54 protein-coding genes (1 of these 54 cut by a window edge) are annotated in these 56,256 nt (G+C 62.6%); 34 read left to right on the top strand and 20 right to left on the bottom strand.

Translation table 11 applies throughout. The features are described 5' to 3' along the window. Positions 1-70: 70 nt before the first annotated feature. The 8 genes from AC6CIG_RS04640 (at position 71) to AC6CIG_RS04675 (ending at position 8,930) form a co-directional block, all read left to right on the top strand. The gene (locus tag AC6CIG_RS04640) at positions 71-1,381 is read left to right on the top strand and encodes an ABC transporter substrate-binding protein (RefSeq protein WP_127710187.1); all 1,311 of its coding nucleotides are present in this window, start codon (positions 71-73) and stop codon (positions 1,379-1,381) included. A gap of 189 nt (positions 1,382-1,570) precedes the next feature. Continuing rightward, positions 1,571-2,443: a carbohydrate ABC transporter permease gene (locus AC6CIG_RS04645; protein WP_018095729.1), complete on the top strand. Its 873-nt coding sequence runs from the start codon at positions 1,571-1,573 to the stop codon at positions 2,441-2,443. Positions 2,444-2,447: 4 nt separating this feature from the next. After that, positions 2,448-3,278 carry a carbohydrate ABC transporter permease gene (locus AC6CIG_RS04650; protein WP_018095728.1) on the top strand — a complete coding sequence of 277 codons (831 nt, stop codon included), beginning with the start codon at positions 2,448-2,450 and terminating at the stop codon, positions 3,276-3,278. Positions 3,279-3,308: 30 nt separating this feature from the next. After that, positions 3,309-4,310 carry an ABC transporter ATP-binding protein gene (locus AC6CIG_RS04655; protein WP_018095727.1) on the top strand — a complete coding sequence of 334 codons (1,002 nt, stop codon included), beginning with the start codon at positions 3,309-3,311 and terminating at the stop codon, positions 4,308-4,310. Beyond that, entirely contained in the window at positions 4,307-5,080 is a 774-nt protein-coding gene (locus AC6CIG_RS04660; RefSeq protein WP_437411684.1) for an L-iditol 2-dehydrogenase, read from the top strand. The genes AC6CIG_RS04655 and AC6CIG_RS04660 overlap by 4 nt, the downstream gene beginning before the upstream one ends. Positions 5,081-5,106: 26 nt before the next feature. Beyond that, the gene (locus tag AC6CIG_RS04665) at positions 5,107-6,591 is read left to right on the top strand and encodes a mannitol dehydrogenase family protein (RefSeq protein WP_018095725.1); all 1,485 of its coding nucleotides are present in this window, start codon (positions 5,107-5,109) and stop codon (positions 6,589-6,591) included. Next, entirely contained in the window at positions 6,588-7,262 is a 675-nt protein-coding gene (locus AC6CIG_RS04670) for an HAD family hydrolase (protein WP_437411685.1), read from the top strand. Before AC6CIG_RS04665 ends, AC6CIG_RS04670 begins: the two co-directional genes overlap by 4 nt. Positions 7,263-7,346: 84 nt before the next feature. Next, on the top strand, positions 7,347-8,930 hold the full coding sequence (locus AC6CIG_RS04675; protein WP_127710183.1) for an FGGY-family carbohydrate kinase: 1,584 nt from the start codon (positions 7,347-7,349) through the stop codon (positions 8,928-8,930). Between the two features lie 453 nt (positions 8,931-9,383). Here the strand turns inward: AC6CIG_RS04675 and rsiB1 are convergent, their stop codons facing one another. Next, the gene (gene rsiB1 / locus AC6CIG_RS04680; RefSeq protein WP_003525566.1) at positions 9,384-10,178 is read right to left on the bottom strand and encodes a PhyR-type response regulator RsiB1; all 795 of its coding nucleotides are present in this window, start codon (positions 10,176-10,178) and stop codon (positions 9,384-9,386) included. A gap of 161 nt (positions 10,179-10,339) precedes the next feature. Here rsiB1 and rsiA1 point away from each other — a divergent pair, with 161 nt between their 5' ends. From rsiA1 to AC6CIG_RS04695, 3 genes are all read left to right on the top strand, one after another. Further along, entirely contained in the window at positions 10,340-10,507 is a 168-nt protein-coding gene (gene rsiA1, locus AC6CIG_RS04685) for an anti-sigma factor RsiA1 (protein ID WP_018095722.1), read from the top strand. 7 nt (positions 10,508-10,514) lie between these two features. Next, positions 10,515-11,069 (top strand): RNA polymerase sigma factor, encoded by a 555-nt coding sequence (locus tag AC6CIG_RS04690; RefSeq protein WP_003525557.1) that lies wholly within the window; start codon positions 10,515-10,517, stop codon positions 11,067-11,069. 297 nt (positions 11,070-11,366) lie between these two features. Continuing rightward, entirely contained in the window at positions 11,367-12,872 is a 1,506-nt protein-coding gene (locus AC6CIG_RS04695; protein WP_018095721.1) for a sensor histidine kinase, read from the top strand. 66 nt (positions 12,873-12,938) lie between these two features. On the opposite strand, the gene AC6CIG_RS04700 is transcribed toward AC6CIG_RS04695, so the two are convergent. The 7 genes from AC6CIG_RS04700 to hemP form a co-directional block, all read right to left on the bottom strand. Continuing rightward, entirely contained in the window at positions 12,939-13,370 is a 432-nt protein-coding gene (locus AC6CIG_RS04700) for a hypothetical protein (RefSeq protein ID WP_127710181.1), read from the bottom strand. 46 nt (positions 13,371-13,416) lie between these two features. Further along, on the bottom strand, positions 13,417-13,779 hold the full coding sequence (locus AC6CIG_RS04705) for an ElaB/YgaM/YqjD family protein (protein ID WP_018095719.1): 363 nt from the start codon (positions 13,777-13,779) through the stop codon (positions 13,417-13,419). Positions 13,780-13,993: 214 nt separating this feature from the next. Then, a complete protein-coding gene (locus AC6CIG_RS04710; RefSeq protein WP_127710179.1) occupies positions 13,994-14,785 on the bottom strand; it encodes a heme ABC transporter ATP-binding protein in 792 nt (263 codons plus the stop codon). Between the two features lie 8 nt (positions 14,786-14,793). Continuing rightward, positions 14,794-15,912: a FecCD family ABC transporter permease gene (locus AC6CIG_RS04715; protein WP_018095717.1), complete on the bottom strand. Its 1,119-nt coding sequence runs from the start codon at positions 15,910-15,912 to the stop codon at positions 14,794-14,796. Continuing rightward, positions 15,899-16,849: a heme/hemin ABC transporter substrate-binding protein gene (locus AC6CIG_RS04720; RefSeq protein ID WP_127710176.1), complete on the bottom strand. Its 951-nt coding sequence runs from the start codon at positions 16,847-16,849 to the stop codon at positions 15,899-15,901. The genes AC6CIG_RS04715 and AC6CIG_RS04720 overlap by 14 nt, the downstream gene beginning before the upstream one ends. Positions 16,850-16,904: 55 nt before the next feature. Continuing rightward, the gene (locus AC6CIG_RS04725; RefSeq protein WP_164866934.1) at positions 16,905-17,966 is read right to left on the bottom strand and encodes a hemin-degrading factor; all 1,062 of its coding nucleotides are present in this window, start codon (positions 17,964-17,966) and stop codon (positions 16,905-16,907) included. 10 nt (positions 17,967-17,976) lie between these two features. Beyond that, entirely contained in the window at positions 17,977-18,159 is a 183-nt protein-coding gene (gene hemP / locus AC6CIG_RS04730; protein WP_127710173.1) for a hemin uptake protein HemP, read from the bottom strand. Between the two features lie 187 nt (positions 18,160-18,346). On the opposite strand from hemP, the gene AC6CIG_RS04735 reads away from it, so the two are divergent. The 5 genes from AC6CIG_RS04735 (at position 18,347) to hmuQ (ending at position 21,165) form a co-directional block, all read left to right on the top strand. Continuing rightward, positions 18,347-18,775, top strand: a complete 429-nt coding sequence (locus tag AC6CIG_RS04735) for a hypothetical protein (protein ID WP_127710171.1) — start codon at positions 18,347-18,349, stop codon at positions 18,773-18,775. A gap of 40 nt (positions 18,776-18,815) precedes the next feature. After that, positions 18,816-19,742: an energy transducer TonB family protein gene (locus AC6CIG_RS04740; protein ID WP_127710169.1), complete on the top strand. Its 927-nt coding sequence runs from the start codon at positions 18,816-18,818 to the stop codon at positions 19,740-19,742. A 207-nt stretch (positions 19,743-19,949) separates the two neighbouring features. Next, on the top strand, positions 19,950-20,363 hold the full coding sequence (locus AC6CIG_RS04745; protein WP_018095711.1) for a DUF2325 domain-containing protein: 414 nt from the start codon (positions 19,950-19,952) through the stop codon (positions 20,361-20,363). 51 nt (positions 20,364-20,414) lie between these two features. Continuing rightward, a complete protein-coding gene (locus AC6CIG_RS04750; protein ID WP_127710167.1) occupies positions 20,415-20,681 on the top strand; it encodes a hypothetical protein in 267 nt (88 codons plus the stop codon). A 169-nt stretch (positions 20,682-20,850) separates the two neighbouring features. Further along, positions 20,851-21,165 (top strand): heme-degrading protein HmuQ, encoded by a 315-nt coding sequence (gene hmuQ / locus AC6CIG_RS04755; RefSeq protein WP_018095709.1) that lies wholly within the window; start codon positions 20,851-20,853, stop codon positions 21,163-21,165. 307 nt (positions 21,166-21,472) lie between these two features. On the opposite strand, the gene AC6CIG_RS04760 is transcribed toward hmuQ, so the two are convergent. Next, positions 21,473-21,835, bottom strand: coding sequence for a DUF423 domain-containing protein (locus AC6CIG_RS04760; protein ID WP_018095708.1), 363 nt, complete (start codon positions 21,833-21,835; stop codon positions 21,473-21,475). A 5-nt stretch (positions 21,836-21,840) separates the two neighbouring features. Next, positions 21,841-22,233: a globin domain-containing protein gene (locus tag AC6CIG_RS04765; RefSeq protein ID WP_018095707.1), complete on the bottom strand. Its 393-nt coding sequence runs from the start codon at positions 22,231-22,233 to the stop codon at positions 21,841-21,843. A 174-nt stretch (positions 22,234-22,407) separates the two neighbouring features. Between AC6CIG_RS04765 and AC6CIG_RS04770 the strand changes: the two genes are divergently transcribed. From AC6CIG_RS04770 to AC6CIG_RS04805, 8 genes are all read left to right on the top strand, one after another. Further along, positions 22,408-22,962, top strand: coding sequence for a TetR/AcrR family transcriptional regulator (locus AC6CIG_RS04770; protein WP_437411686.1), 555 nt, complete (start codon positions 22,408-22,410; stop codon positions 22,960-22,962). Positions 22,963-23,008: 46 nt separating this feature from the next. Further along, a complete protein-coding gene (locus AC6CIG_RS04775; RefSeq protein ID WP_018095705.1) occupies positions 23,009-23,350 on the top strand; it encodes a DMT family transporter in 342 nt (113 codons plus the stop codon). A 179-nt stretch (positions 23,351-23,529) separates the two neighbouring features. After that, positions 23,530-24,585, top strand: a complete 1,056-nt coding sequence (locus tag AC6CIG_RS04780; protein ID WP_026168668.1) for a dipeptidase — start codon at positions 23,530-23,532, stop codon at positions 24,583-24,585. A gap of 47 nt (positions 24,586-24,632) precedes the next feature. Beyond that, the gene (locus AC6CIG_RS04785; RefSeq protein ID WP_018095703.1) at positions 24,633-26,273 is read left to right on the top strand and encodes an ABC transporter substrate-binding protein; all 1,641 of its coding nucleotides are present in this window, start codon (positions 24,633-24,635) and stop codon (positions 26,271-26,273) included. Positions 26,274-26,296: 23 nt separating this feature from the next. Continuing rightward, positions 26,297-27,358 (top strand): ABC transporter permease, encoded by a 1,062-nt coding sequence (locus AC6CIG_RS04790; protein ID WP_033047285.1) that lies wholly within the window; start codon positions 26,297-26,299, stop codon positions 27,356-27,358. After that, positions 27,355-28,287 (top strand): ABC transporter permease, encoded by a 933-nt coding sequence (locus AC6CIG_RS04795; protein ID WP_018095701.1) that lies wholly within the window; start codon positions 27,355-27,357, stop codon positions 28,285-28,287. Before AC6CIG_RS04790 ends, AC6CIG_RS04795 begins: the two co-directional genes overlap by 4 nt. Then, on the top strand, positions 28,284-29,117 hold the full coding sequence (locus AC6CIG_RS04800; protein WP_127710163.1) for an ABC transporter ATP-binding protein: 834 nt from the start codon (positions 28,284-28,286) through the stop codon (positions 29,115-29,117). The genes AC6CIG_RS04795 and AC6CIG_RS04800 overlap by 4 nt, the downstream gene beginning before the upstream one ends. Then, complete coding sequence (locus AC6CIG_RS04805; RefSeq protein ID WP_127710161.1) at positions 29,114-29,881, top strand: ABC transporter ATP-binding protein; 768 nt, start codon at positions 29,114-29,116, stop codon at positions 29,879-29,881. Before AC6CIG_RS04800 ends, AC6CIG_RS04805 begins: the two co-directional genes overlap by 4 nt. 54 nt (positions 29,882-29,935) lie before the next feature. Here AC6CIG_RS04805 and AC6CIG_RS04810 read toward each other — a convergent pair whose 3' ends face one another. Then, complete coding sequence (locus AC6CIG_RS04810; RefSeq protein WP_127710159.1) at positions 29,936-30,853, bottom strand: sugar kinase; 918 nt, start codon at positions 30,851-30,853, stop codon at positions 29,936-29,938. A gap of 133 nt (positions 30,854-30,986) precedes the next feature. On the opposite strand from AC6CIG_RS04810, the gene bglA reads away from it, so the two are divergent. Continuing rightward, positions 30,987-32,630, top strand: coding sequence for a beta-galactosidase BglA (bglA, locus tag AC6CIG_RS04815; RefSeq protein WP_127710157.1), 1,644 nt, complete (start codon positions 30,987-30,989; stop codon positions 32,628-32,630). A gap of 45 nt (positions 32,631-32,675) precedes the next feature. On the opposite strand, the gene ade is transcribed toward bglA, so the two are convergent. The 8 genes from ade to AC6CIG_RS04855 form a co-directional block, all read right to left on the bottom strand. Next, positions 32,676-34,373 (bottom strand): adenine deaminase, encoded by a 1,698-nt coding sequence (ade, locus tag AC6CIG_RS04820; protein WP_127710155.1) that lies wholly within the window; start codon positions 34,371-34,373, stop codon positions 32,676-32,678. Between the two features lie 87 nt (positions 34,374-34,460). After that, on the bottom strand, positions 34,461-35,789 hold the full coding sequence (aptA, locus tag AC6CIG_RS04825) for an omega-aminotransferase AptA (protein WP_018095695.1): 1,329 nt from the start codon (positions 35,787-35,789) through the stop codon (positions 34,461-34,463). A gap of 89 nt (positions 35,790-35,878) precedes the next feature. Beyond that, on the bottom strand, positions 35,879-36,412 hold the full coding sequence (locus AC6CIG_RS04830) for an ATP-binding protein (protein ID WP_437408800.1): 534 nt from the start codon (positions 36,410-36,412) through the stop codon (positions 35,879-35,881). A gap of 142 nt (positions 36,413-36,554) precedes the next feature. Then, complete coding sequence (locus tag AC6CIG_RS04835) at positions 36,555-36,899, bottom strand: ArsR/SmtB family transcription factor (protein WP_020487479.1); 345 nt, start codon at positions 36,897-36,899, stop codon at positions 36,555-36,557. Between the two features lie 118 nt (positions 36,900-37,017). Continuing rightward, positions 37,018-37,761, bottom strand: coding sequence for a HugZ family pyridoxamine 5'-phosphate oxidase (locus AC6CIG_RS04840; RefSeq protein ID WP_018095692.1), 744 nt, complete (start codon positions 37,759-37,761; stop codon positions 37,018-37,020). Positions 37,762-37,794: 33 nt separating this feature from the next. Then, the gene (gene choV / locus AC6CIG_RS04845; protein ID WP_127710153.1) at positions 37,795-38,844 is read right to left on the bottom strand and encodes a choline ABC transporter ATP-binding protein; all 1,050 of its coding nucleotides are present in this window, start codon (positions 38,842-38,844) and stop codon (positions 37,795-37,797) included. Next, positions 38,841-39,686 (bottom strand): choline ABC transporter permease subunit, encoded by an 846-nt coding sequence (gene choW, locus AC6CIG_RS04850; protein WP_018095690.1) that lies wholly within the window; start codon positions 39,684-39,686, stop codon positions 38,841-38,843. The genes choV and choW overlap by 4 nt, the downstream gene beginning before the upstream one ends. A gap of 156 nt (positions 39,687-39,842) precedes the next feature. Further along, positions 39,843-40,799, bottom strand: a complete 957-nt coding sequence (locus tag AC6CIG_RS04855; protein ID WP_018095689.1) for a choline ABC transporter substrate-binding protein — start codon at positions 40,797-40,799, stop codon at positions 39,843-39,845. A gap of 285 nt (positions 40,800-41,084) precedes the next feature. Between AC6CIG_RS04855 and AC6CIG_RS04860 the strand changes: the two genes are divergently transcribed. The 7 genes from AC6CIG_RS04860 (at position 41,085) to AC6CIG_RS04890 (ending at position 50,502) form a co-directional block, all read left to right on the top strand. Then, the gene (locus AC6CIG_RS04860) at positions 41,085-41,672 is read left to right on the top strand and encodes a thymidine kinase (RefSeq protein WP_127710149.1); all 588 of its coding nucleotides are present in this window, start codon (positions 41,085-41,087) and stop codon (positions 41,670-41,672) included. A gap of 158 nt (positions 41,673-41,830) precedes the next feature. Next, entirely contained in the window at positions 41,831-42,919 is a 1,089-nt protein-coding gene (locus AC6CIG_RS04865) for a hypothetical protein (protein ID WP_018095687.1), read from the top strand. A gap of 61 nt (positions 42,920-42,980) precedes the next feature. Next, positions 42,981-44,129, top strand: coding sequence for a hypothetical protein (locus AC6CIG_RS04870; protein ID WP_127710147.1), 1,149 nt, complete (start codon positions 42,981-42,983; stop codon positions 44,127-44,129). A 3-nt stretch (positions 44,130-44,132) separates the two neighbouring features. Beyond that, a complete protein-coding gene (locus AC6CIG_RS04875; RefSeq protein WP_437408801.1) occupies positions 44,133-46,049 on the top strand; it encodes an AAA family ATPase in 1,917 nt (638 codons plus the stop codon). Positions 46,050-46,221: 172 nt separating this feature from the next. Further along, entirely contained in the window at positions 46,222-47,511 is a 1,290-nt protein-coding gene (locus AC6CIG_RS04880; RefSeq protein WP_127710141.1) for a DUF6638 family protein, read from the top strand. 3 nt (positions 47,512-47,514) lie between these two features. Then, the gene (locus tag AC6CIG_RS04885; RefSeq protein ID WP_127710139.1) at positions 47,515-48,735 is read left to right on the top strand and encodes a DUF2333 family protein; all 1,221 of its coding nucleotides are present in this window, start codon (positions 47,515-47,517) and stop codon (positions 48,733-48,735) included. Positions 48,736-48,795: 60 nt separating this feature from the next. Beyond that, positions 48,796-50,502 carry a formate--tetrahydrofolate ligase gene (locus AC6CIG_RS04890; RefSeq protein WP_201269674.1) on the top strand — a complete coding sequence of 569 codons (1,707 nt, stop codon included), beginning with the start codon at positions 48,796-48,798 and terminating at the stop codon, positions 50,500-50,502. A 91-nt stretch (positions 50,503-50,593) separates the two neighbouring features. Here AC6CIG_RS04890 and AC6CIG_RS04895 read toward each other — a convergent pair whose 3' ends face one another. Then, positions 50,594-51,427 (bottom strand): extensin-like domain-containing protein, encoded by an 834-nt coding sequence (locus AC6CIG_RS04895; RefSeq protein ID WP_127710237.1) that lies wholly within the window; start codon positions 51,425-51,427, stop codon positions 50,594-50,596. 281 nt (positions 51,428-51,708) lie between these two features. Between AC6CIG_RS04895 and AC6CIG_RS04900 the strand changes: the two genes are divergently transcribed. Then, positions 51,709-53,913, top strand: a complete 2,205-nt coding sequence (locus AC6CIG_RS04900) for a TonB-dependent hemoglobin/transferrin/lactoferrin family receptor (protein WP_127710137.1) — start codon at positions 51,709-51,711, stop codon at positions 53,911-53,913. A gap of 280 nt (positions 53,914-54,193) precedes the next feature. Continuing rightward, a protein-coding gene (locus AC6CIG_RS04905) for an anthranilate synthase (RefSeq protein ID WP_127710135.1) crosses the window boundary here: on the top strand, positions 54,194-56,256 show its 5' portion. Its footprint extends 127 nt past the window's final position; only the first 2,063 of its 2,190 coding nucleotides appear in the window; the start codon lies at positions 54,194-54,196; its stop codon lies beyond the right edge, outside the window.

Here is a 56,256-nt window from a genome sequence, read left to right on the forward strand (position 1 = left end):
ATTTCGTCTCAATCGGTGAGTAATTGCTCACGAGCAAGGCAAATGCTCAATTTCTTCTGGGAGGAAGTCGATGAATTTGAGAACTTTCCTGCTGGGCACGTGCTCGGCAGTCGCTCTGGCGGGTCTGGCCCAAGCGGAGACGCTGACCATTGCCACCGTGAACAATGGCGACATGATCCGGATGCAGAAGCTGACGGACGATTTCACGTCGAAAAATCCCGACATCCAGCTTGAGTGGGTCACTCTCGAGGAAAACGTGCTGCGCCAGCGGGTCACGACCGACATCGCGACCAAGGGCGGTCAGTACGACATCATGACGATCGGCACGTATGAAGTGCCGATCTGGGCGAAGCAGGGCTGGCTCCTGCCGCTCGACAATCTCGGTCCCGAATACGACGTCGACGACCTTCTGCCGGCGATCCGCAGCGGCCTGACGATCGACGGCAAGCTCTATGCGGCACCGTTCTACGGCGAGAGCTCGATGGTCATGTACCGCAAGGACCTGTTCGAGAAGGCCGGGCTTAGCATGCCCGATGCGCCGACCTGGGATTTCATCGCCGATGCGGCCCGCAAGATCACCGACAAGGATAACGAGATCTACGGTATCTGCCTGCGCGGCAAGGCCGGCTGGGGCGAGAACATGGCTTTCCTGACGGCCACGGCAAACGCCTTCGGCGCCCGCTGGTTCGACGAGAACTGGAAGCCGCAGTTCGACCAGCCGGAATGGAAGAACGCACTCGACTTCTACGTCAAGCTGATGAATGACGCAGGCCCGCCCGGCGCCTCGTCCAACGGCTTCAACGAGAACCTGTCGCTGTTCCAGACCGGCAAGTGCGGCATGTGGATCGACGCGACCGTCGCCGCCTCCTTCGTGACCAATCCGAAGGAGTCGACCGTTGCCGACAAGGTCGGTTTCGCGCTCGCTCCCGACACCGGCCTCGGCAAGCGCGGCAACTGGCTCTGGGCCTGGAACCTCGCCATTCCGGCAGGATCGCAGAAGGCCGAGTCGGCGCAGAAGTTCATCGCCTGGGCCACGGGCAAGGATTATCTGAAGCTCGTTGCCGAAAAGGAAGGCTGGGCGAACGTTCCTCCCGGTACCCGCACCTCCCTCTATGAGAACCCGGAGTACCAGAAGGCGGCCCCCTTCGCGAAGATGACCCTGGACTCGATCAATGCCGCCGACCCGAAGAACCCGGCGGTGAAGCCGGTGCCCTATGTCGGCGTCCAGTTCGTGGCGATCCCGGAATTCCAGGGTCTCGGCACGGCGGTCGGGCAGGTGTTCTCGGCGGCGCTGGCCGGTCAGATGAGCGTGGATCAGGCGCTTGCCAGCGCGCAGCAGCTGTCGACCCGCGAAATGACCAAAGCCGGCTACATCAAGTGAGCTCCCAAGGAGCCGGAGCGTCTGCTGGAAACAGCGAACGCCCCGGCTACCTCCAGAGCGGGACGGGGAAAGGGGCAACCCGCCTTCGATCCGCGTTCCGCTCTGACTTTTCCAGTTCATGGCGCGCGTTCGGATGGCGATACGCGTGCCGTTTTTGAAGAACCGCGTCGACTTCACACGGGGGACGCCATGGCGACCTTGCACACCCGCTCCGCCGCGCGATTGATGATCGCGCCCTCGGTGCTCCTGCTCCTGGCCTGGATGATCGTGCCGCTGGCCATGACGGTCTATTTCTCGCTGCTGCGCTACAACCTGCTGATGCCGGGGATGGAGGAGTTCGCCGGGCTTACGAACTACACCTATTTCCTCACCGACCCTGCCTTCTTCCAGGCGATATTCAACACGCTCGCCATCGTTCTCGGCGTGCTCTTCATCACCGTGGTCGGCGGCATCGGACTGGCGCTTCTTCTCGACCAGCCGATGTTCGGGCAGGGGATCGTGCGCATCCTGGTGATCGCGCCCTTCCTCATCATGCCGACGGTGGCGGCGCTGGTCTGGAAGAACATGTTCATGAATCCCGTGAACGGACTTTTCGCCTGGCTCGCCAAGCTGCTCGGATTGCAGCCGTTCGACTTTCTCGCCAACGCGCCGCTTCTCTCGATCATTCTGATCGTCGCCTGGCAGTGGCTGCCCTTCGCCACGCTCATCCTGCTGACTGCGCTGCAGTCGCTCGACGAGGAGCAGAAGGAAGCCGCACAGATGGACGGCGCAGGCGCGGTAAGCCGCTTCATCTATCTCGTCCTGCCGCATCTCTCGCGTGCGATCACGGTCGTCATCCTGATCCAGACGATCTTCCTGCTGTCGGTCTTCGCCGAGATCCTCGTCACCACCAATGGCGGTCCGGGTACGCAGAGCACGAACCTCACTTTCCTCGTCTACGCCCAAGCCCTTCTGCAGTTCGATGTGGGCGGCGCCTCGGCGGGCGGGATCATCGCGGTCATCCTCGCCAATATCGTCGCATTCTTCCTGATGCGCATGATCGGCAAGACGCTGGAGGCTTGAGACCATGGCACGCAATGTCTCTACCGGGCGCAAGCTCATCACGACCGTGGTGGCCTGGACGATCGGAATCCTGATCTTCTTTCCGATCCTCTGGACCTTCCTGACGAGCTTCAAGACGGAAGCCCAGGCGATCGCCTCTCCGCCGGTCTTCCTCTTCTTCGACTGGACGACCGAGAACTATTCCGAGGTGCAGAGCCGGTCGGATTACCTGAAGCACTTCATGAATTCGGTGGTCGTTTCCTTCGGCTCGACCCTGCTCGGCCTGTTGATCGCGATCCCGTCAGCCTGGGCGATGGCGTTCTCGCCGACGAAGCGCACCAAGGACGTGCTGATGTGGATGCTCTCCACCAAGATGATGCCGCCGGTCGGCGTGCTGGTGCCGATGTATCTGATATTCCGCAACTGGGGACTGCTCGACACGCGCACAGGGCTCGTGATCGTGCTGACGCTGATCAACCTGCCGATCATCATCTGGATGCTCTACACCTATTTCAAGGAGATCCCCGGCGAGATCCTCGAAGCGGCGCGCATGGACGGCGCCTCGCTTTCCAAGGAAATCATCTATGTGCTGACGCCGATGGCGATCCCCGGCATCGCCTCGACGCTGCTGCTCAACATCATCCTTGCCTGGAACGAAGCGTTCTGGACCTTGAACCTGAGCGCCGCAAAGGCCGCGCCGCTCACCGCGTTCATCGCCTCCTATTCGAGCCCGGAGGGCCTCTTCTACGCCAAGCTGTCGGCGGCCTCGACGATGGCGATCGCCCCTATCCTCATTCTCGGCTGGTTCTCGCAAAAACAGCTCGTGCGCGGCCTCACTTTCGGCGCAGTCAAATAAGGGCGACGCGGTTCAAACAAGGGTAAAACCATGGGAAGCATCACTCTCAAGAACGTATCGAAGGTCTTCGGCGCCCACGCCGTCATTCCCTCGATAGACCTCGATATCACCGACGGCGAGTTCGTCGTCTTCGTCGGCCCCTCGGGTTGCGGCAAGTCGACGCTTCTGAGGCTGATCGCCGGACTGGAGGACGTCAGCGACGGCGAGATCGTCATCGACGGCCGCAACGCCACCGAGCTGCCGCCGGCAAAGCGCGGCCTTTCGATGGTGTTCCAGTCCTACGCTCTCTATCCGCATATGAGCGTGCGCTCCAACATCGCCTTTCCGCTGAAGATGGCGGGCGAGGACAAGGCCACGATCGACAAGAAGGTCGAGGACGCGGCGCGCGTCCTCAACCTCACCGACTATCTCGACCGCAAGCCCCGCCAGCTTTCCGGCGGCCAGCGCCAGCGCGTGGCGATCGGCCGGGCCATCGTCCGCCAGCCGGAAGCCTTCCTTTTCGACGAGCCGCTGTCGAATCTCGACGCCGCGCTGCGGGTCAACATGCGACTGGAGATCAGCCAGCTTCACCAGCAACTGAAGACGACCATGGTCTACGTGACGCACGACCAGGTGGAGGCCATGACCATGGCCGACAAGATCGTCGTGCTCAACCGCGGCCGCATCGAGCAGGTGGGCTCGCCCCTCGACCTCTACCGCAGGCCGGACAATCTATTCGTCGCCGGTTTCATCGGGTCGCCGAAGATGAACTTCGTCACCGGTGCGCCTGCCGCGGCCCATCAGGCCCACACGATCGGCATCCGCCCGGAGCATATTGCCCTTTCGAAGGATCAGGGCACGTGGCGGGGCACGGTGGGAGTGGCCGAGCATCTAGGCTCGGACACCTTCCTGCACGTGCATGCGGACGGCATCGGCACTTTGACGGCGCGCGTCGGCGGCGACTTCGCGGTGACCCATGGCGATCAGGTCTATCTGACGCCGGATCCCGAGCGCCTTCACAGGTTCGATGAAAAGGGAATGGCAATTCGATGAAACGTCTTGAAGGAAAGAGCGCGTTGATCACCGGATCGGCGCGGGGTATCGGCCGCGCTTTCGCCGAAGCCTATGTGCGCGAGGGCGCCACGGTCGCCATCGCCGACATCGATATCGAGCGGGCGAGACGGACGGCGGCGGAGATCGGGTCCGCGGCCTATGCGGTCGAGATGGATGTGACCCGGCAGGACTCCATCGACGACGCGATCGCCGCGACCGTCGAACATGCCGGCGGGCTCGACATCCTCGTCAACAATGCCGCGCTCTTCGACCTCGCGCCGATCGTCGAGATCACCCGCGAGAGCTACGAAAAACTGTTTGCGATCAACGTCGCCGGCACGCTCTTCACCTTGCAGGCGGCCGCCAGGCAGATGATCGCGCAAGGCAGGGGCGGCAAGATCATCAACATGGCGAGCCAGGCGGGCAGGCGTGGGGAAGCTCTGGTGGCGATCTATTGCGCCACCAAGGCTGCGGTCATCAGCCTCACCCAGTCGGCCGGTCTCGATCTCATCAAACACCGCATCAACGTCAACGCCATCGCTCCCGGCGTCGTCGACGGTGAGCACTGGGAGGGCGTCGACGCGCTTTTCGCCAAATACGAGAACCGTCCGCGCGGCGAGAAAAAACGGTTGGTCGGGGAGGCCGTTCCGTTCGGGCGCATGGGCACCGCAGAGGACCTGACCGGCATGGCGATCTTCCTCGCCTCGGCGGAAAGCGACTACATCGTCTCGCAGACCTATAACGTCGATGGCGGCAACTGGATGAGCTGAGGCTCGTTCGCGAAAGGATTGAAAGGATGGCGACCAAACTCTCCCTTGCCACGCTCGACGCGGTCAAAGCCAGAGCCGGCGTCCCGAACTACGGCCGGCATGACCTTCGGGCCGGCATCGTGCATTTCGGCGTCGGCAATTTCCACCGTGCGCATCAGGCGGTCTATCTCGATGACCTTTTCAACCTGGGACGCGATCGCGATTGGGCGATTATCGGCGCGGGTGTCCTGCCATCGGACAAGGTCATGCGCGACAAGCTCGAAGCGCAGGATTTCCTGACGACGGTGGTCGAGCAGGACAACAACCGCACGGGCGCGCATGTCACGGGCGCCATGATCGCCTATCTCGAGCCTGGCGACACGCCCGCGATCGTGGCGCAGCTCGCAAGCCCGCTCATCCGCATCGTTTCCCTGACGATCACCGAAGGCGGCTATTTCATCGATCCGGCATCCGGCGTCTTCGACCCGGCGCATCCGGCGATCGTCGAGGATGCGCGCGATCCGACGGCTCCAAAAACCGTCTTCGGCCTCATCCTGGCGGGGCTCGCCGAACGCCGCGCCAAGGGCATTCCGCCGTTCACGATCATGTCCTGCGACAATATTCCTGGAAACGGAGAGGTCACCCACGCTGCCGTCTCCGGTCTGGCGCGCCTTTCCGATCCGGGCTTTGCGGACTGGATCGATGCCAATGTCGCCTTTCCAAACGGCATGGTCGACCGCATCACGCCGGCGACCGGTGCCCGCGAGATCGGCATCGTCGCCTCGCAATACGGAATCGACGATGCCTGGCCGGTCTTTTGCGAGGAATTCAAGCAATGGGTGCTGGAGGACCGTTTCCCGCAAGGCCGCCCGGCGCTCGAAGAGGTGGGCGTGCAGTTCGTGCCGGACGTCGCGCCGTACGAGCATATGAAGATCCGTATCCTCAACGGCGGCCATGCGGCGATCGCCTATCCGGCGGCACTGCTCGACATCCATTTCGTTCATGAGGCGATGGAGGAGCCGTTGATCCGCGCCTTCCTGTCAAAGCTGGAGCACGACGAGATCATCCCGGTGATACCGCCGGTTCCGGACACGGATCTGAAGGATTATTACAAGCTCATCGAGACGCGTTTCTCCAATCCGAAGATCGGCGACACGGTCGCGCGGCTGGCGCAGGACGGCTCCAACCGACAGCCGAAATTCATCCTGCCGTCGACGGCCGACCGCCTGCGCCGCGGCGAAGACGTCGTCGGGTTGTCGCTCGTTTCGGCGCTGTGGTGCCGCTATTTCGCCGGCAAGTCGGACAGCGGCAAGGAGATCGTTTTCAACGACGCCAACGCCGACCGGCTGCAGGCCGCCGCAGTTGCAGCGAAGGACGATCCAATGGCGTTCCTTGCGCTTTCCGACATCTTCGGCGATGTCGCGCAATCCGATCTCTTCCGCCGCCGTTTCGCTCACGCGTTGAAAGTGCTTTGGGAAAAGGGTACGCGTGCCACGCTCCAGCTTTATCTGGACGGAAACCTCGGGGAATGACGATGGTGGGGCACGCCTCCAGGCTGGTGATTTTCGATTGTGACGGCGTATTGGTGGACAGCGAACCGATTTCGCTCGGGGTCCTCGTCGACGCGCTCGCGGCTGCCGGCGTTTCGATGACGACCGAGGAGGCGAGCGAGCGCTTCCTCGGCCGCAGCTTGAAGACGATGTCGACGATCCTGCACGAAGAACACGGACTTGCGACCGACGAGGTTTTTCTCGAAGGCATGCGGACACGGCTCTATGCACGATTTCGCGAGGAACTGAGGCCAATCGCCGGCATACGCGAGGCGGTGGAAGGGCTGGGCACCGCCCATTGCGTGGCTTCGTCGAGCCAGCCGGAGCGCATCCGCCTCTCGCTGGCCGTGACGGGGCTCATCGATCTCTTCGAGCCGAACATCTTCAGCGCCAGCATGGTGGAGCGCGGCAAGCCGGCGCCCGACCTTTTCCTGCATGCAAGCGCTAAGATGGGCTATCACCCGTCCGATTGCATCGTCATCGAGGACAGCCCGGCCGGCATCGAGGCGGCAAAGTCCGCCGGCATGCGCGTCTTCGCCTTCGCGGGGGGCAGCCACGCACGCAACGACCGCCACCGGCGGACGCTCGCCAGCCTCGAACCCGACGTGCTGTTTGACGACATGGGCGAATTGATACAGTTTGTCCGTCAATAGGGAGAGCAGGACGGGGCGGTTTTGCTGCCGCGTCGTCCGGCTCGGCGAACATCCATCATTTTTTCGGGACGGGGGCATCCATTGATGCGCGAATATGTCGTGGCGGTCGATATTGGAACCGGCAGCGCCCGCGCCGGCGTCTTCGACCGGCAAGGTAGGCTCCTGGCGCGGGCCGATCGGACGATTGCGATGAACCGTCCGGAGGAAAACCACGCCGAACACGATTCCGAGGACATCTGGGCTGCGGTCTGCGGGGCGGTCAGATCGGCGCGCGAGAAGGCGGCTGTGCCGGCGGAAAGCATTGCGGCGATCGGCTTCGACGCCACCTGTTCGCTCGTCGTGCGCGATCGCGACGGCCTCCCGCTCTCGGTCAATCGTCAGGGGGAGGCACGCTGGGACACCATCGTCTGGCTGGACCACCGGGCGTTGGCGGAAGCCGATTTCTGTACGGCGACGAAACATCCCGTTCTCGATCATTCGGGGCGGGTGATGTCGCCCGAGATGGAAATGCCGAAGCTGATGTGGCTGAAGCGCAACCTCCCGCAGCAATGGGAACGGGCGGGGTATTTCTTCGACCTCGCGGATTACATGTCCTGGCGGGCGACCGGAAGTCCGGCCCGCTCGCGCTGTACGCTGACGGCAAAATGGAACTATCTCGCCCACGAGAAACGCGGGTGGCAGCAGGACTATCTGGAGCAGATCGGTCTTGAGGACCTCCTCGAACGTGGTGGCTTGCCCGAGGAGACGCTGCCGGTGGAGCGAGCCGTCGGGCGTCTGAGCGCGAGCGCGGCGGAGGAGCTCGGGCTCGACACCGCATGCCAGGTCGCGCCGGGGCTGATCGATGCCTATGCCGGGGCGCTCGGCGTGCTCGGCGGCTTCGCGGACGCGCCGGCGAAGCTGGAGCGCCAGCTGGCACTGATCGGCGGAACCTCCAGCTGCATTGTCGCCTTTTCCAAGGACATGAAGCCGGGTTTCGGCATGTGGGGGCCTTATTTCGAAGCGGTCTTGCCCGGGCTCTGGCTCATCGAGGGCGGTCAGTCGGCGACCGGAGCGCTGCTCGATCATATCGTGCGGCTGCACGGAGGCGGACTACCACCGACGACCGAAACCCATGCGAGGATCATCGAGCGGGTGCAGGAAATGCGCGCGCTTCATGGTGCGGACTTTGCCCAGCGCCTTCACGTGCTTCCGGATTTCCACGGCAACCGGTCGCCGCTTGCCGATCCGCATGCACTCGGCGTCATCAGCGGGCTGCCGCTCGACTCCTCCTTCGATGCGCTGTGCCGGCTCTATTGGCGGACCTGCGTCGCGATAGCGCTCGGGATTCGCCACATCCTGGAGATGATGAAGGAAGCGGGCTACGAACTCGACACGCTGCACGTGACCGGCGGGCATGTGCGCAACTCCCTGCTAATGGAGCTTTATTGCGACGTCACCGGCTGCCGGGTCGTCGCACCCCAGGCAGCCGATGCCGTTCTCCTCGGCACGGCAATGACGGCGGCCGTCGCCGGCGAGCTCTATCCGGACCTCGCCAGGGCCGGACCGGCGATGTCGTCGGCTGGAACGGAACGGCTCCCCGACCCGGCGCAACGCCGCATCTACGACCGGGATTATCGGCGCTTCCTCGCGCTCTATCGGCATCGCGAGGAACTGGAGTCGATGGAGTGAATCGACATGCGAGGGGTGCAGATTTTCATCTGCAGTCTTGCCGAATATCCGCGGAACCTTTTTTCGCCTCGTGCATTATGGCGATAACCGGACGGTGACGCACATCGCCCCCAATGTGACGTCGGAGGCATACCGCCGGTTGCCAACTCACATCCCCCCTCAGTGAGTTGCCAAAGCTCAGCCAGTGCCCTTCCCTCGGCACTGGCTGTTTTGCTTCGGGAGCATCGGGCGATGCGACCGAGTTCCGGATGCGGGCGTTTGCGATGGTGATCATCTTAGGCGAGGCGTTCCTGTGCTTGTCACAGGAAGCCAGTCAGCCCAAGTCTTCGGGCTGAAAGAAAGTTCCGCGCCGCAGACGCGGCGCCCCCATCCTGTGACGAGCATTGGGGATGAGGGCCCCCGACACTGTAAAAGCAATGCCGCCGGGGCCCCTGTGGTGAGGGAAATCTCGACTCAGGCCGCAGCCTTCGTCGTCTCGTTGAAGAACAGCGCCTGGCTGATCAGGGCCTTCACCATTTCCGGATTGAAAGGCTTGGTGACGAGGAACGTGGGTTCGGGACGTTCACCGGTCAGGAGACGCTCCGGGAAGGCGGTGATGAAAATCACCGGAACGGCAGCCGTCTTCAGGATTTCGTTTACGGCATCGATTCCCGAGCTGCCGTCGGCGAGCTGGATGTCTGCGAGCACCATGTTCGGCTTCGTCGTCTCATAGAGGGCGATCGCCTCGTCCTTGGTGCGTGCAATCCCGGTTACGCTGTGGCCGAGGCTTTCGACCATCTGCTCGATGTCGATCGCGATCAGCGGCTCGTCCTCGATGATCATGATCTCGGTTGCAACCTGACGGGAAATTTCCTGGGATGCGCGGTCGAGAAGTGCGGCCAGCTTGGCGGCGTCTACATCGAGTACTTCGGCGGCTTCCTGTGGGGTGAAGGCTTCGACGGAAACGAGCAGGAACGCCTGGCGTGCGAGCGGCGAGACGGCCGCAAGGTTGACGGATGCGCGCTGTTCCCAGGCAAAGGGCGACACCGGCTCCGGCACGAGGACGGAAGACGATCCGAACATGGATGTGAAAAGACGGAACAACGCTACCCTGTCGCTGCTTGCTTCCGGAAAGATAGACGTATCCGCGATAAGTGCCTCAAGCACGGCCGCGACATAGGCATCTCCAGAGGTCTGCGACCCGGTCAGGGCACGCGAATAGCGGCGCAGATAAGGAAGAAATGGAGCAATACGGGTGGACAATGTCATTCAGGGACTCCCTCAATCCATGGGCGTAATATCGTTGCGAAAACGTTTCGCCGAAAAAATGGTTCCGCTTCGGAACATTTCATTTTTCCGCTGCGTTATGGTGCAGGCGAACTTTCAAGGGCGAAATTGTAACAATGAGATATACGACAGGGGCAGGGCGGATGAGCGGTAAAAGTCCGTCCTCCGACGATCCGAATGCGCAGATTGCGGTGAAGCTGAAGGCCCTCTATCAGTCGGTGCAGGAGGAAGCGATACCGGCACGCTTTCTCGATCTACTGGAAAAGCTGGAAGCTGCAGAACAGCAATCGGCTCTGCAGGGCAAGGAGTAAGCGCCGGATGTCATCCGAAAATCAAGAGTTCAAGCGTGAGATGCTTGCCGCGCTGCCGAGCCTGCGCGCCTTTGCGATGTCACTGATCGGACGACACGACCGGGCCGACGATCTCGTGCAGGACACGATCATGAAGGCCTGGGCCAAGCAGGATCATTTCGAGATCGGTACCAATATGAAGGCCTGGCTTTTCACGATCCTGCGCAACGAGCTTTACAGTCAGATGCGCAAGCGTGGGCGCGAGGTGCAGGACAGCGACGGCCATTTGACGGAGACGCTCGCCCATCACCCGGAACAATACGGCTCGCTCGATCTGCAGGATTTCCGCCGGGCGCTCGAACAGTTGCCGCCCGATCAACGCGAAGCGATCATCCTTGTGGGGGCCTCCGGCTTTTCCTATGAGGAGGCCGCCACGATCTGCGGCTGTGCGCTCGGAACGATCAAGAGCCGTGTCAACAGGGCGCGTCAACGGCTGCAGGAAATTCTCCAGGTTAGGGGAGAAAACGACTACGGGCCCGACGAGACCTCCGCACCCATCACCTCGCGTGCCTTCGTTTCCTGATGCGATCCCGCAGCGTCCTGTCGGACGCGCGAAGTCGCTGTAGCACCTCGATCTGCTGCATGTTTTTGTCCTTGAATCGATAGCGGTTCAAGGACATATGCATAGACCGGTGCCGGATTGAAGTTCGTGCGGCGCTCGCAAGAGGGCATTCGGAGGGCTGCGTTCGACCGGCGGAGCGTGGTCGCCATATTGCTCCAGTTTGCTGTATGTTTTCCTCCCTAGACCGGCTCCGGTCGAAGGCAAACATACAGTGGAGCTGAGATTCAGGCGCCTGCGCGAGTTTGGAGTTCAGGCCGAATGCGTGAAAAGACAGAGGCGATGCTTCCAGCGGTAGCGCAGGTGCTCGACGCGCCGGAGCGGCTCGGCGTCCTTCAGGCCGCCGTGCCGGACATGTCGGTTCCCGATGAGGATTTCGACGGGCTGGCGCGGCTTGCCGCGAGCCTTTTCGACGCGCCTATCGCTCTCGTCAGCCTGGTCGACCGCGAGTGGCAATGGTTCAAGGCATGCATAGGCACGGCTGAAACGCGGTCGCACGTTCGCGAGTCCTTCTGCGTCCATACGATTGCGGCAGGCGACGGCGGCCCCTTCCTCGTGCTTGATGCCTCCCGTCATCCGGCGTTCCGTCACCGCCGGGCGGTCGCCAGCCCCCCATTCCTGCGCTTTTATGCGGGCGCGCCGATTATTCTGGACGGTCAGGCGATCGGAACCGTCGCGGTTCTCGATGTCGAGCCCCGGTCCGAGGTCTCGGCCAAACGGCAAAGCGAGCTGCAGCGCATCGCAGGTGTCGCCGCCTCGCTGTTCAAGCTGAAGGACGAGACGCGCCGGCGTGCGCTCAAGGAGGCCGCGCTTTCCCGCGAGGAGCAGCGGCTCGCAATGGCGCTCGACGCGGCCAATGTCGGCAGCTGGCTCTGGGACATTCGCGCCGGCACGGTCTCAGGCAATGGCGCAATGATGCGCATGTTCGGTCTTCCGCCGGAGCGCACCGTCGGCGCAAAGGCGATCTTTTCCGCCATTCATCCCGAGGATCGCATCCCGACCTTCTCGAAGCTCCGTCAGGCGATGGCTGCCAACGAGGAATATGACGGCATGTTTCGCATCGGCACGAACGGGCGATGGCTTCTGGGCCGCGGCCGCGTGCACGACCGCGACAGCAAGGGCGCGCCCCTGAGCTTTCTCGGCATGACGATCGACGTCTCGGACCAGCAGGCGTCGGTGAACCGTACGCGACTGTTGCTGAAAGAACTGAACCATCGGGTCAAGAACACGCTTGCAATGCTTCAGTCGCTCGCCCGCCAGACGCTCCGGCAAACGAGTGACCCGGCCGAGTTCATGACCGCCTTTGCCGGCCGGCTTCAGGCGATTTCCGAGGCGCATGGGCTCCTTTCCGACTACGAATGGGGCACGATCCACCTGTCGGAACTGATTTCGAAACAGTTGCTGCCCTATGTCAGCGATTATTCCCAACAGGTCGAGCTGCACAAGGACGAGATTCTTCTAGGTCCCGACCAGGCCGTTGGGCTTGGATTGGTGCTGCACGAATTGGCGACCAATGCGGTAAAATACGGCGCGCTCTCGGTTCCGACGGGGAAAATCGTGCTGACGGCGCGCCGCGTGGTTGAGGACGGCGAGACCGTCCTGCATCTGACCTGGACCGAAGTGGGCGGACCGCCTATTCGCGAGCCGCGTCGCCGCGGTTTCGGCTCGATCCTGATCGAGCGCAGCCTGGACAAGATCATCGGGAGCTCGGTGAAAGTGGAATATCTGCCTGCGGGGGTCACGGCATTGATCCGACTGCCGCTTTGAGTGCAGTCTGAGGGACCGCGCCTCGGCGCGCGGAAAAGGCCCCGCCGGGGCCTTTTCCGCGCGGAATCAACTATCGTCGCTGCGCTTGCGGCCCCGGCTCAGTCCCAGCAGCGCGGCAACGGCAATCCCGGTCGCGGCCCCCAGAAGCGGCTGTTTGCGCAGGATGCTTGTCACCGCAACGAGCGCAAGATTCGTCCGCATCGCCGAGCGGCGGCGGCGTTCGTCGGCGAGCCGGCGATCACGGGCATTCAGCCCGGCCATGACGCCGATGACCACCAGAGCGGTCACGATCAGCGCGGCGGTGACCGTCAGCGCTGCGGCGACCGGCGAATAGCGCGCCGAGAGAAGCAGGGCGATTGCTATCAGGGCGAAGACGTAGGCGCTGCCGAGAAGCACGGCGACGATGGCCCACAGGACCACATTGCGTTTATAGCGCGACGCCGCAGCGGCGGCGTCGAACGCAAGCAGGGCCGACAGGACAGTTCCGAGTGTCCCCATAAGGTAGCTCCCCTTCATACTCGGTCAACGCGACGCCTGGCAGTCCTCACCGGCGCAGCAAAGCGGCTGCGATGAGGCCGATAACGGCTGCGGTGCCGAGCGTCGCAAGAGGATGCTCGCGTATCGTCCGACGAACCTCTCTTTCCGTATCCGCATAGCGGCTGCGCAAGTCGGAAAGCATCTGCTCGCCGCTCTCCAACAGGGCGTGCAGATCGGTTTCGGCCTGGTCACGGGCGCCGCGCGCCTTGACCTTTGCATCACGCGAAGCCGCAGCCCCGCGGTCGGCAATCAGCGTCATGAGCTGCGCAATGTCTTCGCGTATTTCGTTGAGCTGATCCTCCATCGACGGGTCGATCGCGCTGCCGTTGCGCTTGCGGCTGCCCGAGCCCGAGAACATGCCTGTCGCCATTGTCTTTTCCCTCGCTGCTGTGCCGGCGTGAAACGGCCGGCATGTGGTCGGTTCATGCGAATCGGCCGGCGAAGGCACACTCCCCGGCTCTTTGTGCGCCCGATAGGACACGCGGCACTCCAAGCGGGCGCGGTCTACACGCCGGCATTGTAGATCAACGCATGAGGGAGGAATTTGTTTCGGTAATCCTGACGTTGCCGCTGTGAGCCCGGCTTCACATCGTGGCGGACTGCGGCAATACGAACGGGATATCCTGTGCCGGAGCGACGCTCACCCGCATGCGGCAGCCGAAGACCGCTTCCATGGTCTCGTCGGTCAGCACGTCTTTCGGCGCTCCGCGCGCCCGGATGCGGCCGGCTTTCATCATCACGATCTGATCGGCAAACATCGATGTAAGGTTGAGATCGTGCATGACAGCGACGACACCGCCGCCGTCGGCGCAGAATTGGCGCGCAAGCCGCATGATCGTGAGCTGGTGGCGGATGTCGAGGCTCGATACCGGCTCATCGAGCAGGAGATAGCGCGGTTCGCCGTCTGCGACCGGCGCCGAGATCTGGCAGAGGACGCGTGCGAGCTGCACCCGCTGCTGTTCGCCGCCCGAAAGTTCCTGGTAGAAGCGGCCGGAGAAGCCGGCGAGATCGACGGCCTCTAGAGCTTCGTCGGCTGTCCGGTCGCCGGCGACCGCCTTGCCGCTTCCGGCTGCCTCGAGGCCGAGGCGCACGATTTCCCTGACGGTGAAGGGAAAGGAGATGACCGTCGATTGCGGCAGCACGCCCCGCTTCAGTGCGAGCTCCCATGGTTTCAGGCTTGCGATGTCGCGACCGTTGATGGTGACCTTACCGGCCGAAGGCGTGAGCTCGCCCGAGATCGCCTTCAAGGTCGTGGTCTTGCCCGATCCGTTCGGGCCGACGATTGCAGTCATCGCACCGGGAGCGGCGTCGAGGGAGACGCCGTGCAGCACCTGTCTTCCGGCAAGGCGGACGGAAATGTCGGATGCTCTGATCATGTTCGCAATCAAAGTCCCAAGTTCGACCGGCCCCTGAGCAGGACCCAGAGAAAGAAGGGCGCACCCACGAAGGCGGTGATGATGCCGATCGGCAGTTCGGCCGGCGACACGATGGTGCGGGCCAGCATGTCGGCGAAGATCAGCAGCGTGCCGCCAAGGAGGGCGGAGGCGGGCAGCAGGTAGCGGTGATCCGGGCCTATGATCAGCCGCAGGAGATGCGGAACGACGATGCCGACGAATCCGATGCCGCCGCTGACGGCCACCGACGCGCCGGTGGCGCCGGCAACGCTGAAGATGGCGATGTTCTTCAGCCGCTGAACCGGGACGCCCATGTGATAGGCGGCGGCTTCGCCGAGCGTGATGGCGTTGAGCCCGCGCGCCAGGAAGGGGACGACTGCAAGTGACAGGAGAATGATCGGTCCGGCGGCGCCGATCTTGGTCCAGTTGGCGCCGGCGAGCGATCCGAGGCCCCAGAAAGTGAGATCGCGCAGTTGTTTGTCGTCCGCGATGAAGACGAGTACGCCCGTCACTGCACCGGCAAGCGCGCCCAGCGCAATGCCCGCCAGCAGCATCGTCGCGACCGAGGTCTGGCCGCCGCGCGTAGCGATCCGGTAGAGCAGCAGCGTGGTGGCGAGGCCGCCGAGAAAGGCGCCGAAGGGGAGGGCATAGAAGCCGAAGACCGCGAATAGCGGGCCAAAGGCAACGTCACCGAGCACGATCAACAGCACCGCGCCGAGGCTTGCGCCGGAGGAAACTCCGACAAGGCCGGGATCGGCCAACGGATTGCGGAAGAGGCCCTGCATCACGACGCCGGAAACGGCAAGCGACGCGCCGACCAGCATGCCGAGAACGGCACGCGGCAGACGGATATCGAGGATGATGATTCGGTCGCGGGCGCTCATGGCCTGATCGGCCTCGCCGAAAAGCCACCGAAGGATATTGCCGAGCGAAGCGTCGGCGGCGCCGGTGGTGATGGAGGTCATGAACGTCACGGCCGCCAGTATCGCCAGAACGAGGATCAGGCCACGCGCCAGGCCCGCCCGGTCTCCGTTGCGCCAGTCGCGGACGATCCGGGCGGCAAGTGCCGGCCGGCGCATCGGGCCTTCCATGGCCTCACTGCGAGGCATTGGTCTTCTTTCCGTAAATTGCGGCGTTGAGTTCGCGGATAGCGCCTGCCGTGCGAGGACCGAAGCCGAGCAGATGCAGCCCGTCCATGCGGATCAGCGCCTTGTTCTTTGCCGCCGGGGTGAGGCTGAGGGCCGGAAGCGCGAAGAGTTCGTCGGGGCCTGCAGCATGGCTATCGCCGCGGTTCATCATCAGGACCACATCGGGCTTGGCCTCGATGATCGCCTCCTCCGTCAATGGCTTGTAACCGGGCGAGGTGCCGACGGCGTTGACCGCGCCGGCAAGCTCGATGATGCCGGCGGCGGCGGTGCCGGTACCGGAGGCGAGGATTCTGCCGCCCTGGGTGCTCAGAACGAAGAGGACACGCTTGCGCTCGGCTTTCGGGCGAGCGGCACTGTCGGCCACGGCGGCGGCGAGATCTCTCTCCACGGATTGCGCGAGCGTTTCGGCCTTTTCCTTCACGCCGAGGAAAGCTCCGACGGCGCGGATCTTGTTGACGATGCCGTCCTTGTCATAGGTCTCGGGGATGCTGGTGAAGGGAATATTCGCCTCTTGGAGCACGGCGAGCGTTTCCGGCGGGCCGCTGCCCTCGACGGCCACGATTGCCGTCGGGTTGACGGCAAGAACGCCTTCGGGCGCCAATCGCCGCATGTAGCCGACATCCGGCAGCTTGGTCGCCGCCTCCGGGTAAATGCTGGTGGAGTCGCGGCCGACGAGGCGGTTCTCCTCGCCGAGCGCATAGATGATTTCGGTAATCGCGCCGCCCACGGAAACGACGCGGGAGGTGTCCGGCTGCTCGAGCACCTCGGCCATCGCCGGGCGCAGGAACGGAGGAGTTCCCGGCGCAAGCAGGGGCAGAACGAAAGGCGCCGACAGCGCGAAGGCCGCGAGGGCCATTTCCCAACGCCGAAGACGGCGGATACCGAAGCCGTTCATCATCACTTCCTTTGATCTGTGCGTGTCGTCCCAAATCGCCGCCGGTCGGGCGGCGCCATCAGGCCGCGACGACGGCTTCCAGGCGGGGCAGCGCCTCGACCAGGCTGCGCCATTCGGCCCTCTCCGAGGAACCTTCCTTCCGCTTTCCGAAAAACTGGATGATCATCTCGCCCTTGGCGTCGAGCGCTTCGAGGGAGGTCACGTGTCCGTCCGCGGTCGGCTTTCGGACGGCCCAGAGTTCGGCGATGTGATCGGTGCGCAGATGCAGATGGAAGGTTTCGTCCATCACGTTCAGCCACGGCCCCATGGTGCCGATCTTGACGACGGGACCGGAATGAATCTGGATGACGCCGCGGTTGCCGACGAAGCACATGATCGGCAGGGCCGTCTCTGCAGCATTGCGCATCATCATCTCGATGCAGGCCGTGTCGAGCCGCCAGGCAAAGTCGTCGCCGATCGCGTGCAGCGCCCGGCGCCGTCCGATATTGAGCTTGCGCAACATGCCGGGAAACTGATGCGTGTCCGTGAGCTTCGACCAGCGGTCGCGCAGCTCCGCCGTATCGACTGCAGCATCGGCCGAATCGTCGTCCGCGGGCGCGCCGGGATCGGCGATGAAGTCCTGCGACTGATCGTCCAGGCGAAGGTCTTCGACGATCGTCTCATAGGCGGCCAGGTTCGAGAGAGGACGCAGGTGAACCTTGTGGACGGCATTGCCCCACTTGTCGAAGAACTGCAGGCTGCGGCGAACCTCCCCTGTCGCATCCGTCTTGGTCACGGCGAAACCATGTGCCCAGGCGCCGGGAAAGATACGCAGGTCGATTTCGGGACCAAGCACCAGAGCCGCGCCGTGCCCTTGCTTGATGTTCTCGTAGACGCCGACCTTTTCGTGGACGGCGCTTTCGTTGCGGGTAAGCGCAAGGACTTCGCCCAACTCCTCGACGCGCTCGAGGAAGCGGCTGGCGCTGCAGTCGATCCGGACGGCGGTGAGGCCGCATTCGGCAGCGACGAGCGCTGCCTCGGAAATGCCGAGCTTCGCGGCGATGTCGCGTTCGCGCAGCTTCGGATTCTCGGCGCGATAGGCCCGGATATCGGACGGGGTGGGGTGAGCGCTCTCAGTCATCGTCATCTCGCTACTTGTTCAGAATCAGCTTGCCCTGGCGGGTGATCTTCATTCGATAGATCGCCCCGTCGTGGGAAATGAGAATCTCGTTGTGGCCGCGGAAAAGGTCCTGGCTCTCGACGATCGGTTGCGGCCGGTTCAGCGGCGTCTCGGTCCGCGGGGATCGTGGATTATCGTTGTCGTTCGGTGTCACGGTTTTGCCGGTTCGCGAGTAGGAGACGAGACGAGTGCGTCATCCATTGATCCCGCCCATTCCAGTTAGTATCTTGACTTCACTACTCATATTTCATTAAGGACGCAATACCGGAATGTTGCGGTCAAGTTAAAAGGAACGCGTGCGGGAACCGAAAGGACCGCCGCGGACAGCGAGTGGTGCCAGGATGACTTATTTTTCCCGTTTTGCCTTTGCGGCCTTTGCAGCTCTCTTCACGGCAGGGGCAGCCGGAGCGCAGGATGCTGCCGCGCCAGCCGGCCTTTCGATCGAGCTCAACGAGATCGCGTCGTCGGAAAAGGGATGCAAGTTGACCTTCGTCGCCAGTAGCGCGCTCGCTCTTTCGAAGGTCTCGTTCGAATTCGTGCTCTTCGATCAGAAAGGTCTGGTCGAGCGCATGGCCGTGCTCGATTTCAGGGATCTTCCCGCGGGCAAGACGAAAGTCAGGCAATTCGATCTGCCGGGTACGAAGTGCGAGGCGGTGAAAAGCCTGCTGATCAACGATGCGCCGACCTGCGTCGGCGAAGGCGTCGACAAGGGTGCATGTATGACGGGCCTGAAGACCGGCTCGAAATCGGCCGTGGAGCTCAAGGGCTGAGGTTCGCGTTCGCGAAATTGCCGGCGGAAGGCAAGACAGAATGAAACACATGGTGAAATGGGCGGCGGCGATCGGCCTTTCCCTGCTGGCGCACGCCGGCGGGGCGATGTTGCTTGCTCCTGATGAGGAAAAGGAGCTGGCGCTCATCGCCGGCGGCTCCACCGTGGAAGTGTCGATGCTCGGCAACGCCTTCGAAGATGCCGTTCAGGCGGGGGACCCATCCGAAGTGGTGGAGCCGACGGAAGAGACGCCCGAGGAACTGAAGCCGACCGAGATCGAACCGACGGAAGAGGTGGTCGAAGCTGTAGAGCCGGTGCCGACCGAACCTGTTGCCCAGGAGCCGTCCGAGATGACGCCGACGGAGGCGGACGTCATACTCCCCGCGGAAGAGATGCCGGCGAGCCAGGTCGAAGAAGCAGACGTGATCGCAAGCATCGCTCCGGTCGAGACCGTCATTCCGCAGGAGAGACCGGACCCTGAGGAAGTCTTGAAGCCCGAGGTCGAGAAGGTGGAGCCGAAGAAGGAGCCGGCGAAGAAAAAGAAGGTCGTCCGAAAAAAGGCAGGTGAGGGCGGCGCCCAGGCGAAATCGCAGAAAAAGGGCAAGACCGACGGCGTGGAGAATGCCACGGCGGCTGCCGCCACCGGAGAAAGCCGCGGTGCGTCGCGGGAAATCGGCAATGCCGCGGTGTCGAACTATCCCGGCAAGGTCAGAAGAAAGCTGACCCGCGCTATTCGCTACCCGGCCGAGGCCAGAAGGCAGGGGCTGCGCGGTGTTGCCCACGTCAGCTTTACCGTAACTTCCGGTGGTGGGGTGGCAAGGGTCGGCATAACGAAAAGCGCCGGTTCACCCGTCCTCGATCAGGCGGCGTTGGAAACCGTGCGCCGGGCGGCACCTTTCCCGGCCATTCCCGCCGGTGCGGGCCGCGACAGATGGGAATTCAACATCCCGGTGTCCTTCACCCGGTGAATTCAGCGCTGTGAATCTGCTTCCGCGAGCGAGGAAAAAGTCGCGAAGGCGAGCATCGAAATATATGATCAAAACACTCATGTTTATACTTTACTCCTGCTATCAAGTTTTATAGGTTGCCTCCGTCACGCAACCGATCGGTGTGTGCCAAATCTGATTGGCGATGGGCCGCAGGGCCGGCGTCGCGAAGCAAGACGGAGACGACGGATGGGTGGCAAGCGGCACCAGAATGCAGGCAAGGGCGGCAAGGGCAGGGCGAAGGATGCGCAGAGCCAGCCGCAATCCAATGCCGGAAAGGTGACGCTCGAGGGCCGTAGCTTCCTCTATGTCGGCGGACGCGACTGCCAGGTTGCGCATCTGCGCCAGATCGCCAGTTCCTACGGTGCGGAACTCATCCACCATGACGGCGGTTTACGGGAGGCGGTGTCGCGCATCGATCGCGTCCTGCCCTCGGTCGACTGCGTCTTCTGCCCGATCGACTGCATCAGCCACGATGCGTGTCTTCGCGTGAAGACCGGCTGCAAGAAGTGGGGCAAGGCCTTCGTGCCGTTGCGCAACGGCTCGAAGTCGAGTCTCGAGCGGGCGCTTCAGGATCTGACCGGAAACGGCAGCGAGAACTGAATCTTTTACGAGCGGTCAGACGGCATTCTCGCCGGCCGCATGGAGCTTCCAATGCATGACGAACGTCCCGATCAGATGACGATGATCGGTCTTCACAAACTCGCTTCGCAATTCGGTGACGGACTGGTTACCGAGCTCTACGAGCTTCTCACGCGCCGAGCACGGATGCTTGAGGAAAACGAAAACGTGACCGAATTTCCGACCTGGCAAGCGCGCCCGCCGGCGAGGGATACTCTCGGCCTTGCGCCGCCGAGCGGGGGATCTGTCCTGCCGTTTCCGTCAACGACAGCGCAGCCCGTCTCGCAAAAGAAGGCCTAGATCGCTTCCAGGAAACGTGTGTAACGGCTTCCGTCCGGAAGTGCGTTGGACCAAGGGTTAGGGCCTTCCAGTGTTTCCATGAAACATTGGGATGCGCTAATAGTTGAGGCGCGGGATGCGGGCGAAAAACCGCACACACTTTCCTCATCCCGCTACAGGAGAGCTAGCCATGTTTTTCGCCATGAACCGTTTCCGTGTCGCAGCCGGCCAGGAGGAGGCCTTCGAGGCGGTCTGGAAGGCGCGGGACTCTTCTCTCTCGGAGATGCCGGGCTTCATCGAATTCCATCTGCTGCGCGGCGACAGCGTGCCGGAGGAAGGCTACACGCCTTTTATTTCGAAATCGGCCTGGGAGACCAGGGACGCCTTCATCGCCTGGACCAAGTCCGATAATTTCCGGGCGGCGCACCGAAGCGCCGGCGAAAACAAGGCAATGTATCTCGGTCCCCCGAAGTTCGAGGGCTTTACCGTCGTCGAGGGTGCCTGATCTTCAGCGCGCCGTTATGCTTGACGAACCCGCGGCGGCTTGTTTGATTTCCTCATTCCTGTGCTTGTCACAGGAATCCAGCCAGACCAAGTCCTTGGGCTGAAAGAACGCTTCCCGCGCCGCAGACGCGGCGCTGCTGGATCCCTGTGACAATCACAGGAATGAGGCGAGGAGAGATTGCAGGCCTCCGAATCTCAACAGGTTTGGTTCACTTTCATCCGGAAGGCCAGTCTGCCTCCGAAAATGTGCGACTGCATACTGAAACTCCCCTCTTACCGGAATTCCTGTACTTCGGGCTTGTCCCTCCTCACGCTTCCGGGCGCAGGAATGCCCCGATCGCGACGGCAAGCCAGCCGGCCATCATCGTCAGGCCCCCGAGCGGCGCCGACATTGGGAAGAGGCCGTGGCCCGAGAAATGGCGCATGGTGAGGTCTCCGGCAAAGAGTGCCGTGCCTGCCGCCAGCAGCAAGGCGGCGAGGGCGGCGGTGCGGAAGTGCGCCCATCCGGCATGAAGCGCGACGAGCGCCGGTGCGTGGGCGAGGCACATGGCCGATGCGCCGCCGAGAAGACGCGGATCGCCATGCGAAGCGGCGGCGGCACTCGCGACGCCGAAGAGGCCCATGAGGCCGGCTACGAAAAGCATGGTCGAGCGCAGTCCGCTGTTCGGCATCCTGGCTATTCCTTGTTCTGCATATGATGGGCGAGCCGGGTGATCGGCTCCAGAATGATCTCCCTCAGCTTCGGGTGGGAGACGGTTTCTTCGAGTGCGCGGGTGAAGCAGAGAAGCCATTCGTCGCGCTCGACAGGCCCGATCCCGGCAATGAAGTGCCGGCGACGCAGCATGGGGTGGCCGCGTTTCTGCACATAGATCGGCGGTCCACCGAGCCAGCCGGTCAGATATTCGTAGAACTTTTCCTCGCTGCCGGTCAGATCCGGCGGGTGGATGGCGCGGCAGTTCGCCGCCTCGGGCAGGCTGTCCATCAGTTCGTAGAAGCGCCGCGTCAGGGCGCGCACGGTGGCGTCGCCACCGATCGCCTCGTAAAGCGTCGTCGTTTGCGGTTCCGTCATGGTCACGTTCCTCGCCGGGATTGGTACAGCGCGCGACCCGGGCGGGCAATGCCTTGCCATTCCTTCGCTTGCGGCTTTTCGGCGCGGCAGAGATCGTCGTCTGCCTTCCGCGCGACAATCGTCGCCCCGAGGAAAGCCACTTGACAAACCGTCCAGACGGTATGTTTATGAGATATGACAAACGCCCCATCAAGAAAAAAACAGCCGCAACGCGTCCGCCGGCAATTGCTGGAGGTCGCGGGACGCCTGTCGCTGGAGCAGGGCATCGCCGCGGTCACCCTCGACGCCGTATCGCAGGCGGCGGGTGTCAGCAAAGGCGGGCTGTTGCACCATTTCCCGAACAAGCTGGCTCTGCTCGACGCCCTCTTCGATGATCTTGTCGTGCGTTTCGACAGCGCCCTCGACGAAGCGATGGCCGGAGATGACGTCGAAAAGGGACGCTTTACGCGTGCCTATCTCGGCGTCTGTTTCGCGCTCGATGCGGAGGCGCAAGGTTGGCAGATGCTGACCATTGCGCTCCTGGCCGAGCCGCACCTCAAGGAGCGTTGGCGCGAATGGGTGGCGCGCCGGTCCGCGCAATTCGCCGCGACGGACAGTTCGCCAAATTGCCTGCTCGCCCGCTTCGCCGCCGATGGCGTCTGGCTGTCGGATCTGATGCGCAGCCACGACATCGAAGCGTCGACCAGGGCGATCCTGCTTCAGAAACTCAACTCGCTTTCGCTGGAATAGAGGGCAGACCCGTGCCGCTTTCCCATACTTCGATCGGAGACGTTCCGTGAATCCCGCCACGCTCTACACCGTTCTGGTGATCGCCATCGTCTTCGAAGTGCTCGGCACTTCCGCCATGCAGGCGGCGCAGCACTTCACGCGGCTGACGCCCACCGTGCTCATGGTTCTGTGCTACGCGGTCGCCTTCTTCTTCCTCTCCTATGCGCTCCGCTACATCCCGGTCGGGATCGCCTATGCGCTCTGGAGCGGCCTCGGCATCGTGCTGATCTCGATCGCCGGCTACGTAGTTTTCGGTCAGAAGCTCGATCTGCCGGCTATTCTCGGGCTGGGGCTCATCATCGCCGGCGTGCTGGTACTCAACCTCTTCTCGAAATCCACGTTCCATTGATCGCGGTGACGATCGCGGTCGGCTTCCTGCAAGTTTTCGCTACAGCCTATCCACTGAAATTCCCGGATATTCATTGAAATGCGCAGTCCGTTTCAATAGCATCGCCTTTCGTCTCCGTCCGGACGCGCGGTGGCGATGTCCCATCCGATCTCCCTGATATAACGAAGGAAAATTTGGGAATGCAGGCGGTTTTCGACGGCCATAACGATGTGCTTTTGCGCCTTTGGCAACATGCACGCGGCGGTGCCGACCCGGTGGCCGAGTTTTCGGAAGGCACCGATAAGGGCCACATCGATGCGGCGCGGGCCAGGGCAGGCGGTCTCGCAGGCGGCCTCTGTGCGATTTACGTCCCGTCCGGCGATCTGGTGCTCAAGACGCCGGATGAGAATGGCCATTACGCGACGCCCATGGCGGCGCCGCTCGACCACTTGCCGTCGCTCGCGACCGCCATGGAGCTCGCAGACATCGCGTTCAAGCTCGACCGCGCGGGCGCCTGGCGGCTTTGCCGTTCGGTTGAAGAGATACGCGCGGCAATGGCCGACGAAGTGTTTGCTGCCGTCCTGCATATGGAGGGCTGCGAGGCGATCGGGCCCGACCTCGCGGCGCTCGAGACTTTCCACGCCGCCGGACTTCGCTCGCTCGGCCCTGTATGGAGCCGCCATAACGTGTTCGGTCATGGCGTTCCCTTCGCCTACCCGATGTCGCCCGATACGGGGCCCGGCCTTACCGAAGCCGGCTTCGAACTCGTGCGCGCCTGCAACCGGCTCGGCATTCTGATCGACCTCGCGCACATCACGGAAAAGGGTTTCTGGGACGTGGCGAAGACGACCGACCAGCCGCTCGTCGCCAGCCATTCCAATGCTCATGCGCTGACGCCGGTCGCCCGCAACCTGACCGACCGGCAGCTCGACGCCATCCGCGAGAGCCGCGGCATCGTCGGCCTCAACTATGCGACGACGATGCTGCGCCCCGATGGGCAGGAGAACGCGACGACGCCGCTTTCCGACATGGTCCGCCACGTCGACCATCTGGTCGAACGTATCGGTATCGATTGCGTGGCGCTCGGATCGGACTTCGACGGCGCGACCATCCCCGAGGAAATCGCCGACGCGGCGGGAAATCAGAAGCTCGTTGCCGCGCTGGAAGACGCCGGATATGGTGACGCCGAACTGGCGAAAATATGCCGGGAGAACTGGCTGAGAGTTCTGGGTCAGGCGTGGCACAAGCCTGCCTGATCATCATGAAGAAAAGCCCGAGAAGGGTTAAAAGAGGGAAGCGCGATATGATGCACAAGCTCAACGGACGTTTTCGAGTTCTTGCCGCCTCGGCGGCACTCGCCATGGCAATGGGTGCGGCCCAGCCGTCCTTCGCGGAAACGCCGAAGGATACGCTGGTCGAGGGCTTCGCGTTCGACGACATCATCACCATGGATCCGGGCGAAGCTTTCGAGCTGTCGACCGCCGAGATGACCAGCAACACCTACAGCCTGCTCGTCCGCCTCGATCTCAACGACACGTCCAAGGTCATCGGCGACCTCGCCGAAAGCTGGACGGTCTCCGATGACGGCCTGACCTATACGTTCAAGCTCAAGTCCGGCATGAAATTCGCCTCCGGCAATCCGATCACCGCCGAGGACGTCGCCTATTCGTTTGAACGCGCCGTCAAGCTCGACAAGAGCCCGGCCTTCATTCTTACGCAGTTCGGCCTCACCGGCGACAACGTCACGGAAAAGGCGAAGGCCGCCGACGCCGAGACCTTCGTCTTCACGGTCGACCAGCCCTACGCGCCGAGCTTCGTGCTCAACTGTCTCACGGCGACCGTCGCCTCCGTCGTGGACAAGAAGCTCGTGCTCGAGCACGTGAAATCCGTTACGCCGAGCGACGAATACAAATACGACAACGACTTCGGCAATGAATGGCTGAAGACCGGTTACGCCGGATCCGGTCCGTTCAAGCTGCGCGAATGGCGCGCAAACGAGGTCGTGGTTCTGGAGCGCAACGAAAACTTCTACGGCGAACCGGCGAAACTCGCCCGCGTCATCTACCGCCACATGAAGGAAAGCTCCGGCCAGCGGCTGGCGCTCGAAGCCGGCGACATCGACGTGGCGCGAAACCTCGAGCCGGGCGATTACGAGGCGGTCGGCAAAAATGCCGATCTGGCGACGGCGAGCGCGCCGAAGGGCACGGTCTACTATATCAGCCTCAATCAGAAGAACGAGACGCTGGCAAAACCCGAGGTACAGCAGGCCTTCAAGTATCTCGTCGACTATGACGCGATCGGCTCGACGCTGATCAAGGGCATAGGCGAGATACACCAGAGCTTCCTGCCGAAGGGCGTGCTCGGTGCTCTCAACGAGAACCCCTACACGTTCGACGTTGCCAAGGCGAAGGAACTGCTGGCGAAGGCGGGTTATCCCGACGGCTTCACGGTCACGATGGACGTGCGCAACACCCAGCCGGTGACCGGCATTGCCGAATCTTTCCAGCAGACGCTGGCCGAGGCGGGCGTGAAGCTCGAAATCATTCCCGGTGACGGCAAACAGACGCTGACCAAGTACCGCGCCCGCAACCACGATATGTATATCGGTCAGTGGGGCATGGATTATTTCGATCCGCACTCCAATGCCGATACCTTCACCAACAATCCGGACAATTCCGACGAAGGCACGAACAAGACGCTCGCCTGGCGCAACGCCTGGGACGTTCCGGAACTCAGCAAGAAGACCAAGGACGCGCTCCTCGAACGCGACAGCGCCAAGCGCGCCGATATCTACAAGGAGCTGCAGAAGACGGTTCTCGAGAATAGTCCTTTCATCCTGATCTTTCAGCAGACGGAGGTCGCCGGCCTCCGTGGCAACGTCGAGGGCTTCAAGCTCGGACCGAGCTTCGACACCAACTACGTCTGGAACGTATCCAAGGAATAGTCGAAAGGACCGTTCCCTTGAGCATGAGCGGAATTGAACCCATGAGCGGGCGCCGGCGCGCCCGTTCCCGGAAGGCGTTTGTCGCGGTACTGCAGTTTCTCGTCGTCGTGGCAACCACCTATCTCGGCCTTCTCGCCGTCACCTTCTTCATCGGCCGCGTCATCCCGATCGATCCGGTGCTCGCCGTTCTCGGCGATCGGGCGCCGAATCACGTCGTGGAACGCACGCGCGAAGCGATGGGGCTCAACCTGCCGCTTTACCAGCAGTTCTTCATCTACTGCCGGCAAGCATTCACCGGCGACTTCGGGACCTCGGTGCTGACCACCAATCCGGTCATGGCGGATATCCGCCGCGTCTTTCCGGCCACCATGGAACTCGCGACGCTCGGAACCCTGATCGGTGCATTCATCGGCGTGCCGCTGGGCGTTCTCGCCGCCGTCAAGCGCGGCAGCATCGCCGACCAGGTTGTTCGCGTCATCGGCCTCGTCGGCTATTCCGTGCCGATCTTCTGGCTGGCATTGCTCGCGCTGCTCGTTTTCTATGCGCGGCTGCAATGGGTCGCCTATCCCGGCCGCATCGATATCGTCTACGAATACAGCTTCACGCCGGCCACCGGTTTCTACCTCCTGGACTCGGCCTGGCAGGGCCAATGGGACGTTTTCCGCGACGTCTTCCGGCACATCATCCTGCCGGCTTCGCTGCTCGGCTATTTCTCGCTCGCCTATATCAGCCGCATGACCCGCAGCTTCATGCTGAACGAGCTGCAGCAGGAATATATCGTTGCGGCGCGAGCCAAGGGCCTTTCGGAGGCGCGGATCATATGGACGCACGCGCTGCGCAATGCGGCGGTGCCGCTGGTGACGGTGATCGCGCTCTCCTATGCCGGCCTGCTCGAAGGGTCGGTCCTGACGGAGACCGTATTCGCCTGGCCGGGGCTCGGCCTCTACATCACCAATTCACTGCAGAATGCCGACATGAATGCCGTTCTCGGCGGCACGATCATCATCGGATCGGTCTTCATCGCCATCAATCTCCTGTCCGATCTTCTCTACCGGACGCTTGACCCGAGGACGCGCGCCCGATGAGCCTTGCCACCGAAACACGCCCGATGACGCGCCGCGAGTGGCTGCTTTCAGATCGCCCGCAGTCGCGGACCCAGGCTCGGCTCGGCCGCGCCTATATGACCTGGCGGCGCTTCTCCGCCAACCGGCTTGCGGTGCTCGGCCTTTGCATTCTGCTCGCGCTCGTATTCGTTGCGATCTTCGCCGATGCGCTCGCGCCTCACTCTCCGGTCATCGGAAACCTTGCCGGCGCGCGGCTTCTGCCGCCCGGCAGCGAAAGCTATCTGCTCGGCACGGACGACCAGGGTCGCGACATTCTCTCCCGGCTGATACACGGTTCGCGGCTGACGCTCCTTGTCGTCCTTCTCGTCGCAGTCATCGCGGCACCGGTCGGCCTGATCGTCGGCGCCGTCGCCGGCTATGCCGGCGGATGGGTTGACGCGGTCCTCATGCGCATCACCGACATCTTCCTCGCCTTTCCGAAGCTCGTGCTCGCGCTGGCCTTCGTCGCGGCGCTCGGCCCGGGGATCGAAAATGCGGTGATCGCGATCGCCATCACCTCCTGGCCGCCCTATGCGCGCATCGCCCGCGCCGAAACGCTGACAGTGCGCAACTCCGATTACATCGCCGCTGTGCGGCTGATGGGCGCCTCGCCCCTGCGCATCGTCTTCCGCCATGTCATGCCCATGTGCATGTCGTCGCTGATCGTCCGCGTTACGCTCGACATGGCCGGCATCATCCTGACGGCCGCGGGCCTCGGCTTCCTCGGCCTCGGCGCGCAACCACCGCTGCCGGAATGGGGCGCCATGATCGCCTCCGGCCGGCGCTTCATCCTCGACCAGTGGTGGGTGGCGACCATGCCCGGCATCGCCATCCTGATCGTCAGCCTCGGCTTCAACCTGCTCGGTGACGGGCTGCGCGATGCGCTCGATCCCCGGGAGAGCGGCCAATGAGCGCGCTTCTGACAGTCGAGGACCTCCGGGTCCGGTTCCCGACGCGCACCGGGGTTGTCGAGGCCGTTCGCGGGGTTTCCTTTACCCTCGGGCGCGAGCGCCTCGGCATCGTCGGCGAAAGCGGCTCGGGCAAGTCGCAGACGGGCCGTGCCATCATGGGGCTGACGCCGCCGCACGCGGAAGTGACGGCGAAACGGCTTGCCTTCGAAGGGATCGATCTTCTTTCGGCCTCCCCAAAACTCCGGCGGGACCTGCGTGGCAAGCGCATCGCCATGATCCTGCAGGATCCGAAATATTCGCTGAACCCGGTGATGAGCATTGGACGGCAGATCGTCGAGACCTTGCGGCGGCATGAGAAGGTCGGCCGCGCGGAAGCGCGGGAGAGGGCGCTCGAGATGCTCGCGGCCGTGCAGATCCGCGACGCTTCCCGCGTCTTCGACCTCTATCCGCACGAGGTCTCGGGCGGCATGGGACAACGGGCGATGATCGCCATGATGCTGGTTGCCGGGCCGGAACTCCTGATCGCGGACGAGCCGACCTCGGCGCTCGACGTGACGGTTCAGCTCGAAGTCCTCGCGATCCTCGACAAGTTGGTGGCGGAACGCGGCATGGGGCTGATCTTCGTCTCGCACGACCTGCGCCTCGTCTCCTCCTTCTGCGACCGGGTTCTGGTGATGTATGCGGGCAGGATCGTCGAGGAGATCGCCGCATCGGAACTCGGCAATGCCAAGCATCCCTATACACGAGGTCTCCTGAACTGCATGCCGGTGATCGGGGCGGATCGCCATCCGTTGCCGGTGCTCGACCGCAAACCGGAGTGGGCGCTATGACCGAGGCCGTATCCGTCGAAAATCTGAGCGTCGTCTTCGACGAGTTCAAGGCGCTCGATGCCGTCCGCGTGGATGTCGCGAAGGGCGAGTCCTTCGGCCTCGTCGGCGAATCCGGCTCGGGCAAGTCCACCCTGCTGCGCGCCGTCGCCGGTCTCACCGCGGCAAGCGAAGGAACGATCCGGGTTTCAGGCCGCGAGGTTCGTGGCACGCGTCGTGACAAGGCCTTTTATCGGGCGGTGCAAATGGTGTTCCAGGATCCTTACGGTTCGCTGCATCCGCGCCAGACGGTCGACCGGCAGCTGATGGAGCCTCTGGCGATCCACGGCGTCGGCGACGGCGAGCGCCGCATCCTGAAGGCCCTGGACGAGGTGGGCCTCGGATCCGGTTTCCGCTTCCGCTATCCGCACCAGCTCTCCGGTGGCCAGCGCCAGCGCGTCGCGATCGCACGCGCCCTCATCTTGGAACCCTCGATCCTGCTCCTGGACGAGCCGACCTCGGCGCTCGACGCGTCCGTGCAGGCGGAAGTGCTGAACCTCCTCGAAGAGGTGCGGCGCGACCGCGGTCTGACCTTCATCATGGTGAGCCACGATCTCGGCGTCGTCACCCATATGTGCGAACGGCTGGCGGTGATGCAGAACGGCCGCGTTGTGGAGCGGCTGACCTCGGCCGACCTGGTCGCCGGCCGCATTGCGGAGGAATATACGCGCAATCTCATGGTCGCGAGCAAGGGGTTCCGGCGGGATGCGGTGGCACAAAACGCGTAGGGTACCCCTCCGCCCGGCAGGGGGGCTTGCTGCCACCTTCACCCGGATCGCGCTTTAACCCCGCGGCAGCTTGTCCCGTCCGATCAGCGCGCCATGGTGACCGATCACGGCGGCCGCAACACGGGCGGCGAAGACCGCGGCATCGGCCGGACTGTCGCCGCTGGCAAGACGGGCGAGGAAGGAGCCGTTGAAGCTGTCGCCGGCGCTGGTCGTATCGACGACGGCGGAAACCTGCGAGGCGGGAACGTGAACCCGGTCTTCACCCGTAAAATCGAGCGTGACGCCGTTTTCACCATCCTTGACCACAACGTTTTCGGCGCCGAGTGCCCGATAGCGCTCGATCGTCGCTTCCACGGATGCATCGCCGAAATGCGTGGCCTCGTCGTCGAAGCTCGGCATCACCATCGTTGCCGCCCGCGCACCGGCTTCAATCGTCGCGCGCATCCGAGCGGCGTCGTCCCAAAGGCGTGGCCGGATGTTCGGATCGAAGACGACCTGCCGCCCGCCCGCCTTTGCCCGCCGAAGCTCCGCAAGCAATGTTTCTGCCGCCTCCGGCGACAGGATCGCCAGGGTGATTCCCGAAAAGAACACCACATTCGCCGCCTCGATCGCCGTCCGGAGCCGATCGGGATCGTCCGCGAGCAGTTTCGCAGCGGAAGTCGAGCGCCAGTAGGAAAAGCTGCGCTCGCCATTCTTGAGGTGGATCATATAGAGGCCGGGCGTTCGTCCTTCGATCCTGCGGATGTGCGCCGCGCCGACGCCGGTGCTCTCGATGAAGGCCAGCAGCTCGTCCGAAACCGTGTCGGTCCCGACGGCCGTGAAATAATCGACCGTCCAGTCCGCCGGCAGGAAGAGCCGGGCGTAATAGGCGGTATTGAAGGTGTCGCCGGCATAGCCCTTGCGCAGCATGTCGCCTTCCGCCTGCATGAGCTCCACCATGCATTCGCCGATCGAAAGCAGTTTGCCCGTCATTCAGTCCTCCCTTTCCGCTGATCCGAATTAAGCGCATGTCACTGCGCGAGCAAGCGAATGTTGACGGCGGCGTTTACTCGAAGAAGCGGTGAAGATAAATCTGGGTTGCTGAACCAACCATGGAGAGCTGCGCATGCCGGCGGCATCTGGATCGAACGAAAACTGGTGGCGCGGAGCGGTGATCTATCAGGTCTATCCGCGCTCCTTCCAGGATACGGACGGCGACGGAATGGGCGACCTTCGCGGTGTCACCCGGCGGCTTCCCCATATCGCCTCGCTCGGGGTCGATGCCATCTGGCTTTCGCCCTTCTTCACGTCGCCCCAGGCGGACATGGGCTATGACGTTTCGGATTATTGCGACGTCGATCCCATGTTCGGCACGCTCGCCGATTTCGACGAGATGCTGGCGGAGGCCCATCGGCTGGGGCTCAAGGTGATCATCGACCAGGTGATCTCGCATACATCCGACCGCCACCCCTGGTTCGTCGAAAGTCGCTCGAGCCGGACCAATGCCATGGCGGATTGGTATGTGTGGGCCGACCCGAAGCCGGACGGAACGGCGCCGAACAACTGGCTTTCGATCTTCGGCGGTCCGGGCTGGGAATGGGACGGGGTGCGCCGGCAATATTACCTGCATAACTTCCTGTCTTCGCAGCCGGACCTCAACTTCCACAACCCGGAGGTTCAGGAGGCGGTGCTCGCGACGGTCCGCTTCTGGCTCGACCGCGGGGTCGACGGTTTCAGGCTCGATACGGCGAATTTCTATTTCCACGACAAGCTTCTGCGGGACAACCCGCCGCTGGTGCCGGATCCGGACGCAACGAGCCGCGATGCTCCGGAGGTCAATCCCTACGGCATGCAGGACCACCTCTATGACAAGACGCAGCCGGAGAACCTCGGTTTCCTGCGCCGGTTTCGAGCACTGCTCGATGAATATGGCGGCCGTGCGACGGTGGGGGAGGTCGGCGACGGGTCACGCTCGCTGCAGACGGTTGCCGCCTATACGAGCGGCGGCGACAAGCTGCACATGTGCTATACCTTCGACCTGCTCGGGCCGGAATTCACCGCGCGCCACTTCCGCCGCTGCGTCGAGAATTTCCAGTCAACGGTGACGGACGGTTGGGTCTGCTGGGCCTTCTCCAATCACGACGTCATGCGTCATGTCAGCCGCTTCGCGCCGCGCGAGGCCGACCGGGAGCGCGTGGCGAAGCTTGCGATCTCGCTGCTTGCCAGCCTGCGGGGCACCATCTGCCTTTATCAGGGAGAGGAGCTCGGCCTGCCGGAGGCGGAGCTTGCCTTCGAAGAATTGCGCGACCCATACGGTATCCGCTTCTGGCCGGCCTTCGCCGGACGCGACGGGTGCCGGACCCCGATGGTCTGGGAAAGAGAGCTGACGAATGCCGGCTTTTCCGAGGGGGCTCCCTGGTTGCCGGTGCGCGACGGGCACCGAAGGCTGGCGGTGGATGCACAGGAGGGCGTCGAAGGATCGGTGCTCGAGCATTATCGCCAGACCCTTGCGTTCCGTCGGGCGCAGTCCGCGCTGGTCGACGCAGACATGACCTTCCTGGGCACCAACCAGGACCTTCTGGTCTTCACCAGAGAAAAGGAAGGCGAGCGGCTGCTGTTCGTCTTCAACCTGACCCAGGAGCCGCAGACGTTTCACCTCCCGACGACGCTCGTCGCCGAGCCGCATCCCATGCCCGGTTTTGCACCGGTTTTCGCTGATAATGCGATCAGTCTCGCCGCGCTCGACGTTTTCTGCGGGAGGTTGCGGTAGTGGAGTCGAGGTGCGGCTGCGTCAGCGAATGCCGCGCCTCGACCCTCACCCGATCAGCATGAACCTGTCCACATCGACAAGCCCGCGGTCGGAAATCTTTAAATGCGGGATCACCGGCAGCGGCAGGAAGGCAAGTTGCAGGAAGGGCTCTTCCAGCGTGGCGCCCAGCGCAAAGGCGGCCTGACGCAGATGGTGTAGCGTATCGCGCACGCGCTCGTGCGGTTCTAGGCTCATCAGGCCGGCGACGGGCAGGGCGATCTCGCCGGTGACCTTGCCGTCCTCGACGACGACGAAGCCGCCTTTGATCTCGCCGAGCCGGTTGGCGGCGACAGCCATGTCCTCCTCGCTCACGCCGACGACACAGATATTGTGGCTGTCGTGGCCGACCGTGGAGGCGATCGCGCCCTTTTTCAGGCCGAAGCCCTGGACGAAGCCATTGGCATGATTGCCGTTGACCCCGTGGCGCTCGATCACGGCGACCTTGATGATGTCGCGGTCGAGATCGACGCCGGTTCGGTTGCCTTCGGCGGGCAGGCGATATCGGCGGTGTTCGGTGATGATCTTGCCGGGCAGGACGCCGAGCACCGAAGTCTCGCCTTCATTGTAGGGGAGGCCGAAGTCCGCAGCCTTGACCTCGCGTGCCTTGACGCTGTCGAGCCCCACCGGCTCGACCGGCTTGCGCCCGGCGAAGAGAGCATCCGTAACGCGCCGGCCGGCGGAGAGAACGAGTTCGGCCTTGCAATTTTCCAGGCTGTCGACGACGACGAGGTCGGCGCGCCAGCCAGGTGCCACGAGGCCGCGATCGCGCAGGCCGAAGGCGCGCGCGGCGGAAATCGAAGCGGCGCGATAGATGGCGAGCGGCTCGACGCCGGCGGCGATGGCCGTGCGGATCATGTAGTCGAGATGGCCCTGCTCGGCGATATCGAGCGGGTTGCGGTCGTCGGTGCAGAGGGCCAGATAGGGCGACAGCCGCTCGGTGAGAATCGGCATGAGGGCCTGCAGGTCCTTGGAAACGGAACCTTCGCGAACGAGGATGTGCATGCCCTTGCGTATCTTTTCGAGCGCTTCCTCCGCGCTCGTGCATTCGTGATCGGTGCGGATCCCCGTGGCGAGATAGCCGTTCAGTTCCTTGCCGCGGAGCAGGGGGGCATGGCCGTCGATATGACCGTCCTGGAAGGCATCGAGCTTGGCGAGGCAAACCGGATCCTTGTTGACCACCCCGGGAAAGTTCATGAACTCGGCAAGGCCGATCACCTTCGGGTGGTGGCGGAAGGGCGTGAGGCGCTCGATCGGCAGGTCGGCACCGGACGTTTCCAGATGGGTCGCCGGCACGCAGGAGGAGAGCTGGACGCGGATGTCCATGATCGTCTCTGTCGCCGAATCCAGGAAATATTGTATGCCTTCGGTGCCGAGCACATTGGCGATCTCGTGCGGATCGCAGATAACAGTGGTGACGCCGAGCGGCAGCACGCAGCGGTCGAATTCGTGCGGGGTGACGAGCGACGATTCGATGTGGAGATGCGTGTCGATGAAGCCGGGAACGACGATGCGGCCGGTAACGTCGATCTCCTCACGGCCCTGATAGTCGCCGCAGGTGCCGACGATCCGCTCGCCCGAAACGGCGATGTCGGAGGCGACCAGCTCGCCGGTGACCAGATCGAAGAACCGCCCGCCCTTGAGCACGATGTCCGCCGGCTCGCGGCCGACGCCCTGATCGATGAGACGTTCGAGCGCTTCAGACATGCGTGCACCTCGTCCTTGATATTGATTTCATGACAATAACCCTCTCCCCGTATCCGGGGAAAGGATTTTGCCTTTGGCAGGAATGCCTCAGATATTGTTCTTCAGAACGTCGCGCAGCTTGTCGAAAAGCTCGTCGATCTGTTGCTTTTCGATGATCAGCGGCGGCGACAATGCGATGATGTCGCCCGTAGTGCGGATCAGCAGACCTTTCTCGTAAGCCTTGAGGAAGGCGGAGAAGGCGCGCTTTGTCGGCTCGCCGGCGATCGGCTCGAGTTCGACCGCGCCGATCAGCCCGATATTGCGGATGTCGATGACATGCGGGCAGTCCTTCAGCGAGTGCAGCGCCTCCTCCCAATAGGGGGCAAGTTCGGCGGCGCGCGTCAGCAGCCCTTCTTCCTTGTAGGTATCCAGCGTTCCAAGCGCCGCGGCCGAGGCGATCGGATTGCCCGAGTAGGTGTAGCCGTGGAAGAACTCGATCAGGTGTTCCGGCCCGGTCATGAAGGCGTCGTGGATTTCCGATGTCACGAAGACCGCGCCCATCGGAATGACGCCGTTGGTAAGCCCCTTGGCCGTGGTGATGATGTCCGGCTTCACGTCGAAATATTGAGCGGCAAAGGGCGTGCCGAGGCGGCCGTAGCCGGTGATGACCTCGTCGAAGATCAACAGGATTCCGTGTTTGGTGCAGATTTCGCGCAGCTTCTGGAGATAGCCCTTCGGCGGGATGAGAACACCGGTCGAGCCGGCGACGGGCTCGACGATGACTGCGGCGACCGTCGAGGCGTCATGCAGGGTGACGATGCGCTCGAGTTCGGCCGCGAGATCGGCGCCGTGCTCGGGCTCGCCGCGGGTAAAGGCGTTCTTGGCAGGCAGATGCGTGTGCGGAAGGTGGTCGACGCCCGTCAGCAGCGTGCCGAACATCTTTCGGTTGGCGACGATGCCGCCGACCGAAATACCGCCGAAATTGACGCCGTGATAGCCGCGCTCGCGGCCGATGAGGCGGAAGCGCGAGCCATTGCCCTTGGCGCGGTGGTAGGCGAGAGCCACCTTCAAGGCGGTATCGACCGATTCCGATCCTGAGTTGGTGTAGAGGACGTGGTTCATGCCCTCGGGCGCGATGTCGACCAGCCGGTTTGCGAGCTCGAAGGCTTTCGGATGGCCGAGCTGGAAGGCCGGCGCGTAGTCGAGTTCGCCCGCCTGTTCACGAATCGCCTCGGTGATCTTCGGACGGCAGTGGCCTGCATTGACGCACCAGAGCCCTGCAGTTCCATCGAGAACCGTCCGCCCGTCATGGGTGGTGTAGTACATGTCCTTGGCGCCGACGAACAGCCGCGGTTCCTTCTTGAACTGCCGGTTGGCGGTGAAGGGCATCCAGAAGGCTCTGAGGTCGTTGGGCGTGGTGTTCAGGCGGTTGGACATGTCTTTCCTCCTCGTCGAGTCCCGGCAATCTGGATTTGCCGGGGCGGATTCTTTACCCGTTGGTCAAACTATCAGCCCGCCGAGGGGCGTCAAGCCAGGCGAAACGATCCGCTTTCCACGGCCTGGATCACGGCACTGAGCGTGTCCTCCCGAGTGTGTCCTTCGGTCGGAAGAACATGCCGTTCGAGGGGGCCGAGCGATGAGAGCTGCTGATGAAGCGCCCCGATGGGCACGGGGTCTGTCAATGTGTCTCCGCCGCGCTGTTGGCAGCGCCGGATGGCGACATCGAGCGGCGGACGCAGAACGACGTAGTGGAGCGGTGCCGTGATTTTCCTGAATGGTTTCAGGAACCACGGTCCGACGATGCCGTCCACAATGACGAAATAGCCGCCATGTGCGTAGGTCGCGGCCACTTTCGTCAACACGTCGACAACGACGGCGTTTTGTTCGTGAGCTTCGGGCAGATAGGGCGGTATCGCCCCGTTTTTGATGAAATGCCAGAAGTCGTCGCAGTGAAGATGGACCTTCGATGATCCTGGCTCTGCCGCGAGCGCCTGCGCTGTCGTGGTCTTTCCGGAGCCGGGTGGCCCGGTGAGGATGAGAATTTCGCTTTCAAGGTTCATGGCATGATCATGTAGCACGATGTTGCGGGCCAGTCTGCGACGGGACCGAGAAGGCCTGCTCACCCGCCAAAAATGAAGCCCCGCGATCGGATCGGCGGGGCTTGATGAGGCGTGCTGTTCGGTCGACGGACGTGCTGGGAGGTTACGCCGATTTGCGAACGAGAGGCTTTTCGTCCACGGCATCGGTGTCTTCGCCGTAGATGTCGGATAGTGCGCCCAGAATCTTCAACACGGCGCCGGACGAGCTCGAATAATAGATCGTCTGTGCGTCACGACGGGTGCTGACCAGATTCTGCGCACGAAGCTTCGAGAGGTGCTGAGAAAGAGCCGATTGGCTCAACCCGACCTTATGGGCCAGGGCGCCAACCGCCATTTCCTCCTTGACGAGAGAGTCGAGGATGAGCAGGCGTTTCGGATTTGCCATGGCCGAAAGGAAACCGGCTGCTATCTCGGCGTCCTCGTGTTTTTCAGGCGGAAGAGGCTGCATCGTGTGCTCCATGCGAGAATTCATCACACGTAGTTATGATTGATGAAGCACGATAATTAGCCGTGATGCATAAAAGGGCAACCACCCCCTGCAAGAAATGGGGGTAGCTAAGATGCGATTAACGGTAAAGTTTTTTTAGAATTGGCCGTAATTCGGCCGCGTCGGCAAGAGGCGTCTCGAACTCCAGGCGGCGCAGACGGTCGCCGTCCGACAGGTCGAGCCCTGCCGAATCGATGCCGACGATCTTCCAGTCGCCTTCCGGTGCGCGGCAATGAGTGGTTGCATAATATCGCACGGCTTCGGCGTGATCGGCGTTCATGTGCTCGATCGCGCCGCCTTCCATTTCCGCGATGGCGGCAGCGGCCGGCGAAGCGATGGCGAGATCCTCCGCCGTCAGCACATAGGCGCGGCCGAAGCCGCCATTGAGGCTTGCCCGCAACGGGTTGAGACGGAAGAAGCCGAAGTCCGGAAAATCGGCATAGAGCTTGGACTTGGGGTGCCGGCGAAGAAATCGTTCGCGAAGACGCAGGTGGAGGGCGCAATCGCGCGGGACGGCTTCCGCCTCGCACTGGACCGTCAGGCGCGGATGGGCGAGCGGGTCGCCTTTGCCCGGTTCGCCGGTCAGCAGCGAAGCGCGCCGGTCCGCCGTGAGCGCTTGAGTATGCGTCGACAGCCGCGACACGAGGATGACCGGCGTTCCGTCGATATCGATGCCGACGAGTACACGGCTGACGAAGGGAAAACCATCGCTCCCCGGCTCGATCCCGGCAAGCGCGCCGCTTCTCGCCGAACGAAGAAGCACCCGGGCGAGCTTGCGTGCTTCCTCGTCCGTCTCGCGCAGCACACTGGGTTTCTCGCTCATGATCGACTCCTTCCGGCGGGCCAGCGCGCCGCGTCAACTTTTGTTGCGGTGGCGCGTCAATCCTTCGACGATGTTCTGGGCGTCGATGATCCCGACGACGGAGCCGTTGTCGACCACACCTATGCTGCCCGGCTGACGCGACATGGCGTCGAGAATATCGACGAGCGGCGTGGTGGGCCTGGCCGTTGCCGAAACGCCGGTATTGGCGGCGGCTCGCCCGACGCCGGTCTGCATCACATCCTTCGCCGTCAGCATGGTGATCGGGTTCATGTGCTGGACGAAATCGGCCACGTACTGATTTGCCGGCTCCTTCACGATTTCCTGCGGCGTCCCGCACTGGATGATTCTTCCGCCTTCCATGATGGCGATTCGGTTGCCGATACGGAAGGCCTCGTCGAGATCGTGGCTGACGAAGAGGATCGTCTTTTTCAGCCGCCGCTGGAATTCGAGCAGTTCGTCCTGGAGGCGCGTGCGGATCAGCGGGTCGAGGGCCGAGAACGGCTCATCCATCAGCAGGATCGGGGCGCCGGTGGCGAAGGCTCTTGCGAGGCCGACCCGCTGCTGCATGCCGCCCGAGAGCTCGTTGACCTTGCGGTCCGCCCACTTGGCCAGGTTGACGAGTTCAAGCTGCTCGCCGACGCGCTTTCTTCGTTCGGCATCGGCAACGCCGGCCAGTTCGAGCCCGAAGCCGACATTGTCCGCCACCGTTCGCCACGGCAGAAGCGCAAACTGCTGGAACACCATCGAGACCGTATGCATGCGGAAGTCGCGCAGAGATTTGGCGTTGCAGCGATAGGGGTTCAGCGATCCGTTCGCGGTCTTGACCTCGACCTCGCCGCGCACCACCGGCGCGAGGCCGTTGACGGCCCTGAGCAGCGTCGATTTGCCGGAGCCGGACAGCCCCATCAGAACGAGGATCTCGCCTTCATTGATGGTCAGCGAAGCGCCGGCGACGCCCAGTACCAGGCCTGTGGCGGCACCGATCTCATCGCGCGTCTTGCCCTGGTCGACCATCTGCACGGCAATCTGCGGGTTTTTGCCGAAGATGATGTCGACATTCTTGAAAACGACGGCGTCGGTCATGCGCCTTCTCCTTCATCGGACGAGCGGAAAAGACGGTCGAGAACGATCGCGAGAATGACGATACAGAGACCGGACTCGAATCCTCTTGCGATGTTCACAGTGTTCAGCGCTCTGAGGACGGGCACGCCGAGACCGTCGGCACCGACGAGCGCTGCGATCACCACCATCGAGAGCGACAGCATGATGGTCTGGGTCAGGCCTGCCATGATCTGCGGCATGGCGAAGGGCAGTTCGACCTTGCGCAGCACCTGCCAGGGCGTCGCGCCGAAGGATTCGGCGGCCTCGACCAGCGCCGGCGGCGTCGAGATGATGCCGAGTCGCGTCAGCCGGATCGGCGCGGGAATGGCGAAAATGACGGTGGCGATCAGCCCCGGCACCATTCCGAGTCCGAAAAGGATCAGCGCCGGAATGAGGTAGACGAAGGTGGGGATCGTCTGCATCAGGTCCAGGATCGGCCGCATGATCGAGTAGATCCAGGCACGGCGCGCCGCAGCTATGCCGAGGGGCACGCCGACGGCCATGCTGACGAAGGTTGCCGCAAGGACCAGCGCCAGCGTTTCCGTGGTCTCCTGCCAATAGCCCTGATTGACGATCAGGAGCAGCCCGAGACAGGTGAAGGCGGCAATGCCGAGGGAGCGGCGGAACCACCATGCGAGCGCCGTCACGACGGCGATGATGATAAGCGGGTGCGGCGTCTGGAGGATGTAGAGCAGGACCGAAATGATCGCCGAAAGCACGTTGGCGAGCTGGTCGAAGAACAGGTCGAAATTCGTCGTCAGCCAGTCGACGAAAGACTTCGCCCAGGCGCCGATCGGGATGGGGTTTTCAGTCAGGAATTCCACGAAACAGGGTCCCTCTTGCCAGGGTCAACACTCAGGTCAAAAGACCGGTGGAAAAAAGGCGGGGTGTTTCCCCGCCTCACTGCATTTCCCATATCGGAGCCGATTTGAGCACGGAACATGCAGCAATTCAAAATGCCACGCGTGATCTGCCGCCGGTCAGAGGCCGAGGGCGGCCTTGACCGCGGCCAGTCCGTCGCCGCCATCCTTGGTCGTGACCCCCGCAAGCCAGGGTTCGATGCTCTGCGGATTGTCCTTCAACCACGCGGCCGCAGCTTTCTCCGGGTCTTCGCCGTCGTTGAGGATCTTGCCCATGATCTCGTTCTCCATCTGGAGGGAGAACGAAAGGTTCTGGAGAAGCTTGCCGACATTCGGGCATTCGGTCGTGTATCCGGCGCGCACATTGGTGTGCACCGTCGCGCCGCCGTAATTCGGGCCGAATACGTCATCGCCACCGGAAAGATAGGTGAGCTTGAAATTGGCGTTCATCGGATGCGGTTCCCATCCGAGGAAGACGATCGGGTCGCCGGACTTCTCGGCGCGGGCGACCTGCGCCAGCATCCCCTGCTCGGAGGATTCGACCACTTCGAAGCCCTTGAGATCGAAGGTGCCCTTTTCGACCATGTCGATGATCAGGCGGTTGCCGTCATTGCCCGGTTCGATACCGTAGATCTTGCCGTCGAGTTCGTCCTTGTGGGCCGCGATATCCTTGAAGTCCTTGATGCCCAGTTCCACGCCCTTGGCATTGGTCGCAAGCGTGTATTTCGCGCCTGCGAGGTTTTCGCGCACCGTCTCGACGGATTTATCCTCGCGGTAGGGGGCGATATCCGCTTCCATGGTCGGCATCCAATTGCCGAGGAAGACGTCGATGTCCTTGTTCTTCAGCGATGTGTAGGTAACCGGCACCGACAGAACCTTCACGTCCGTTTCGTAGCCGAGCGCCTCGAGGATGGTCGTCGCGGTCGCCGTCGTCGCTGTGATATCGGTCCAGCCGACGTCGGAGAAGCGGACCGTGCCGCAGCTTTCCGGTTCGGCTGCAAAAGCGCTTCCGGCGGTCAGGGTTGCCATGCAAACGGCCCCCGCCAGCGTGAATTTGAGAGAAAGCGTCCTTATCATCGTCGTCGTTCCCCTGCCTTGTGTTCTTTTTTTAGCCAAACACCAATGAAGCGCGAATTCAAGCGCCCCGGCGTTTAAAGAAGTGTATTGCCTCAGTACATTAACGGGATGCATAAAGCGACGCCTGATGTCGCAATGCCCGCGAAATACCGCCCCCCCGGTGCGAGCAGGACTTGCGGGCATCGCATGTGCGCCCTCTCGGAAATCTGTGAGTCGCTGCGGGATGCTCTGGTCATCGGACGCGTGCCCCGTCATGTAGCGGGCACGATGTCCGGAGATGGGACCATGTCCAAACTTTATTTCAGCTATGCGACGATGAATGCGGGCAAGAGCACGCTGCTCCTGCAGGCCGCCTACAACTATCAGGAGCGCGGCATGCGCGTCGTGATGCTGATCGCAGCTTTCGACGACCGCGCCGGCCAGGGTCGCATCGCGTCTCGCATCGGGCTGGAATCGGAGGCGATCCCCTTCCGTAGCGAGGACGATCTCCATGCGCTGATCGAGCGCCTGAACGGCGACGGCTCCGGTGAAATCGCCTGCGTCTTCGTGGACGAGGCGCAGTTCCTCGGTGAAGATCAGGTCTGGCAGTTGGCGCGTGTGGCGGATCGCCTCGGCATCCCGGTCATGGCCTATGGCCTGAGGACGGACTTCCAGGGCAAGCTTTTCCCCGGCTCCATGGCTCTGCTCGCTATCGCGGATGAGCTGCGCGAAGTCAGGACCATCTGCCATTGCGGGCGCAAGGCAACGATGGTCGTTCGCCTCGACGGCTGCGGCAAGGTCATGCGGGAGGGCGCTCAGGTGGATGTCGGCGGCAATGAGAAATACGTCTCCTATTGTCGTCGCCATTGGGAAGACCGGATGCACGAAGACTGAGGCGCAAGCCGGCCGGCGGCGATGCACCGGCCCTGCTGTCGTGCGCTTGAAAAAGCGGCCACCGCCCTTGTCGATCCGTGCTAAACATCCTTTATATAAGTGCAATCAAGGGCTGAAATAGTCCGCTCGCACTGCTGGCTGGCTTAGGGGAGAAGGCAATGGCGACGCTTCAGAATTTTGACTCCGAGATCGAGAAGACCAGAACCGTCGTCAAGGAGATGCGCGGCAAGCTCGAGCAGTCCGGCGTCGTTCTCGAGCAATTCGCCAAGGCGGACACCAAGCTCGGCGACGTCAATTTCGATATCGAGAACGCCCGCATTCAGGACGTCGTCAACCAGCAGAAGGTGATGGAAGCCAACATCGCCGATCTGATCATCGGACTGGAGGATGCCACGAACGTCTTCGGCGCCGAGTTCGAAAGCATGAAGAGCTACACCGGCTACGAGAAATTCATCGGAATCTTCTCGAAGCAGAAGATGCAGAGGCTGCGGACCGATCGCGTGCGCAACATGTCGCTTGCCGGCAACCTGCAGGAACTGCTGTCGAAATCGGATACCATCGTCGGCATCCTCAAGGACCAGAAGGCGATTCTCGACCAGCGCTACAAGACCTCCGAGCAGAGCCTCATCCAGGTGATCGAGCGCCGCAAGGGCACGATGGCTGCGCTGGAACAGACTCAGAAGCGGATCGAAGAGCTCAACCCGCTGCTGCTCGATATCGAGAACAGGATCGCCGCCTCGACAGACCAGAAGACCCGAACCGACCTCGAAGGCGAGCGCTCGCAGCTTGCGACCGAATACAATGAAAAGCAGGCGAAGGAACAGGAGCTTCTGGCCGAGAGCCAGACGCTCGAGCGCTACACGGCCATGTTCCAGACCTTCGTCGATTCTTTGAACAACCAGATCGCCGCCCAGAACACGCTGATCAATAAGCTTACCATCGACACGGAACAGCGCATCGTTCTCTACAAGGCACTGGAAGATTCGTTGAAGACGGCTGCGCAGCAGGACGTGGCGCACAAGATCAACACGCTCGGCAGTCAGGTGGACACGGCCGCCGAGGAGACCATGGCCGGGATCGGCGCGGCCGCACAGCGCCACATCGGCGATTTGCTTGAGATGCATGAAAAGAACATGCTTGCGACGCAGGATATCCAGCGGCGCAAGAAACTCGCCGACGACGCCTTCGCGCGCCGCTTCCAGACGGTGATGGACAAGCATAATGCAGCAAATTATGTGAAGCAGTGATCGGCAAGGCGGCAATGATCCGATCTGCGACCGCCTTTCGGCATTTGCCGGGAGAGCTGCCATGAATACCGCCATTCCTTCGGCCGTCAGGCAATATTTCGGCTCCGTCCGGGCGGCGCTCGCAGGGCTCGAGCTCTTCCTCGGAGACCGCAATTCGCCGCTTTACCGCGACAGCGTCGTCGGCGAAGTCATCGGTCCCTATCTTGCCCGGCTGAAAGCCTCAATCGCCTGCTGGGAAAACCGGATCGGTTTCGTCGAACAGTTTCGCATCTCGCGCGCCGAAAGCGGCTTTCCGGTTTTCCAGAACGTGCTGGAACTCGAAAACGACCGGCAGAATGCGGAGAAGCGGCTTGCGAGCATTCCTTCCGCCGATGCGCTGCGCGAGGAAATGGTCGATTTCATCCTGAGGCAGAGGGCGTTCCCCGAGGCCCTTCAGGTTCGCATGGCCGAAAGGCTCTATCTGGAGCAGATCGGCAAGGGGGATATCTTTTCGCCGTTCATCCTGCCGGAGACGATCCGGGTCGCGGTCAATCCGAAGACCATGCGGCCCTATTACGTCGTTTCCTGGGGCGCCTTCGACGGCAGCCAGACGCTGCCGATGATCTATATGGCGACGATCGAGGATTCCTCGGAGAATATCGTCGCGATGCTGGTGACCGAGGATGGCAAACTCAACCCGGGAGTCGAGATTCCGCTCCCCGTGGGTGGCCTGCTCAATCCGGAGCTCGCAAGCCGTTTCGACGATTTCGCCGCCAAGAACAGCGCCTATTCGCTGACGCCGGTGACGATCGCCACAAATCTCGACAGGGACTTCCCCGAACTGCATCCGAAGCAGCTTCGCCGGATCGTGCTCGGCCCCTTCTATTCGGCGGGCATCACCGAGAACAATGCGAGGGTCAACGACATTCTCTCCAGGGTGCGCAAGACCGAGAATGCGTGGCTGCTCACCTGGACGGTGCAGGAGGTCTTCTCGAAGGCGGAGCGGCCGGCGACGCGTGGCTTCTGGTCCTCCACCCAGGCGCAGGAGGAGTTCCACATCGAGACCGCCGATCTGGAGGCGGCGCGCATGGGGGTAAGCGCGTATGAGAAGCATGCACTGGTGCCGCACGACGCGTACCAGGCGCTCTATGCCTCCGGCGAGGCCGCCCAGGTCTTCGGCGATTACAAAGTGCATGTCATATCCGGCAACCAGGTGGTGAGCGAGGTCTGAGCCATGGCATTGAACACAGGGCTGACGACACTGCATGAGGACGATATCGCCAGACATCAGGCGGTGGCGCAGAGCCTGGTCACCAAGCTTGCCATTGTCGAGCGGGACGATGGCGCGGCCGCCACTCCGCTGGCAGGGACGGGGCGCCGTTTCGTCTCGACGGTATCGACCGGCGGTCAGCGCCGCAGCCGCGAGGTCGAACTCGCACGCACCATCCAGGCGGTTCGCAGCGCCGACCCGCTCCTGTCGCCGGCGCAGCATTCGGTGCTCTATCGCACCCGTCGCGGCATCCAGGTGGCGCTGGCGGCTGCCGATGTCTTCGCGCGGCAGACGAACCTTGAACAATTGCAGGCGCGTAACGCCACCGCGCCACTTACCGGCGAGGATGCGGCTCATTTCAAGGCGCTGCTCTCCGCTTCGGCCTATATCGCCGCCTTCACGCTTGCCGCCTATCTCGGCGCGACGCTGCAGGAAGAGGGCGAGCCGGTGGACGATGCCGCGGAGCCGGATTTCCTTTTCGACACGCCGCAGGATGCGCTGAAAACCATGGTCGCCGGTCTCGACCGCAGCATCGCCGGTGCGCCGGACGAGCTCGCTCTGGCCGCACGAGCCCGGGCCTTTTCCCGCATCGCGATCGAGGGTCTGATTGCGCGCAAGGCGCGTTTCACCGGTCTGCAGAATTTCGAGAGCGTGCATATCCGGCTCGACCAGGACGATTTTACGCTCAATGGTTTCGACGTCGCGCCCGGGCAGAAGCGCAAGCCGCTGGTGATGACCTTCAAGAAGCCCGAGGAGATCATCGGCAATCACATCGCCAAGTACCAGGCGCTGAAGCTCGCCAAGATGCTGATGGCCTACGACTTCGACCGGCAGATGAACCCTTTCGTCGAACTCGGCGGCTTTCTCTTCACCTTCATCGGCGACGGCATGCCGGGTACCGGCAAGACGATCCTGATCCAGATGCTCGCCGGCATGCTGCACGAATATTGCGGCATCGCCGGTTATCCCTTCCATTACGAGAATTTCGGCGTCGACCAGATTTCCTCCTATCAGGGCAAATCGGGCCAGAACTGCAAGGAATTCGTCAACAACGTCGTGAACCCGCGGGCGATCGGCTTCGGCACGATCGACGATGTCGACCAGGTGGCGGCTAAGCGCTCCGACGACCGTGCCTCGGCCGGTCAGCACGAGGTGACGGCGGTGCTGATGGAGAGCTTCGCCGGCGCCTCGACGGTGGTGCGCGGCAACTGCACCTTCGGCATGTTCTCCAACTATCCCGAGAATGTCGACGACGCGCTGCGCCAGCGGGCCGGTGCGCGCTGGCTGGTCGACGGGCCGCAGACGGAGGACGACTACATCGACATCTTCGCGCTGCTCGTCGGCAAGAACCACAAGATCCCGCTCGGCGAGCACGACCTCTATGCCGGTCAGGAGATCAAGCGCGCCGTCTCGCAATCCTATGCCGCGCATGCGCGACCGCAGGAGGAGGGGCTTGCCGCCGTCTGGGAGCGCTATCAGAAGGAGAAGGGCAAGATCGCCACGCTCGCCGATGTGGGCGCCTATCTGCACATGATCAGGGAGGCGGAACCCCGCTTCACCGGGCGCGCCATCAGGAACATCACCGATGCCGTCAAGCTGAGGGCCATGGACGTCGAACTGCCCGACGACTGGTTCCGGGACGGCGGCACGTTCATGCATAGGCCCTACGACGAGAAGAAGGCGATGATCGAGCAACTGCGAGGCCCGATCACCATCGACATGGTGCTGCAGGAAATCAACCGCTATGCGGATAGCGAGTTCCGCTACACCGACAAATCCGACGATGCGGCCGTCGGCGAGATCATCCGCCGCGAGCGTCAGCGCGAGAGGGCGATCCGAGAGATCGAGACCATGAAGCGCGAGGGCAGGTGGCAGGGATGAAGGTTGTGTTCGCGGCATTTGCCCCTCACCCTAACCCTTTCCCCGCAGGCGGGGAGAGGGGACGAACTTGCTTCTGGCCGGGGAGGTTGAAGCAGACCACGACGGTGTCCCCTCTCCCCGCGCGCGGCGAGAGGGCCAGGGTGAGGGGCAGAATGCTGAGGAGCATCGCCGCATGAAGCGCCTTTTGGAAGCGGAGCTCATCTATGGACGGCTGCTCGACATTTCCGAACCGCATCTCGTCTCGCGCTACAACAAGGCTCTCAAAGGCTTCGGGCTGAAGCCGACGGCTCTTCAGCGGTTCAGCATCGACATGACCGGCTTCTCACCCGAAATCGCCGAGGAAATCGGCGACCGCGACTATCTGGATCCGAACCGGGTCAACCGGCGCTTCATCATCCTGACGCCGGCGCAGGCGGATCTGCCGGTCGTGCACACGAGCTTCTCAAACACCGCGGCGCTGATGCACGAATTCTTCAACGCCAATGGCCGCGCGATCAATGCGATCACCATCAAGGATGCGCTCTACGGCGAGATCGAGGATTCGGTCTCGGTCGTCGAGGACATTGACGATCTGCTTTCCATCAACGAAGTCCGCTTCCGGGTGCTCTCGGCCGAGGACATGCTCGGCAAGGCGACCGAACTGCGCGAGCTCGTCGACCGGCTGAAGAAGGTGCCGAACGCGTGGGCGGACGACGCGATGCTCGATCGGATGGTCGAACTCGCCAAGACGACCGGCGACATAAGGCAGAACGTGCTCGTGCCGGACGAACTCGTCTTCCGCCATGAGGCCTTCTGGGCAAATCACTTCGGCGGCGTCTACGTCTTTCTCGACGAGAAGACGACGACGGTCATCTGCGACCCTTCCGTGCCCGGTTTTCGCCGTTCGCGGCCCTGGCAGGTCAGCTACATCGCCATAACCGACCACGCCCGCATCTATGACTTTCTGGCGACGACCAACCGGCTGCAATTGCCGCAGGCATCCTGGGTGCAGGAGTCCGGCCTCTTCCAGCATCGCGCGGACATGGTGATCCGTGGGCTCGTCAACGATGCCGATCCGCAGGCCGATCTGACGAGTGTCGACCGGATATGGCTCCAGACCTGGATCCACCGCAATGCCGCGCTGGTGGCGCGCGACGGGATTTATCCCTTTCTCCAGGAAATGGCGCGGGCGATCGCCGCGACGGGTACGATCAGGATGCAGGACGTCGCCCCGGAGAACCGGTTTCTGCTCGTCCGGGCCGCCCCGCAGCATCCCGATCAATGGCTCGTCAACCGCCTGATCTCCGAACTCGTCCCTCGCGATTTCGTCTCGCGATTCGTGTTCGACAAGCAAGGCTTCTACAAAGCCTATGAGGGCTACAGCGAAAAGTTCCGCGAATATGTTGTTGCGACACTGACCGGCACATATCTCAAGGACAAGGCCGCCTTCCGTCATAAGCTCTACGGTCTCAAAGAGGAATAAAACATGTTCGATCCGATCGTTGCGTTCTTCCAGCGTGTATTCACGGCGATCGGCCGTGGCATCGGATTGGCGGTGGCTTGGCTTCTCTGGCCGTTCGTCGCGCTCGGCAACTGGTACCGGGGACGAAGCTGGATCATCAAGGGGCCGATCGGCCTGATCCTCCTCTGCCTCGTGCTCTTCTACGCCTACTTTGTCTGGCAGACGCAAGCCTGGACGAATTTCGACCCGGACTATGTCGACCGCTACAAGCTCGCCGACCGCAGGACTCCGGCCGGTTCGCCCGTCAGCGGACCTGGAACGACGACGGGCCAGTCCGGTTCTGCGGCTGACGTGAACCGAGCTACGGTCGCACCGTCCGGTGCGGACAGCACGACCGAGGCTCTCGCTGTGGCGGAGCTTCCGGCCGGAACGGTTTGCCAGACCTCGGCCGTCGTCGAGGTGGCGGCCGATCTCATCGATCTCAACGTCAATCAGAATGCCTGGATCTCGTCGATGCTCGGCTACAAGCTCGGCTTTTTCGGACTGGACTGGGACGATACGCCCTGGCTGGACAACAAGGCGTCCTTCCAGCGCGGCATCAATCAGGCGGTCCGGCGCACAGCGGTGGAACTGGTGGATTCGCTCGGCCGTGTCCGCGGTACATCGGGAGTCAATGCGGACCTGCAGAGCGCGCGCGGCAATATCCAGTTCGACGAGGAAACCTGGTATTTCGGCCTTAACCCCTTTGGTCCGAAGACCCCGACGCCCAGCTTCTATCGCTCGGCGATGCGCGACCTCAGGAAGTTCAACGTTTCGCTCGGCAAGTGCGAGGCAATCTTCGACGGCCGGTCCGACAACATGGTCGAGTTCCTCGACCGCGTCGCCAATGATCTCGGCAACACCTCGGCGATCATCCGCGAACGTTCGGAGTTCCACAATGGCGGCTGGTTCGACACGCGGGCCGACGACCGCTTCTGGTTCGCCTTCGGCCAGCTCTATGGCTATTACGGCATTCTCTCGGCTGCCGGTGCCGATTTCGAGAATGTCGTCACCCAGCGTGGCCTGGGGCCGATCTATACCGAAACGATGAAGCAGCTTCGCGCGGCGCTCAGAATCCAGCCGCTCATCATCTCGAACGGCCGCGAGGACGGCTGGATCATGCCGACCCATCTCGCGACGATGGGCTTCTACATTCTCCGCGTCCGGTCGAACCTCGTGGAAATGCGCGACATTCTTGCCCGTTGACGGGCGACGTGCGAGCCTAGGCAAAGGAATGGAACCTGCGCACCCCGCGGAGGAGGCGGGATGCGCGAGGCAAACTGGGGGGAAGCCGTGGGAGAGGTAAAGTCCGACATCGAGATCGCGCGTGCCGCGCGCAAGCAACCGATTATGGAGGTGGGGGCGAAACTAGGCATTCCGCCGGAGCATCTGCTTCCCTACGGCCATGACAAGGCCAAGGTGAGCGCCGAGTTCATTGCGGCGCAGCAGGAAAAGAGGGACGGCCGGCTCATCCTGGTGACCGCCATCAACCCGACGCCGGCGGGCGAGGGAAAGACGACGACGACCGTCGGTCTCGGCGACGGCCTGAACCGGATCGGCAAGAAGGCGATCGTCTGCATTCGCGAGGCGTCGCTCGGCCCCTGTTTCGGCATCAAGGGTGGGGCGGCGGGCGGCGGTTACGCCCAGGTGGTGCCGATGGAGGACATCAACCTTCATTTCACCGGCGATTTCCATGCCATTACGTCGGCGCATAATCTTCTCGCTGCCCTGATCGACAACCACATCTATTGGGGCAACGAGCAGGCGATAGACATTCGCCGCATTGCCTGGCGGCGGGTCATGGACATGAACGACCGGGCGCTTCGCCAGATCGTCGGCTCGCTCGGCGGCGTCGCCAACGGCTATCCGAGAGAGACCGGCTTCGACATCACCGTCGCCTCGGAAGTCATGGCGATCCTGTGCCTCGCGATGGACATCAAGGATCTCGAAAGGCGCCTCGGCAACATCATCATCGGCTACCGCCGCGACAAGAGCCCCGTCTTTGCACGCGACATCAGGGCCGACGGGGCGATGGCGGTGCTGCTCAAGGACGCGATGCAGCCGAACCTGGTCCAGACCCTTGAGAACAATCCCGCCTTCGTCCATGGCGGCCCCTTCGCCAACATCGCGCATGGCTGCAATTCGGTCGTGGCCACCACGACGGCGTTGAAGCTTGCCGATTACGTCGTGACCGAGGCCGGTTTCGGAGCGGATCTCGGCGCAGAGAAATTCTTCGACATCAAGTGTCGCAAGGCAGGTCTCAAGCCGGATGCAGCGGTGATCGTCGCCACCGTCCGGGCGATCAAGATGAACGGAGGCGTCAAGAAAGAGGATCTCGCCAGGGAGAACGTCGAGGCGCTGAGGAAGGGATGCCCGAACCTTGGCCGCCACATCCAGAACGTCAAGAAATTCGGCGTCCCCGTGCTCGTCGCGATCAACCACTTCACCTCCGATACCGAGGCCGAGATCCGTGCGATCAAGGACTATGTCCGCACGCTCGGCTCCGAAGCGGTTCTCTGCAAGCACTGGGCAGAGGGTTCGGCGGGCATCGAGGAGCTCGCTTACAAGGTCGTGGACCTCGCCAATGCCGGCCATTCGCAGTTCTCACCGCTCTACGCGGACGAGATGCCTCTCTTCGAAAAGATCGAAACGATCGCCAAGGACATTTATCATGCGAGCGAGGTGATCGCCGACAAGGTGGTTCGCGATCAGCTGCGCACCTGGGAAGATCAGGGCTACGGCCATCTGCCGATCTGCATGGCTAAAACGCAGTATTCCTTTTCCACCGACCCGAACCTGCGCGGGGCGCCGACCGGCCACACCGTGCCGATCCGCGAGGTCCGGCTGGCTGCCGGCGCCGGCTTCATCGTCGTCATCACCGGCGAGATCATGACGATGCCCGGCCTGCCGAAGGTGCCTTCTTCGGAACGGATACGGCTGAACGAGCAGGGGTATATCGAGGGGTTGTTTTGAGGCGGCTCTGCCGCGCGGGCGCTCGCCGCAATTCCCTTCTCCCCGCATGCGGGGAGAAGGTCGCGGCAGCGGGTCGAGGGCGCGCGCCTCCTCAGCGGCAATAGCGGTATCCGTTTTTTCTTTCGATAACGTCCAGATGCAGATGATCTTCATGCGCCGCGTCACTGCCGGGATCGAGGACGGTCGTGAAATACAGGCAGGCCGAAGCCGTGACCGCCCGCTGGAACGCGCCGGTGAGGGTGCCGTCCTCGTCGCGGGGCTGAATCTCGATCGTTTTGTCGTTGCTGAGCGTGAACGAGGCGATGTCGACCGCGTTGCCGCGCGCATGTTCGGATATCTTGCCGGTCTCTGCATTGTTCCTCAGGCGGCAGATATAGGTTGATGCCTGGTTCAAGGCGACGATGCGCGTCTCGGCGCCGAAGGCGCTTCTGGTGGCCGGTGCCGCCGTTTCCTTCGTCCAGCGCGCGAGCGCCAGCGCCGCCTTGCAGCGCATCACCCCCTCGGGCTTCAGCGTCACGTCGGGCAGTATCGCACTGACCCTAATCGGCTTGTCGATGCCGCAGCCCTTGCCGTCGTCGATGCCATCGACCTCGGCAAAGGCGGTGCCGAGCGATTTCAATTCCGAGAGACAGGATGCATATTCCTGGGGACTCTCCTTTTCGATCGTCAGCACAGGGCCGACGTCGAGGGCGTCGTCCTTCCAGTTCGGAGGCAATTCCTGCGCTGCGCGCGCCCCGTCCTTCTTTTCTCCGCCGGATTTTTCCAGGCTCTCAGCATCACCCGGCGGCGGCGTAACGGGCTTGGGCGTGGGCGTCGGCTGGCCGCTGCCGGCGGAGGGACGCGGCTCGGGTACCGGTCCGGTCTTGGGCAAGGCCGCTCCCGAAAGGAGAAACGCGGAGATCAGAATGATTCCGGCGTGGCGCATGAGGTCCTCTCCATCTTTTCTGCAGCCCCGGGCTTTTCTGCAGCCCCAGACGGCGAAACGCACCGGGAACGATCCTGTTTCAAATTGTGCTGAAACTGAGGACGGGGCCGCACCGCAGGCATGAAGATGAGGAAGAACCCCCAGATATATATTGACAATAACACTCATGTTTTCGTATGTGGCTGAAATAAGGCGGAAATTGCCGCCCCCTACCAGCCCAGCCAGCCCTTGAGTTCGCCGCTCAACAGCAAGCCCGGCCAACACTTTCAAAGGACTGGTCCATGCTAAACCGGCATCATCGCCTGGCACTTTTGGCTTGCACGGCATTCGCTACCCTCGCCGGAGCAACAATTTCTCATGCGCAATCCATCGAAGAGGCGGCGGGTGCCGCCGAAAAGCAGGGGCGCGTAACGGTCTTAAAGAAACTTTCCGTCAGGGGGGGAGAGAAAGAGGGCGTGGCGGACACACCGCTTGCAGAGCAGGTGACGGAAGAGGAACTGGACAACAACCAGATTTCGAGCTTCGAAGATTTGGGCAGGAGCCTCGAGCCAGGGGTGAACTTCAACCGCACGAATGGCAGCGTCAATATACGGGGCCTCGAAGGGCCGCGCGTGCTGACGACGATCGACGGTATTCCCATCCCCTTTATCGACGATGGGGCGCGCGACGCCGATGGAGGCATCGACAGCTTCGATTTTGCCGCCCTTTCGACGATCGACATCGTTCGCGGCGCCGATTCCAGCCGTGCGGGCGGCGGCGCGCTCGGGGGAGCCGTGGTGCTGCGCACACTCGAGCCGGAGGACCTGATCGGCGAGGGCAAGACCTGGGGTGGTATCTTCAAATTCGCCTATGACGGCGAGGACGAAAGTCTCGGCGGGTCCGCCGCAGTTGCCGCGCGCTACGACGATACGGCGGTCCTTTTCCAGGGCGGCTACAAGAAAGGGCATGAGCAGGAAAGCAACGGCAACGTTGGCGGCTATTCCACAACGCGCACCGAGGCCGACCCTGCCGACTACGACCAGAACAATCTCCTCTTCAAAGTAAGGCAATATACCGATAGCGGCCACACCTTCGGCTTTACGGCCGAGCGCTTCGACCGTGACAAGGACATCGACTTCATGTCCGGCCAGAGCCCTACCGGCAATTATCGACCAGGTAACTACGACAAGCTCGACAACACCCGGCGCGAGCGCCTGTCGCTCGATTACGAATTCGAGGCCACCGACGACAACGCCTGGTTCGACAGCGCCTCGGCCACGATCAACTGGCAGCGCCTGTTTCGCGAGAACGGTAGCGACGCCTATCGCAGCACCTCGGTGATCGGGGATTATTCCCGCCTCAACGAGGCCGAAGAAGAGAGCTTCGGCGCCAGCGGTTATGTCGACAAGTACTTCGACACTGGCTCCCTGCAGCATAAGGTCACGCTCGGCGGCGACTTTGCCATCGGCAAGCTGCACCAATATTCCTCGGGCGAGGATAGCTGCGACACGGCGCCGAGTCCTTCCTGCAACTTCCTGCACACAAACCAGTCCGACAGCCCCGACGTCGACAGCAGGAAGATCGGCATCTACCTGCAGGATCGCATCTCGATCAGCGACGGTCCCTTCGCGCTGACGCCGGGTCTGCGCTTCGACTGGTACGATTATTCGCCGGAGAATACCGCCGCCTATATGCGCAACCCCAATTATGACGGCTTGCCGCCGGGACAGAGCGATCTGGCGCTGTCGCCGAAGCTTCTTGCAACCTATCAGGCAGCGCAAGAGGTCGAGCTCTTCGCGCAGTGGGCGATGGCCTTCCGGCCGCCGACGGCCGAGGAACTCTATCTGAATTACGGCGCGCCGGGCAGCTATCTGAGCATTGGCAATCCCGATCTCAAGCCCGAAACGAGCCATGGCTTCGAAGTCGGCGCGAATCTTGGTGACGACGAGTTCGGCGGCCGAGTCAGCGCTTTCTACAACCGCTATAAGAATTTCATTGACGAACGCTTTTCTCGCGATCCGACCGGCATCTACCCGATCGGCATCACGGAGGCGATCAACCGTGCCAATGTTTCTATTCATGGGGTCGAGGTATCGGGCCACAAAGTCTTCGGCAATGGCGTCCATGTCCGCACCGCACTCGCCTATGCCTATGGCCGAGATCTCGATACCGACGAGGTGCTTGGCTCCGTTGCCCCGCTGAAGGGAGTCCTCAATGTCGGTTACGCCACCGAAACCTGGGGAACCGATGTCATTCTGACGGCGGCGATGGACGTTTCGGATAAATCGACGAACACTTTCAAGGCACCGGGCTACGGCATCGTCGATGTCACCGGCTGGTGGGAGCCGGAGCAGTTGCCGGGTCTGAGGGTGAATGCGGGGGTCTACAACGTCTTCGACAAGACCTATTGGGATGCGGTGAACACGCAGAATGTGTTCACGCAGCCTGCCGAATTCTATTCGGAGCCGGGGCGAACCTTCAAGATTTCGATGACGCAGCGGTTCTGAGGATCCGGCGGCACACATAGAGAGCGCGGCCGCTGTGGCCGCCTCTTTTTTTCAAGGGACAGATTGGGTCCGCGGTTTTCCCGCTTGCGCGCCACTGCAAGCCGCGCTAACACTTCCGCCCATGGCAAACATGCAGAACATTGCGATCTGGTGGTGGGCTCGCTGAGGCGGCCTTGACCAGTCATGCGTGATTGAGAGATGGAGCCGCCCGGAGATTTCGAGGCGGCTTTTTTCGTATTCTGGCCGCGTGGAAAGACCGGGCTTTTACGGAGCGAGACGAATGGCAGCGGTAATTCTGGAAGACGGCGCGGAGAGTTATACCACGAAGGGTGGCATCGTCGTCACCCGCAGGCGGCGCGAGGCATCCTACAGCGACGCGATCGCCGGCTATGTCGACAGGCTCGACGAACGCCGCGGCGCGGTCTTCTCCTCGAACTACGAATATCCCGGCCGCTATACCCGTTGGGACACTGCGGTGGTCGACCCGCCGCTTGCCATCTCCTCCTTCGGTCGCTCGCTGTGGATCGAAGCCTATAACGAACGCGGCGAAGTGCTGCTGGCGCTGATCGCCGAGGATCTGAAGTCCGTTGCCGACATTACGCTCGGCGCGCTTGCGCCCCGTCGTCTCGACCTCACAATCAACGAGCCCGATCGTGTCTTCACCGAGGAAGAGCGGTCGAAGATGCCGACGGTCTTTACGGTTCTTCGCGCGGTGACGAACCTCTTTCACTCGGAGGAGGACTCGAACCTCGGCCTCTATGGCGCCTTCGGCTACGACCTCGCCTTCCAGTTCGATGCGATCGAACTGAAGCTTACGCGTCCGGACGACCAGCGCGACATGGTTCTCTTCCTGCCGGACGAAATCCTGGTGGTCGATCACTATGCGGCAAAGGCCTGGATCGACCGCTACGATTTCGCCAGGGAGGACCTTTCGACCGAGGGCAAGGCAGGGGACATCGCTCCCGAGCCGTTCCTGAGCGTCGACAGCATCCCGCCGCACGGGGATCACCGCCCGGGCGAATATGCCGAACTGGTCGTCAAGGCGAAGGAAAGCTTCCGTCGCGGCGATCTTTTCGAAGTGGTGCCGGGGCAGAAATTCTACGAGCGCTGCGAAAGCCGCCCGTCCGAGATTTCCAATCGGCTGAAGGCGATCAATCCGTCGCCCTATTCCTTCTTCATCAATCTCGGCAACCAGGAATACCTGGTGGGTGCTTCGCCGGAGATGTTCGTGCGCGTTTCCGGCCGGCGCATCGAGACCTGCCCGATTTCCGGCACGATCAAGCGCGGCGACGATCCGATCGCAGACAGCGAGCAGATCCTGAAGCTCTTGAACTCGAAGAAGGACGAGTCCGAACTCACCATGTGCTCGGACGTGGACCGCAACGACAAGAGCCGGGTCTGCGTGCCGGGCTCGGTCAAGGTGATCGGTCGCCGTCAGATCGAGATGTATTCGCGGCTGATCCACACGGTCGATCACATCGAGGGGCGCCTGCGCGACGATATGGACGCCTTCGACGGGTTCCTCAGCCACGCCTGGGCGGTGACCGTTACCGGAGCGCCGAAGCTCTGGGCCATGCGCTTCATCGAGAGCCACGAGAAGAGCCCGCGTGCCTGGTACGGGGGCGCGATCGGCATGGTCGGCTTCAACGGCGACATGAACACCGGGCTGACCTTGCGTACCATCCGCATCAAGGACGGGATCGCCGAGGTGAGGGCGGGTGCGACGCTCCTCTATGATTCCAATCCGGAAGAAGAAGAAGCCGAAACCGAACTGAAGGCCTCTGCCATGATTGCAGCCATCCGCGACGCCAAATCTGCAAACAGCGCCAAGGCCGCGCGCGATGTCGCTGCCGTTGGCGCCGGAGTGAGCATCCTGCTCGTCGATCACGAGGACAGCTTCGTCCATACCCTGGCGAACTACTTCCGCCAGACGGGCGCGACTGTCACCACCGTGCGCACGCCCGTGGCCGAGGAAATCTTCGACCGGGTCAAGCCCGACCTCGTCGTGCTTTCGCCCGGTCCCGGCACCCCGAAGGACTTCGACTGCAAGGCGACGATCAAGAAGGCGCGGACGCGGGACCTGCCGATCTTCGGCGTCTGCCTGGGGCTGCAGGCGCTCGCGGATGCCTATGGCGGCGATCTTCGTCAACTGGCGATCCCGATGCACGGGAAACCCTCGCGCATCCGCGTGCTCGAACCCGGTGTCGTCTTCTCCGGCCTCGGCAAGGAGGTGACGGTCGGGCGCTATCATTCGATTTTCGCCGATCCGTCCAACCTGCCGCGCGAATTCGTGATCACGGCCGAAAGCGAAGATGGTACGATCATGGGCATCGAACACAGCAA

The organism is Sinorhizobium sp. GQ132, assembly GCF_059758575.1.

Coding starts and splice junctions, on each gene's coding strand:
- AC6CIG_RS04770 (WP_437411686.1), top strand. CDS start 22,408: ATGACAAACGCCCCATCAAGAAAAAAACAGCCGCAACGCGTCCGCCGG.
- AC6CIG_RS04785 (WP_018095703.1), top strand. CDS start 24,633: ATGATGCACAAGCTCAACGGACGTTTTCGAGTTCTTGCCGCCTCGGCG.
- AC6CIG_RS04695 (WP_018095721.1), top strand. CDS start 11,367: ATGCGTGAAAAGACAGAGGCGATGCTTCCAGCGGTAGCGCAGGTGCTC.
- AC6CIG_RS04790 (WP_033047285.1), top strand. CDS start 26,297: ATGAGCGGAATTGAACCCATGAGCGGGCGCCGGCGCGCCCGTTCCCGG.
- AC6CIG_RS04650 (WP_018095728.1), top strand. CDS start 2,448: ATGGCACGCAATGTCTCTACCGGGCGCAAGCTCATCACGACCGTGGTG.
- AC6CIG_RS04690 (WP_003525557.1), top strand. CDS start 10,515: ATGTCATCCGAAAATCAAGAGTTCAAGCGTGAGATGCTTGCCGCGCTG.
- AC6CIG_RS04890 (WP_201269674.1), top strand. CDS start 48,796: ATGCGCGAGGCAAACTGGGGGGAAGCCGTGGGAGAGGTAAAGTCCGAC.
- AC6CIG_RS04675 (WP_127710183.1), top strand. CDS start 7,347: ATGCGCGAATATGTCGTGGCGGTCGATATTGGAACCGGCAGCGCCCGC.
- AC6CIG_RS04760 (WP_018095708.1), bottom strand. CDS start 21,835: ATGCCGAACAGCGGACTGCGCTCGACCATGCTTTTCGTAGCCGGCCTC.
- rsiB1 (WP_003525566.1), bottom strand. CDS start 10,178: ATGACATTGTCCACCCGTATTGCTCCATTTCTTCCTTATCTGCGCCGC.
- AC6CIG_RS04865 (WP_018095687.1), top strand. CDS start 41,831: ATGGCGACGCTTCAGAATTTTGACTCCGAGATCGAGAAGACCAGAACC.
- AC6CIG_RS04710 (WP_127710179.1), bottom strand. CDS start 14,785: ATGATCAGAGCATCCGACATTTCCGTCCGCCTTGCCGGAAGACAGGTG.
- AC6CIG_RS04640 (WP_127710187.1), top strand. CDS start 71: ATGAATTTGAGAACTTTCCTGCTGGGCACGTGCTCGGCAGTCGCTCTG.
- AC6CIG_RS04870 (WP_127710147.1), top strand. CDS start 42,981: ATGAATACCGCCATTCCTTCGGCCGTCAGGCAATATTTCGGCTCCGTC.
- AC6CIG_RS04855 (WP_018095689.1), bottom strand. CDS start 40,799: ATGATAAGGACGCTTTCTCTCAAATTCACGCTGGCGGGGGCCGTTTGC.
- AC6CIG_RS04800 (WP_127710163.1), top strand. CDS start 28,284: ATGAGCGCGCTTCTGACAGTCGAGGACCTCCGGGTCCGGTTCCCGACG.
- AC6CIG_RS04810 (WP_127710159.1), bottom strand. CDS start 30,853: ATGACGGGCAAACTGCTTTCGATCGGCGAATGCATGGTGGAGCTCATG.
- AC6CIG_RS04880 (WP_127710141.1), top strand. CDS start 46,222: ATGAAGCGCCTTTTGGAAGCGGAGCTCATCTATGGACGGCTGCTCGAC.
- AC6CIG_RS04700 (WP_127710181.1), bottom strand. CDS start 13,370: ATGGGGACACTCGGAACTGTCCTGTCGGCCCTGCTTGCGTTCGACGCC.
- AC6CIG_RS04750 (WP_127710167.1), top strand. CDS start 20,415: ATGCATGACGAACGTCCCGATCAGATGACGATGATCGGTCTTCACAAA.
- AC6CIG_RS04895 (WP_127710237.1), bottom strand. CDS start 51,427: ATGCGCCACGCCGGAATCATTCTGATCTCCGCGTTTCTCCTTTCGGGA.
- AC6CIG_RS04725 (WP_164866934.1), bottom strand. CDS start 17,966: ATGACTGAGAGCGCTCACCCCACCCCGTCCGATATCCGGGCCTATCGC.
- AC6CIG_RS04655 (WP_018095727.1), top strand. CDS start 3,309: ATGGGAAGCATCACTCTCAAGAACGTATCGAAGGTCTTCGGCGCCCAC.
- AC6CIG_RS04860 (WP_127710149.1), top strand. CDS start 41,085: ATGTCCAAACTTTATTTCAGCTATGCGACGATGAATGCGGGCAAGAGC.
- AC6CIG_RS04670 (WP_437411685.1), top strand. CDS start 6,588: ATGACGATGGTGGGGCACGCCTCCAGGCTGGTGATTTTCGATTGTGAC.
- AC6CIG_RS04830 (WP_437408800.1), bottom strand. CDS start 36,412: ATGAACCTTGAAAGCGAAATTCTCATCCTCACCGGGCCACCCGGCTCC.
- AC6CIG_RS04765 (WP_018095707.1), bottom strand. CDS start 22,233: ATGACGGAACCGCAAACGACGACGCTTTACGAGGCGATCGGTGGCGAC.
- AC6CIG_RS04735 (WP_127710171.1), top strand. CDS start 18,347: ATGACTTATTTTTCCCGTTTTGCCTTTGCGGCCTTTGCAGCTCTCTTC.
- AC6CIG_RS04715 (WP_018095717.1), bottom strand. CDS start 15,912: ATGCCTCGCAGTGAGGCCATGGAAGGCCCGATGCGCCGGCCGGCACTT.
- AC6CIG_RS04745 (WP_018095711.1), top strand. CDS start 19,950: ATGGGTGGCAAGCGGCACCAGAATGCAGGCAAGGGCGGCAAGGGCAGG.
- choV (WP_127710153.1), bottom strand. CDS start 38,844: ATGACCGACGCCGTCGTTTTCAAGAATGTCGACATCATCTTCGGCAAA.
- AC6CIG_RS04645 (WP_018095729.1), top strand. CDS start 1,571: ATGGCGACCTTGCACACCCGCTCCGCCGCGCGATTGATGATCGCGCCC.
- AC6CIG_RS04835 (WP_020487479.1), bottom strand. CDS start 36,899: ATGCAGCCTCTTCCGCCTGAAAAACACGAGGACGCCGAGATAGCAGCC.
- AC6CIG_RS04780 (WP_026168668.1), top strand. CDS start 23,530: ATGCAGGCGGTTTTCGACGGCCATAACGATGTGCTTTTGCGCCTTTGG.
- AC6CIG_RS04840 (WP_018095692.1), bottom strand. CDS start 37,761: ATGAGCGAGAAACCCAGTGTGCTGCGCGAGACGGACGAGGAAGCACGC.
- bglA (WP_127710157.1), top strand. CDS start 30,987: ATGCCGGCGGCATCTGGATCGAACGAAAACTGGTGGCGCGGAGCGGTG.
- aptA (WP_018095695.1), bottom strand. CDS start 35,789: ATGTCCAACCGCCTGAACACCACGCCCAACGACCTCAGAGCCTTCTGG.
- AC6CIG_RS04900 (WP_127710137.1), top strand. CDS start 51,709: ATGCTAAACCGGCATCATCGCCTGGCACTTTTGGCTTGCACGGCATTC.
- AC6CIG_RS04665 (WP_018095725.1), top strand. CDS start 5,107: ATGGCGACCAAACTCTCCCTTGCCACGCTCGACGCGGTCAAAGCCAGA.
- AC6CIG_RS04705 (WP_018095719.1), bottom strand. CDS start 13,779: ATGGCGACAGGCATGTTCTCGGGCTCGGGCAGCCGCAAGCGCAACGGC.
- AC6CIG_RS04660 (WP_437411684.1), top strand. CDS start 4,307: ATGAAACGTCTTGAAGGAAAGAGCGCGTTGATCACCGGATCGGCGCGG.
- AC6CIG_RS04875 (WP_437408801.1), top strand. CDS start 44,133: ATGGCATTGAACACAGGGCTGACGACACTGCATGAGGACGATATCGCC.
- AC6CIG_RS04720 (WP_127710176.1), bottom strand. CDS start 16,849: ATGATGAACGGCTTCGGTATCCGCCGTCTTCGGCGTTGGGAAATGGCC.
- AC6CIG_RS04885 (WP_127710139.1), top strand. CDS start 47,515: ATGTTCGATCCGATCGTTGCGTTCTTCCAGCGTGTATTCACGGCGATC.
- ade (WP_127710155.1), bottom strand. CDS start 34,373: ATGTCTGAAGCGCTCGAACGTCTCATCGATCAGGGCGTCGGCCGCGAG.
- hmuQ (WP_018095709.1), top strand. CDS start 20,851: ATGTTTTTCGCCATGAACCGTTTCCGTGTCGCAGCCGGCCAGGAGGAG.
- AC6CIG_RS04805 (WP_127710161.1), top strand. CDS start 29,114: ATGACCGAGGCCGTATCCGTCGAAAATCTGAGCGTCGTCTTCGACGAG.
- AC6CIG_RS04740 (WP_127710169.1), top strand. CDS start 18,816: ATGAAACACATGGTGAAATGGGCGGCGGCGATCGGCCTTTCCCTGCTG.
- AC6CIG_RS04795 (WP_018095701.1), top strand. CDS start 27,355: ATGAGCCTTGCCACCGAAACACGCCCGATGACGCGCCGCGAGTGGCTG.
- rsiA1 (WP_018095722.1), top strand. CDS start 10,340: ATGAGCGGTAAAAGTCCGTCCTCCGACGATCCGAATGCGCAGATTGCG.